At 69.3% G+C, this 57,205-nt stretch carries 49 protein-coding genes and 1 riboswitch (1 of these 50 cut by a window edge); of the genes, 28 read left to right on the plus strand and 21 right to left on the minus strand.

Features of this window, described 5'->3' with window-relative positions:
* From GTO19_RS11580 to thiC, 5 genes are all read right to left on the minus strand, one after another.
* Positions 1-904: thiamine phosphate synthase (locus GTO19_RS11580; protein WP_291021044.1), on the minus strand; the 904-nt coding region annotated here is incomplete at its 3' end.
* A gap of 5 nt (positions 905-909) precedes the next feature.
* The gene (locus GTO19_RS11585; RefSeq protein WP_291021045.1) at positions 910-1,734 is read right to left on the minus strand and encodes a thiazole synthase; all 825 of its coding nucleotides are present in this window, start codon (positions 1,732-1,734) and stop codon (positions 910-912) included.
* A gap of 2 nt (positions 1,735-1,736) precedes the next feature.
* A complete protein-coding gene (gene thiS, locus GTO19_RS11590) occupies positions 1,737-1,952 on the minus strand; it encodes a sulfur carrier protein ThiS (RefSeq protein ID WP_291021046.1) in 216 nt (71 codons plus the stop codon).
* Positions 1,949-3,037: an FAD-dependent oxidoreductase gene (locus tag GTO19_RS11595; RefSeq protein WP_291021047.1), complete on the minus strand. Its 1,089-nt coding sequence runs from the start codon at positions 3,035-3,037 to the stop codon at positions 1,949-1,951. Before GTO19_RS11595 ends, thiS begins: the two co-directional genes overlap by 4 nt.
* 2 nt (positions 3,038-3,039) lie before the next feature.
* Positions 3,040-4,929 (minus strand): phosphomethylpyrimidine synthase ThiC, encoded by a 1,890-nt coding sequence (thiC, locus tag GTO19_RS11600; protein ID WP_291021048.1) that lies wholly within the window; start codon positions 4,927-4,929, stop codon positions 3,040-3,042.
* Between the two features lie 117 nt (positions 4,930-5,046).
* Positions 5,047-5,159, minus strand: a riboswitch (TPP riboswitch).
* A 70-nt stretch (positions 5,160-5,229) separates the two neighbouring features.
* Between thiC and GTO19_RS11605 the strand changes: the two genes are divergently transcribed.
* Positions 5,230-5,619, plus strand: a complete 390-nt coding sequence (locus GTO19_RS11605; RefSeq protein ID WP_291021049.1) for a VOC family protein — start codon at positions 5,230-5,232, stop codon at positions 5,617-5,619.
* Positions 5,620-5,625: 6 nt separating this feature from the next.
* On the opposite strand, the gene GTO19_RS11610 is transcribed toward GTO19_RS11605, so the two are convergent.
* The gene (locus GTO19_RS11610) at positions 5,626-6,171 is read right to left on the minus strand and encodes a glycine zipper 2TM domain-containing protein (RefSeq protein ID WP_291021050.1); all 546 of its coding nucleotides are present in this window, start codon (positions 6,169-6,171) and stop codon (positions 5,626-5,628) included.
* A gap of 130 nt (positions 6,172-6,301) precedes the next feature.
* Entirely contained in the window at positions 6,302-6,880 is a 579-nt protein-coding gene (locus tag GTO19_RS11615) for a mechanosensitive ion channel family protein (RefSeq protein ID WP_291021051.1), read from the minus strand.
* Between the two features lie 100 nt (positions 6,881-6,980).
* Here GTO19_RS11615 and GTO19_RS11620 point away from each other — a divergent pair, with 100 nt between their 5' ends.
* Complete coding sequence (locus GTO19_RS11620) at positions 6,981-7,292, plus strand: type II toxin-antitoxin system HigB family toxin (protein WP_291021052.1); 312 nt, start codon at positions 6,981-6,983, stop codon at positions 7,290-7,292.
* An 11-nt stretch (positions 7,293-7,303) separates the two neighbouring features.
* Positions 7,304-7,699 carry a transcriptional regulator gene (locus GTO19_RS11625; RefSeq protein ID WP_363302965.1) on the plus strand — a complete coding sequence of 132 codons (396 nt, stop codon included), beginning with the start codon at positions 7,304-7,306 and terminating at the stop codon, positions 7,697-7,699.
* 272 nt (positions 7,700-7,971) lie between these two features.
* On the opposite strand, the gene GTO19_RS11630 is transcribed toward GTO19_RS11625, so the two are convergent.
* The 3 genes from GTO19_RS11630 to xdhA form a co-directional block, all read right to left on the minus strand.
* Complete coding sequence (locus GTO19_RS11630) at positions 7,972-8,556, minus strand: Fic family protein (RefSeq protein WP_291021054.1); 585 nt, start codon at positions 8,554-8,556, stop codon at positions 7,972-7,974.
* Positions 8,557-8,623: 67 nt separating this feature from the next.
* Positions 8,624-10,930 (minus strand): xanthine dehydrogenase molybdopterin binding subunit, encoded by a 2,307-nt coding sequence (xdhB, locus tag GTO19_RS11635; protein ID WP_291021055.1) that lies wholly within the window; start codon positions 10,928-10,930, stop codon positions 8,624-8,626.
* Positions 10,927-12,405, minus strand: coding sequence for a xanthine dehydrogenase small subunit (gene xdhA / locus GTO19_RS11640; RefSeq protein WP_291021056.1), 1,479 nt, complete (start codon positions 12,403-12,405; stop codon positions 10,927-10,929). The genes xdhB and xdhA overlap by 4 nt, the downstream gene beginning before the upstream one ends.
* A 94-nt stretch (positions 12,406-12,499) precedes the next feature.
* On the opposite strand from xdhA, the gene GTO19_RS11645 reads away from it, so the two are divergent.
* The 10 genes from GTO19_RS11645 (at position 12,500) to guaD (ending at position 24,333) form a co-directional block, all read left to right on the plus strand.
* Positions 12,500-13,456 (plus strand): LysR family transcriptional regulator, encoded by a 957-nt coding sequence (locus GTO19_RS11645; RefSeq protein WP_291021057.1) that lies wholly within the window; start codon positions 12,500-12,502, stop codon positions 13,454-13,456.
* Between the two features lie 120 nt (positions 13,457-13,576).
* Positions 13,577-15,202: an ABC transporter ATP-binding protein gene (locus tag GTO19_RS11650; RefSeq protein WP_291021058.1), complete on the plus strand. Its 1,626-nt coding sequence runs from the start codon at positions 13,577-13,579 to the stop codon at positions 15,200-15,202.
* On the plus strand, positions 15,189-16,244 hold the full coding sequence (locus tag GTO19_RS11655; protein ID WP_291021059.1) for an ABC transporter permease: 1,056 nt from the start codon (positions 15,189-15,191) through the stop codon (positions 16,242-16,244). The genes GTO19_RS11650 and GTO19_RS11655 overlap by 14 nt, the downstream gene beginning before the upstream one ends.
* Positions 16,244-17,164 (plus strand): ABC transporter permease, encoded by a 921-nt coding sequence (locus GTO19_RS11660; protein WP_291021060.1) that lies wholly within the window; start codon positions 16,244-16,246, stop codon positions 17,162-17,164. Before GTO19_RS11655 ends, GTO19_RS11660 begins: the two co-directional genes overlap by 1 nt.
* A gap of 92 nt (positions 17,165-17,256) precedes the next feature.
* A complete protein-coding gene (locus GTO19_RS11665; RefSeq protein ID WP_291021061.1) occupies positions 17,257-18,414 on the plus strand; it encodes a BMP family ABC transporter substrate-binding protein in 1,158 nt (385 codons plus the stop codon).
* Positions 18,415-18,546: 132 nt separating this feature from the next.
* Entirely contained in the window at positions 18,547-19,542 is a 996-nt protein-coding gene (locus GTO19_RS11670) for an aromatic ring-hydroxylating dioxygenase subunit alpha (RefSeq protein WP_291021062.1), read from the plus strand.
* A gap of 7 nt (positions 19,543-19,549) precedes the next feature.
* Positions 19,550-20,569 carry an adenosine deaminase gene (locus GTO19_RS11675; RefSeq protein WP_291021063.1) on the plus strand — a complete coding sequence of 340 codons (1,020 nt, stop codon included), beginning with the start codon at positions 19,550-19,552 and terminating at the stop codon, positions 20,567-20,569.
* 91 nt (positions 20,570-20,660) lie between these two features.
* Positions 20,661-21,800: a Fic family protein gene (locus GTO19_RS11680; protein WP_291021064.1), complete on the plus strand. Its 1,140-nt coding sequence runs from the start codon at positions 20,661-20,663 to the stop codon at positions 21,798-21,800.
* Between the two features lie 75 nt (positions 21,801-21,875).
* Positions 21,876-22,976 (plus strand): BMP family ABC transporter substrate-binding protein, encoded by a 1,101-nt coding sequence (locus tag GTO19_RS11685; protein WP_291021065.1) that lies wholly within the window; start codon positions 21,876-21,878, stop codon positions 22,974-22,976.
* A gap of 73 nt (positions 22,977-23,049) precedes the next feature.
* On the plus strand, positions 23,050-24,333 hold the full coding sequence (gene guaD / locus GTO19_RS11690; protein ID WP_291021066.1) for a guanine deaminase: 1,284 nt from the start codon (positions 23,050-23,052) through the stop codon (positions 24,331-24,333).
* A 31-nt stretch (positions 24,334-24,364) separates the two neighbouring features.
* Here guaD and GTO19_RS11695 read toward each other — a convergent pair whose 3' ends face one another.
* The 5 genes from GTO19_RS11695 to hemP form a co-directional block, all read right to left on the minus strand.
* Positions 24,365-26,302, minus strand: a complete 1,938-nt coding sequence (locus tag GTO19_RS11695) for a metallophosphoesterase (protein WP_291021067.1) — start codon at positions 26,300-26,302, stop codon at positions 24,365-24,367.
* Between the two features lie 154 nt (positions 26,303-26,456).
* A complete protein-coding gene (locus tag GTO19_RS11700; RefSeq protein WP_291021068.1) occupies positions 26,457-27,455 on the minus strand; it encodes a cytochrome d ubiquinol oxidase subunit II in 999 nt (332 codons plus the stop codon).
* Positions 27,456-27,481: 26 nt separating this feature from the next.
* Positions 27,482-28,843: a cytochrome ubiquinol oxidase subunit I gene (locus GTO19_RS11705; protein ID WP_291021069.1), complete on the minus strand. Its 1,362-nt coding sequence runs from the start codon at positions 28,841-28,843 to the stop codon at positions 27,482-27,484.
* A 24-nt stretch (positions 28,844-28,867) separates the two neighbouring features.
* The gene (locus GTO19_RS11710; protein ID WP_291021070.1) at positions 28,868-29,455 is read right to left on the minus strand and encodes a GbsR/MarR family transcriptional regulator; all 588 of its coding nucleotides are present in this window, start codon (positions 29,453-29,455) and stop codon (positions 28,868-28,870) included.
* 95 nt (positions 29,456-29,550) lie between these two features.
* Positions 29,551-29,724 (minus strand): hemin uptake protein HemP, encoded by a 174-nt coding sequence (gene hemP, locus GTO19_RS11715; protein ID WP_291021071.1) that lies wholly within the window; start codon positions 29,722-29,724, stop codon positions 29,551-29,553.
* Between the two features lie 105 nt (positions 29,725-29,829).
* Here hemP and dcd point away from each other — a divergent pair, with 105 nt between their 5' ends.
* The 3 genes from dcd to GTO19_RS11730 all read left to right on the plus strand — a co-directional run bounded on the left by dcd (position 29,830) and on the right by GTO19_RS11730 (position 32,859).
* Positions 29,830-30,396: a dCTP deaminase gene (gene dcd / locus GTO19_RS11720; RefSeq protein ID WP_291021072.1), complete on the plus strand. Its 567-nt coding sequence runs from the start codon at positions 29,830-29,832 to the stop codon at positions 30,394-30,396.
* A gap of 53 nt (positions 30,397-30,449) precedes the next feature.
* Positions 30,450-31,331, plus strand: a complete 882-nt coding sequence (locus GTO19_RS11725) for a neutral zinc metallopeptidase (protein ID WP_291021073.1) — start codon at positions 30,450-30,452, stop codon at positions 31,329-31,331.
* Between the two features lie 79 nt (positions 31,332-31,410).
* The gene (locus GTO19_RS11730; protein WP_291021074.1) at positions 31,411-32,859 is read left to right on the plus strand and encodes a DEAD/DEAH box helicase; all 1,449 of its coding nucleotides are present in this window, start codon (positions 31,411-31,413) and stop codon (positions 32,857-32,859) included.
* An 11-nt stretch (positions 32,860-32,870) separates the two neighbouring features.
* Here GTO19_RS11730 and GTO19_RS11735 read toward each other — a convergent pair whose 3' ends face one another.
* A complete protein-coding gene (locus GTO19_RS11735; RefSeq protein WP_291021075.1) occupies positions 32,871-33,704 on the minus strand; it encodes a symmetrical bis(5'-nucleosyl)-tetraphosphatase in 834 nt (277 codons plus the stop codon).
* Positions 33,705-33,727: 23 nt separating this feature from the next.
* On the opposite strand from GTO19_RS11735, the gene GTO19_RS11740 reads away from it, so the two are divergent.
* Positions 33,728-35,047 (plus strand): hemolysin family protein, encoded by a 1,320-nt coding sequence (locus GTO19_RS11740; protein ID WP_291021076.1) that lies wholly within the window; start codon positions 33,728-33,730, stop codon positions 35,045-35,047.
* Between the two features lies 1 nt (position 35,048).
* Here GTO19_RS11740 and GTO19_RS11745 read toward each other — a convergent pair whose 3' ends face one another.
* Positions 35,049-37,313: an ATP-dependent DNA helicase gene (locus tag GTO19_RS11745; RefSeq protein WP_291021077.1), complete on the minus strand. Its 2,265-nt coding sequence runs from the start codon at positions 37,311-37,313 to the stop codon at positions 35,049-35,051.
* Between the two features lie 33 nt (positions 37,314-37,346).
* On the opposite strand from GTO19_RS11745, the gene GTO19_RS11750 reads away from it, so the two are divergent.
* From GTO19_RS11750 to GTO19_RS11760, 3 genes are all read left to right on the plus strand, one after another.
* On the plus strand, positions 37,347-38,078 hold the full coding sequence (locus GTO19_RS11750) for a hypothetical protein (protein WP_291021078.1): 732 nt from the start codon (positions 37,347-37,349) through the stop codon (positions 38,076-38,078).
* 486 nt (positions 38,079-38,564) lie between these two features.
* Positions 38,565-40,328 carry a hypothetical protein gene (locus tag GTO19_RS11755; protein ID WP_291021079.1) on the plus strand — a complete coding sequence of 588 codons (1,764 nt, stop codon included), beginning with the start codon at positions 38,565-38,567 and terminating at the stop codon, positions 40,326-40,328.
* A gap of 346 nt (positions 40,329-40,674) precedes the next feature.
* The gene (locus GTO19_RS11760; RefSeq protein ID WP_291021080.1) at positions 40,675-42,384 is read left to right on the plus strand and encodes a hypothetical protein; all 1,710 of its coding nucleotides are present in this window, start codon (positions 40,675-40,677) and stop codon (positions 42,382-42,384) included.
* Here the strand turns inward: GTO19_RS11760 and GTO19_RS11765 are convergent.
* From GTO19_RS11765 to GTO19_RS11775, 3 genes are all read right to left on the minus strand, one after another.
* A complete protein-coding gene (locus tag GTO19_RS11765; protein ID WP_291021081.1) occupies positions 42,378-44,363 on the minus strand; it encodes a heavy metal translocating P-type ATPase in 1,986 nt (661 codons plus the stop codon). The genes GTO19_RS11760 and GTO19_RS11765 overlap by 7 nt on opposite strands.
* A gap of 121 nt (positions 44,364-44,484) precedes the next feature.
* Entirely contained in the window at positions 44,485-45,762 is a 1,278-nt protein-coding gene (locus GTO19_RS11770) for an NAD(P)/FAD-dependent oxidoreductase (protein ID WP_291021082.1), read from the minus strand.
* Between the two features lie 11 nt (positions 45,763-45,773).
* Entirely contained in the window at positions 45,774-46,076 is a 303-nt protein-coding gene (locus GTO19_RS11775) for a c-type cytochrome (RefSeq protein ID WP_291021240.1), read from the minus strand.
* Between the two features lie 217 nt (positions 46,077-46,293).
* Between GTO19_RS11775 and soxC the strand changes: the two genes are divergently transcribed.
* The 7 genes from soxC (at position 46,294) to soxB (ending at position 53,151) form a co-directional block, all read left to right on the plus strand.
* Complete coding sequence (gene soxC, locus GTO19_RS11780) at positions 46,294-47,646, plus strand: sulfite dehydrogenase (RefSeq protein ID WP_291021083.1); 1,353 nt, start codon at positions 46,294-46,296, stop codon at positions 47,644-47,646.
* A gap of 9 nt (positions 47,647-47,655) precedes the next feature.
* Positions 47,656-48,723: a c-type cytochrome gene (locus tag GTO19_RS11785; protein ID WP_291021084.1), complete on the plus strand. Its 1,068-nt coding sequence runs from the start codon at positions 47,656-47,658 to the stop codon at positions 48,721-48,723.
* Between the two features lie 85 nt (positions 48,724-48,808).
* Positions 48,809-49,264, plus strand: a complete 456-nt coding sequence (gene soxY, locus GTO19_RS11790) for a thiosulfate oxidation carrier protein SoxY (protein WP_291021085.1) — start codon at positions 48,809-48,811, stop codon at positions 49,262-49,264.
* 45 nt (positions 49,265-49,309) lie between these two features.
* Positions 49,310-49,621: a thiosulfate oxidation carrier complex protein SoxZ gene (gene soxZ / locus GTO19_RS11795; protein WP_291021086.1), complete on the plus strand. Its 312-nt coding sequence runs from the start codon at positions 49,310-49,312 to the stop codon at positions 49,619-49,621.
* A 143-nt stretch (positions 49,622-49,764) separates the two neighbouring features.
* Entirely contained in the window at positions 49,765-50,571 is an 807-nt protein-coding gene (gene soxA, locus GTO19_RS11800) for a sulfur oxidation c-type cytochrome SoxA (RefSeq protein ID WP_291021087.1), read from the plus strand.
* Between the two features lie 186 nt (positions 50,572-50,757).
* Positions 50,758-51,345 carry a sulfur oxidation c-type cytochrome SoxX gene (gene soxX, locus GTO19_RS11805; protein WP_291021241.1) on the plus strand — a complete coding sequence of 196 codons (588 nt, stop codon included), beginning with the start codon at positions 50,758-50,760 and terminating at the stop codon, positions 51,343-51,345.
* An 84-nt stretch (positions 51,346-51,429) separates the two neighbouring features.
* Positions 51,430-53,151, plus strand: a complete 1,722-nt coding sequence (gene soxB, locus GTO19_RS11810) for a thiosulfohydrolase SoxB (RefSeq protein ID WP_291021088.1) — start codon at positions 51,430-51,432, stop codon at positions 53,149-53,151.
* A gap of 118 nt (positions 53,152-53,269) precedes the next feature.
* Here soxB and GTO19_RS11815 read toward each other — a convergent pair whose 3' ends face one another.
* The gene (locus GTO19_RS11815; RefSeq protein ID WP_291021089.1) at positions 53,270-54,286 is read right to left on the minus strand and encodes a porin; all 1,017 of its coding nucleotides are present in this window, start codon (positions 54,284-54,286) and stop codon (positions 53,270-53,272) included.
* A gap of 240 nt (positions 54,287-54,526) precedes the next feature.
* On the opposite strand from GTO19_RS11815, the gene GTO19_RS11820 reads away from it, so the two are divergent.
* A protein-coding gene (locus GTO19_RS11820) for an ATP-binding cassette domain-containing protein (RefSeq protein WP_291021090.1) crosses the window boundary here: on the plus strand, positions 54,527-57,205 show its 5' portion. It continues 114 nt past the right edge of the window; only the first 2,679 of its 2,793 coding nucleotides appear in the window; it begins with the start codon at positions 54,527-54,529; the stop codon falls past the right edge of the window.

Raw genomic sequence — 57,205 nt, forward strand, 5'->3', positions numbered from 1 at the left:
GCGCGAGTTGCTCGGGTTCCAGCACGCCGCCAATGGCGATCACGGGACGGCCCGCCAGGCGCACCCACCAGGCGAGGTTGTCCAGGCCCTGCGCGTGCCAGGGCATGTCCTTGGTGGTGGTGGGCCACACCGGGCCGCAGGCGATCAGGTCGGCCCCGGCACCGCGCGCGCGGCACAGTTCCCAGAGGCTGTGCGAGCTCATGCCCAGTTGGAGACCGCGCGCCTGCGCGGCGGCGATGGTGGTGCGCTCGGTGGGGCGCAGGGCGAGCCAGTCCTCCTGGCCCAGGTGCAGCGCGGGCGCATTCAGGTTGAGCGCCGTGCGCCAGTGGTCGTTCACCACCAGCGTGGTGCCGGGCACCGCGCGCGCGGCGTCCAGCGCGGCGCGGATGTCCTGCGCCACGGACGGGTCGTCGCGCCGCGCCTTGATGCGCAGTTGCACCAGCTCCACGCCGGCCTCGGCGCAGGCGCGCACGCGCGCGGCGCTGTCGACGATGGCGTAGACGCCCCAGGTGCGCGGCACGCCGAGCGGCGCCACCCAGGGCAGGGGCTGGTCGTCCACCGACAGCACGGGCAGGTCGAGCGCGCCCGCGCCGTCGGGCAGGCGCGCGAGCACGGCCGCATCGGCCGCCACCCAGCCCGCGCGCCGCGCGCGCTCGAAGCGCTCGGCGTGGTCGGCCGGCCCGGTGCGCGGCCGCGTGAGCCAACCCGTGGCCTGTGGCGTGTCCAGCCAGTCGTGCGGGTTGCCGGTGATCACCACGGCCGCCGCGCCGAGGTCGCGCAGCGCGCGCGCGAGTTCGGGCACGGACAGCGAGCCGGGCTGGCGGCCCAGGCGCCGCGCGGCTTCGGTGGCGTCGAGCCGCAGGGACACGTCGAGGGTGGATTCGGTGAATGGGGTGTCCGTCATCTCAGTCATCCGAGCAGCATAGGCCTTCCCGACACGGGGGTGCTGGCGACCGCCATGTCCTGCGGCGCCATCACGCCGGCTTCGAAGGCCAGGCGACCCGCGCGCACGGCGTCGGCGAAGGCGCGCGCCATGGCCACGGGATCGCGCGCGTGCGCCACGGCCGAGTTGAGCAGCACGGCGTCGAAGCCGAGCTCCAGCGCCAGCGCGGCGTGCGAAGGCGCGCCGATGCCGGCGTCCACCACCAGCGGCACCTGCGGCAGCCGTGCGCGCAGCGTGCGCAGCGCCCAGGGGTTGAGCAGGCCCTGGCCCGAGCCGATGGGCGCCCCCCAGGGCATCAGCAGCTCGCAGCCGGCGTCGAGCAGGCGTTGGCAGGTGACGAGGTCGTCGGTGCAGTAGGGGAACACGGCGAAGCCGGCCTTCACGAGTTCGGCGGCGGCCTCCACCGTGCCCCAGGGGTCGGGCTGCAGGGTGTGCTCGTCGCCCACCACCTCCAGCTTGATCCAGTGCGTGTCCATCAGCTCGCGCGCCATGTGCGCCAGGGCCACGGCCTCGCGCGCGCTGCGGCAGCCGGCGGTGTTGGGCAGCAGGCGCATGCCGCGCGCGCGCAGCGGCGGCAGCAGCTCGTTCAGGAAGGCGTTGTCGCCGCCATCGCCCGCGACCATGCGGCGCAGGCCCACGGTGACCACGCCCGCGCCGCTGGCGGTGATGGCGTCACGCAGCACGGTTGGCGAGGGGTAGCCCGCCGTGCCCAGCATCAGGCGCGAGCTGAGGGTCTCGCCATAGGCTGTCCAGCTCGGGGTGGTCGAAGCGTTCGTGTCATGGGTGTTCATGTTCAACCTCCGACGATGGCCTCGAAAGTGCTGACGTCGTCGCCGGCTTGCAAGACGGTGTCGGCGCGCGCCGCGCGCGGCACGAAGCGCGCGTTGAGCGCGGTGGCCACGCGCTCGGGCCGCAGGCCTTCGCGCTCCAGCAGGGCCTGCAGCGTGGTGCCGGGTGGGCAGGGCGTTTCGCGGCCATTCAGGCGAACGGTGGGGGTGGGCTCTGTCATGGCGGGGATTCTCCGTTGCGCGCCCAGCCCGCGGCGGCCAGGGCGTCCTGCACCAGCGCGGGCGCGATCATCCAGCCGTGGCGGAACAGGCCATTGATGCGCAGCAGGCCCGGCGCGTGTTCGACGCAGGGCAGGTGGTCGGCGCACGCGGGGCGCAGGTTGGTTTCCAGGTGATCGATGCGCGCCTCGGCCAGTTCCGGCAACACGCTGTGCGCGGCCGACATCAGCTCCAGCGCGCTGCGCAGGCTCACGGGCGAGCGGTCCTCGCTCTCGATCTCGCTGGCGCCGATCACGATGCGCTCGCCCGGGCGCGGCACCAGGTACACGCGGTGGCGCGGGTGCAGCAGGCGCACGGGCCGCTGCAGGCGCACACCGGGCGCGTGCAGCCACACCACCTCGCCGCGCACGCCGCGCAGCGGCACCTCAGGCCGCGCGCCCAGGCCGCGCGTGTCGATGGCGAGGTCCGCCGCGAAGCCGCTGCCGTCGGCCAGTTGCAGGCGGCCCGGGTGCACCGCCTCCACCCGCGTGTCCCAGCGCCAGCGCACGCCGTCGGCCTGTTCGGCCAGGGCCTGCAAGGACTCGCGCGGCAGCAGTTGGCCTTCGCCGGGCAGCAGCCAGGCCAGCAGGCCGGGGGCCAGCGCGGGCTCCAGTTCGCGCAGCGCGGCGGCATCCAGCGGTTGCGGCGCGGGCGCTTCGGCCACGGCGCTCAGGCGCGCGAGCGTGCGCTGCGCGCTGCCGCGGTCGCTGCCGTGCGCCAGCAGCAGGCTGCCCTCGGTGCGCACCAGCTCGGGGGCGCCGCCTTCGCGCAGGCGCTGGCCGATGGCGCGCCACAGCGGCAACGAGCGCCAGCCCAGGCGGGCCACGGCGGGCTCGGCGCCGTCCAGTTCGGCCAGCGGGCTGAGCATGCCCGCGGCCGTGAAGCCCGCGGCGTGGGGCCGACCCAGCGCGGGCGCCACGCGGCCCTGCACGGGCGGCAGCGGGCCGTCGGCCGGGTCGAACACGGTCACGTCGTGCCCATCGCGCGCCAGCCACCAGGCCAGCAGCCGACCCAGCACACCCGCGCCCGCGATGCCGATGCGTGCCACGCTCAAGCCTTCTTCAACGCGTCGACCGGCACGTAGAACTCGCCGCCCGCCGCCTTGAACTGCGCCGACTTCTCGGCCATGCCCTGCTGCAGCGCCTCGGCCTCGGCCAGGCCTTTCTGCTCGGCGTAGTCGCGCACGTCCTGCGTGATCTTCATCGAGCAGAACTTGGGGCCGCACATGCTGCAGAAGTGCGCTTCCTTCGAGGAGTCCTTGGGCAGGGTCTCGTCGTGGTAGGCCTCGGCGGTGTCCGGGTCCAGGCCGAGCGCGAACTGGTCGCGCCAGCGGAACTCGAAGCGCGCCTTGCTCATGGCGTCGTCGCGCGCGCGGGCGCCGGGGTGGCCCTTGGCGAGGTCGGCCGCGTGCGCGGCGATCTTGTAGGCGATGACGCCCTGCTTCACGTCGTCGCGGTCGGGCAGGCCCAGGTGTTCCTTGGGCGTCACGTAACACAGCATGGCCGTGCCGAACCAGCCGATCATGGCCGCGCCGATGGCGGAGGTGATGTGGTCGTAGCCGGGCGCGATGTCGGTGGTGAGCGGGCCCAGGGTGTAGAACGGCGCTTCGTGGCAGTGCTTCAACTGCTCGTCCATGTTGGCCTGGATCAGGTGCATGGGCACATGGCCGGGGCCTTCGATCATGGTCTGCACATCGTGCTTCCAGGCGATCTGCGTCAGCTCGCCCAGGGTGCGCAGCTCGGCGAACTGGGCCTCGTCGTTCGCGTCGGCGACGCTGCCGGGGCGCAGGCCGTCGCCGAGCGAGAAGCTCACGTCGTACGCCTTCATGATCTCGCAGATCTCCTCGAAGTGCGTGTAGAGGAAGTTCTCCTTGTGATGGGCGAGGCACCACTTGGCGAGGATGCTGCCGCCGCGCGAGACGATGCCGGTGCGCCGCTTCGTCGTCAGGGGGATGAACGGCAGGCGCACGCCCGCGTGGATGGTGAAGTAGTCGACGCCCTGCTCGGCCTGCTCGATCAGCGTGTCGCGGAAGATCTCCCAGGTGAGCTCTTCGGCCACGCCGCCCACCTTCTCCAGCGCCTGGTAGATGGGCACGGTGCCGATGGGCACGGGCGAGTTGCGCAGGATCCACTCGCGCGTGGCGTGGATGTTCTTGCCGGTGGACAGGTCCATCACCGTGTCGCCGCCCCAGCGGATGGCCCACACCATTTTTTCCACCTCTTCCTCGATGCTGGAGGTGACGGCCGAGTTGCCGATGTTGGCGTTGATCTTCACGAGGAAGTTGCGGCCGATGATCATCGGCTCGAGCTCGGGGTGGTTGATGTTGGCCGGGATGATGGCGCGCCCGCGCGCCACCTCGTCGCGCACGAACTCCGGCGTGATGACCTCGGGGATGCGTGCGCCCATGGGGTTGCCGCGCAGGCGGGCCTCGCGCTCGGCGTCGCCCAGGTATTCGCGCATCCACTCGCGCTTGCCGTTCTCGCGGATGGCGATGTACTCCATCTCGGGCGTGACGATGCCCTGGCGCGCGTAGTGCATCTGCGTGACGTTGGCCCCCGGCCTGGCGCGGCGCGGCGTGCGCTGCAGCGCGGCGGCGTCGCGGCGCAGCGCGTCGATGCGTTCCGCCTCGCGCGCTTCGTGCTTCGCGCCGTCGTCCAATGCCTGGCGCTCGCGGCCCGCGTAGGTCTCGGTGTCGCCGCGCGCCTCGATCCAGGCCGCGCGCACCGGGGCCAGGCCCTTCTTCACGTCGATGGCGACCGTGGGGTCGGTGTAGGGGCCGGAGGTGTCGTACACCGTCACGCGCTCGCCGTTGGTGAGCGCGATCTCGCGCATGGGCACGCTCACGCCGGGCAGCGCGCCCGGCACGAACACTTTGGTGGAAGCGGGGAAGGGCTCGCGCGTGAGCGTGAGCAGCGGGGCGAACTTGTCGGGGGCGTTCATGGGCGGTCTCCTGTAGGGCAAGCCATCACACAAAGGGGCTTGCTCCGGAGGACCGCCTTGGTGGATTCATGCCGGGTGCCCGGAACCGCCACGGGGCGGAGGGCCCGGCATGCCGTTCACCTCGGCATGCGCTCTTCTTTCGCCGGTACTAGCCGGATCAAGTTCACGGGTTCGGCCTTCAGCCATCTCAGCGCCGGCCTTTGCAGGCCGGTGCACCCCGGAGCAAGGGGGAGTGTACGACGCAGGCCCGCGGGGGCATAGTGGCGGGCCATTCACCCATCGATTGCCCAGGAGACTGCCATGAAGACCAATCCCATCGGCTGGTTCGAGATCTACGTGCAGGACGTGCCCCGAGCGAAAGCCTTCTACGAAACGGTGTTCCAGGGCAAGCTGGCGCCACTGGGCAACCCCGACCCGAAAGACCCCTCGGGCATGGAGATGTGGGCCTTTCCGTCGTCCATGGAAAGCTACGGCGCGCCCGGCGCGCTGGTGAAGATGGAAGGCATGCCTTCGGGCGGCAACAGCACGATCGTGTACTTCGCCTGCGACGACTGCGCGGTCGAGGCCGCGCGCGCCGCGTCAAACGGCGGCGCGGTCTTCAAGGAGAAGATGTCCATCGGCGAGTACGGCTTCATTGCCCTGGTCAACGACACCGAGGGCAACATGATCGGCCTGCACTCGATGCGCTGAGGTCCCTCAGGCACCGGACGGTGCCGTCGTGTCGACCTTGCCGTCTTTCACCGGCAGCGTGGCGCCGGGCTTGAACGAGGTGCGCACCGTGGCGTCCTGGCCGTCGAGGCGGTAGGTCACGTCGTAGCCGGAGAGCTTCTGCGATTTCTCGTTCACCGTGCGGCAGCGGCGCTCCGTGGTGGTCACGGTGTCGTTCTTCTGCATGTTCTTCTGCACCTGGTTGCCCGCGTAGCCGCCGGCCGCGGCGCCGGCCACGGTCGCCACCGTCTTGCCCGAGCCCTTGCCGATGGTGCTGCCCAGCAGGCCGCCGGCCAGGCCGCCGACCACGGTGCCGGCGATGCGGTGCTCGTCCTTCACGGGCGCCTGCCGCTGCACGGCCACGTTCTCGCACACCTCGCGCGGCGTGCTCACGGTGGTCATCACTTCCTTGACGGACAGCACCTGGGCCTCCTTGGGCTTGGCCAGGGTCTGGTAGCCGCCCACGGCGCCGGCACCCAGCACCACCATCGCCAGGCCGCCGAGGGCCATGCCTTTGATCATTGACTTGTCCATGCGCTCACTCCTGGTTTGTCGGTGAGCGAAATCTAGTCTGCAGGTGGGGCGTGCCTGTAACCGCAGGTGTCTCGGGCCGGGCAATCGAAACAACTCGGTAACGCCCTTTACGGGGCGGCCGACTGGGCGATCAGTCCAGCAACGAACCCAGCACGGGCAGCTGGCTCTTGCGCAGGCGCGTGGTGCGCTGGAAGAACAGGCTGTTGGGGATGCGCAGGTGCGTGGGCTCCTTGCCGTCCACCGGGTCTTCCTTGAGTGTGGTGTAGACGAGGTTGATGTCGAGCACCTCGCCGGCCAGGCCGGGCTTGTCGCCCCCTTCCAGCAGTTCGATGTGGTCGTGCAGGCCGAAGGGGCGCGTGGTGAAGATCAGCACCGAGCAGAAGATGTTGGAGAGCACGCTCCAGGCGGCGAAGAAGGCGATGGCGCCCACCGTGACGAAGCCGGTGAAGCCGGCCCAGATGACGCCGGCCGACACGCCCATGCGGTCCAGGATCCACAGCAGGGCCGCGCCGCTCAGCAGCAGCGTGACGAGGCGCTTGCTGCCCACGGTGAAGTCCAGCGGCAGGTTCTTTTCGACCGAGAGGCGGTTGATGAAGCGGTGCAGCAGCGAGCGCAGCAGCATCGCGAACAGGATGATCAGGACGATCTGCAGCGCGATGGAGATGGCTTCGACCCAGGGGTGGGCCCAGTCGGGGAGGAAAGGTCTCATGGACCGGGCATTGTGCCAAGGGCGCTGAGGACGCTGATGACGGCCCAAGGCAGTCAGGGAAGTTTTGCGATAGTCCCAATTTGGGACTAAACTCCGCACCATGCGCGTCATCGCCATCTCGACACTGAAGAATTTCTGGGAGAAGGCGGAGCACCGCGATGCGGAGCAGGCTCTGAAAGCCTGGCTGGAGGAAGCGCAGGCCGCGAACTGGCAGCAGCCGGCCGACATCAAGGCCCGGTTTCGCAGCGCGAGCGTGCTCAGGAACCGGCGCGTGGTGTTCAACATCAAGGGCAACGACTACCGCTTGATCGTCACGGTGGCGTACCGATTTCAGGCGGTGTATGTGAAGTTCGTGGGCACGCATGCCCAGTACGACGCGATCGACGTCAACACGGTGGAGATCGATCCATGAGCAAGACCAAGCTGGCCCTGAACCCCATCCGCACGGAGGCGGACTACCGCGCGGCGCTCAAGCGGGCCGAGGCGTTCTTCGATGCCGCCGAGGAGCCCGATCCGGACAGCGAGGAAGGCGCGCACTTCGAGGCGCTGCTCACGCTCATCGAGGCGCACGAGCGCAAGCACTACCCGGTGTTGCCGCCGGATCCGGTGGAGGCGATCCGCTTTCGAATGGAGCAAGCCGGGTTGACCGTGAAGGATCTGGAGCCCCTGATCGGGCGCAGCAACAGGGTGTACGAAGTTTTCGCGCACAAGAGGCCGCTGACTCTGCCGATGATCCGAAGGCTGCACCAGGCTCTGGGCATTCCGGCTGAGGTGCTGATCGCCGAGCCCACGCCGCGCTACGGGGACAAGCACCGCTGAATTGCGAGCTTGCTCCACGCCGTACGCTCAGCCGCTACACTGCTCCAATGCCCTCCAAGCCCGACAAACCAGTCCTTGGCCAAGCGCCCCGCCGCAAGCCCAGTGCGGAGGCTGTGCGTCGTTCCGTGGCCAGCTCGACGGCCATCGAGACGGGGCAAAGTGTCGCTGAGCTGGAATCCAAGTTGCGACAGCCTTCGCGGCGGTTCTCGCACATCACTCTGGCACGCTGACACCCTTCGGGCTTTCGCCCAGGGCCTCCGCCACAAAGTCCCTCATCGGCTGGTAGTTGCCATTGAATCCCGCATGGATGGCGCCAACGTACGCTGGCTTGCGTGCGTCCATCCGCGGTAGTCCAGCGGGTCGTTTCCTGCCTGCACGGCCATCACATCCGCCAGCAGGCGCGACAGCCGTCCGTTGCCTTCGCGAAACGGGTGGATCAGGATGAACTCCACGTGCGTGATGGCGATGGCTTCGATCAATTCGTTGGTTGACAGGCGGCTGCATGGCGTCCACCGCGTCAAGTGGTCGCGTTCGTACTCGGCCAGCAGGCGCGGAATCTGAGGAACGGCCGCAAAAGGGAAGCCATCCTTGCTCATGGTGACCTGACGTACCTGCCCCGCCCATGCATAAACGTTTCCCAACCACCGCCGGTGCCATGTCATCAGGTCATCCGTCGTGATGGTGCGGTCGGGCAGCTGGTCGACCAACACATCTTGATAGAGCTGGTTCAGCAGTTCCAGCTCAAGGTCATCCATGTCGGCTGGCGACGCAATGCCGACGAGGTTGCGCAGGACCTGCTCGCCGGAACCTGGCTCGTATTCCCCTTCCGAGCCGTCGACTGCGTAGCGACCAACCATGACCCCTCCGTTCAAACCGCCCGGTGTGTGGGGGCGGATGTTGGATCATGCCTTGTGCTGACGTTGCTTACCCGCCCAGCGCCCGCAACACCTCTTCCGCCGTCGCCGGCGCATGCATCGCCTCGGGGTCGCCCTGCGCCCGCGCCACCGCGTCGCGCAGTGCCTCATACACGCTGATCGCCAGCATGAAGGGCGGCTCGCCCACGGCCTTGCTGCCGTGCACGTTGTCCTCGCGGTTGGCCTCGGGCCACAGCTCGATGTTCCAGTGCGGCGGCAGGTCGCCGGCCGTGGGGATCTTGTAGGTGCTGGGCGCGTGGGTCTGCAGCTGGCCCTTGTCGCTCCAAACCAGTTGCTCGGTGGTGAGCCAGCCCATGCCCTGGATGAAGCCGCCCTCGATCTGTCCGATGTCGATGGCCGGGTTGATGCTGTGGCCCACGTCGTGCAGGATGTCCACGGCCAGCACGCGGCTCTCGCCGGTGAGCGTGTCGATGGCGACTTCGCTGACGGCCGCGCCATAGGCGAAGTAGTAGAAGGGCCGGCCCTTCATCGTCACCTTGTCGTAGTGGATCTTGGGCGTGCGGTAGAAGCCGTCGCTCCACAACTGGATGCGGTTGGCGTAGGCGGCGTGCACCACGTCCTCGAAGCGGCGCGTGCTTCTGGGCGTGATGACTTCGCCCCCAAGAAAGCGCACCGCGCCCGCACCGCAGCCGTCCAGGCCGGCGACGAAGGCGGCCAGGTTGTCGCGCACGTGGCGCGCGGCGAACTGCGCGGCGCGGCCGTTGAGGTCGGTGCCGCTGCTGGCGGCGGTGGCGCTGGCGTTGGGCACCTTGCTGGTGTCGGCCGCGGTGGCGATCACGCGCTCGAAGGGCACGCCGAGTTCGTCGGCCACGATCTGCGCGACCTTGGTGTTCAGGCCCTGGCCCATCTCGGTGCCGCCGTGGTTCACCAGCACGCTGCCGTCGGTGTAGACGTGCACCAGGGCGCCGGCCTGGTTGAACAGGGTGGCGGTGAAGCTGATGCCGAACTTCACCGGCGTGAGGGCAATGCCCTTCTTGATGACCGGGCTCCTGGCGTTGAAGGCGTCGATGGCGGTGCGGCGTTCTTCATAGCGCGAGGTGCGCGCCAGCGTGGCCATGAGCGGCTCGAGGATGTTGTCCTCCACCTGCATGTCGTAGTGCGTCCGGTCGCGCTCGCCCACGCCGTAGACGTTGCGCAGCCGCACCTGCAAGGGATCCAGCCCCAGGTGGCGGGCGATGTCGCTCAGGATGCGTTCGATGGCGATGACGCCCTGCGGCCCGCCGAAGCCGCGAAAGGCGGTGTGGCTTTGCGTGTTGGTCTTGCAGCGGAAGGAATCAATGGCGACGTCTTCCAGAAAGTAGGCGTTGTCGCAGTGGAAGATGGCGCGGTCGGCCACAGGGCCGGAGAGGTCGGCGCTGAAGCCGCAGTTGCCCAGCATGACGATGCGCAAGCCGCTAAGGCGGCCGCTGTCGTCGAAGCCCACGCGGTAGCGGTAGGCAAAGGGGTGGCGCTTGCCGGTGAGCATGAAGTCGTCGTCGCGGTCCAGGCGCAGCTTCACGGGCTGCCCGGTCTTGCGCGCGGCCAATGCGGCCCACACGGCGAGGTGGCCGGCCTGCGTTTCCTTGCCGCCGAAACCACCGCCCATGCGCCGGCATTCCACGGTGACCGCGTGGTTGGGGATACCCAGCGCGTGCGCGACCCAGTGCTGCACCTCGCCGGGGTGCTGGGTGCTGCTGTGGATCCACCATTGGCCCTGCTCCAGAGGCAGGGCGTAGGCAATCTGGCCTTCCAGGTAGAAATGTTCCTGGCCGCCGACCTCGAACTCGCCGTCCAGGGTGTGTGGGGCGCGCGCCAGCGCGGCGGCGGCATCGCCACGGGCCACGTGCACGGGGGGCAACACGTAGCTCTGGCGCTCGTGCGCCTCGTGCACGGTGAGCACGGGGTGCAGGGGGTCGATGCGGGGCTTGACGAGGCGCGCGGCGCGGCGCGCGGTCATGGCGTCGTCGGCCACGATCAGGCCCATCGCCTGGCCCAGGAACTGCACCGTGTCCTGCGCGAACACGGGCTCGTCGTGGCCGAAGGCGGCCAGCAGGGGGTCGCCGGGCACGTCGGCGGCGCTGACGAAGGCGCGCACGCCGGGCAGGGCCAGCGCGGCGGCGGTGTCGAAGCCGCGCAGGCGGCCATGCGCCACGGGCGAGCACACGGGCGCGGCATGCAGGGTGCCGCGCACCTCGGGGATGTCGTCGATGTAGGTGGCGGCGCCGGCCACCTGGGCGCGGGCGCTTTCGTGGAAGCGCGAGCTGCCGGCGGCGCTGGGCGCGGCTTGTTGCAACAGGGCGGTGTCGGGAGCGTTCATGCCAGGGCCTCCAGATCGAGCGTTTCCAGCCGCAGGCCGCGCTGGCCCTGGTGCGCCAGCCAGTGGCGGCGCAGCAGGTTGCCCAGCACCGCGCGGCGGTAGTCGGCGCTGGCGCGCATGTCGCTGATGGGACGGAACTCGTCGCGCAGCACGGCGCTGGCGGCCATCACGGTGTCTTCGTTCCAGGGCTGGCCGATGAGGGCGGCCTCGGCCTGCCGCGCGCGCACCGGCGTGGCGGCCACACCGCCGGCCCCGATGCTCGCTTGCGTGACGACGCCGCCCTCGATGCCCAGCTTCACGGCCAGGCAGACGGCAGAGATGTCGTCCTCGAAGCGTTTGCTCACTTTGTCGACCTGCAGGAATTCACCCGGCCTGGGGCGCGGCACCTTGATCCAGCAAAGCAACTCGTCAGGCCCCATCACGTTCTGGCGGTAGCCGGTGTACAGGTCTTCCAGCGCCAGCTCGCGGTGGGCGACGGCGCGGCGCACCGGGTCCCAGCGCATCAGCACCACGCTGGCACCCAAGGCGATCAGCAGCGGCATGCTGTCGCCGATGGGCGAGCCGTTGGCCACGTTGCCGCCCAGGGTGCCGGCGTTGCGCACGGGCAGGCCGGCGAAGCGGTGGGCGAAGGCGGCGAGCGAGGGCCGCTCCGCCACCAGGGCGGCGTAGGCGTCCGTCAGGTTCACGGCGGCGCCGATGGCGATGTGGTGCGGGTAGCGCTCGACGCGGCGCAGTTCGGCCGCACCGGTCACGTCGAGCAGGCGGGTGTAGGTCTTGTGCTGCTTGGTGATCCACAGGCCCACGTCGGTGGTGCCGGCCACCACCTGGGCGTCTGGGTGGGCGGCGCGGGTCTTGAGCAGGGCCTGGAGCGTGGCGGGGCGCTGGTAGGGCGCTTCGGGCGCCGGGTGACCCAGGGTCCGCAGGCCGCGCAGCACCGCGGCCTCGTCCACGCGCGCGCCGGCCGGACAGGGCAGCTCGCCCATGCGGGCGGCGGCGTCCAGGATGGGGCGGTAGCCGGTGCAGCGGCACAGGTTGCCCGACAGCGCGGCCTGCGCGCGGGCGTGGTCCACGCCCTGCCCGCCGCCGGTGTCCTCGTACAGCGCGAACAGGCTCATGACGAAACCGGGGGTGCAGAAGCCGCACTGGCTGGCGTGGCACTGCACCATGGCCTCCTGCGCCGGGTGCGCGCCGCCCAGGTCTTCCACCGTGAACACGGCCTGCCCCTGCACCGAATGCGCCAGTTTGATGCAGGCGTTGACGGCCTGCAGCTTCAGCCGCCCGTCCACGGCCTCGCCCAGCACCACGGTGCAGGCGCCGCAATCGCCCTCGCCGCAGCCTTCCTTGGTGCCGGTGCAGTGCAGGTCCTCGCGCAGCACCTGCAGCAGGGTGCGGTCGGGTGGCACGGCGGGCAGGGTCACGGGCTGGCCGCGGCGCAGGAAGGTCAGGGGTTGGCTGGGCCGGTCGTGGACGTTCATGCGGACCAGCATACCCATACCACCACGGCACGTCATATGCTTGGGCGTATGCCGCCAATGCCCGATATCCGATGCCACACGAGATGACACCGTCATGAAATACGGCCCCATGTTCGAGCGCATCGACCTGCACCTGATCCGCGTGTTGCACACCGTGCTGACGGAGCGCAGCGTCTCGCGCGCGGCGATCAAGCTGGGCATGTACCAGCCGGCGGTGAGCGCCTCGCTCAAGCGCCTGCGCGAACTGGCCGGCGACCCCTTGCTGGTGCGTTCGGGCGCCGGCATGGTGCCCACCGTGGCCGGGTTGCGCATGATCGAGCCGGCCGCCGACATCCTGCGCAGCGCCGAGGTGCTGTTCTCCGACGCCCGCGCCTTCGACCCCGCCACCGCCACCCACACCTTCAGCCTGGCCGCCAGCGACTACCTGGACCCGCTGTTCCTGCCCACGCTGGTCACGCAGATCAAGGCGCAGGCGCCCCACGCCAGCATCGACATCCACCCGCTCTCGCGCGACGCCGACTACCGCACCCACCTCGCCCAGGGCACGGTGGACGTGGTGATCGGCAACTGGGCCCAGCCACCGGACGACCTGCACCTGGGCCGCCTGTTCGGCGACGAGGTGGTGAGCCTGGTGGCCAGCCACCACCCGGCGGTGCGCCGCGGCTGGGACACCGAGGCCTGGCTCAGCGCCGAGCACATCGCGCCCACGCCCACCCACCCGGGCGCGCGCGGTGTCATCGACGAGCACCTGGCCGCGCAAGGCCTCACGCGCCACATCACGGCGCGCTGCCCGCACTTCGGGCTGATCCCGGCCATGGTGGCGGGCAGCCTGCTGGTGCTGACCACCGGGCGCCAGTACTGCGAACGCTACGTGGGCGCGCTGCCCGTGACCGTCCTGATGCCGCCGGTGAAGTTCCCCCGCATGATGTATTACCAGCTCTGGCACGAGCGCACCCACGCCTCCAATGCGGGGCGCTGGCTGCGCGAGCAGATCAAATCCGTCGCCGCCTCGCTGCGCGCGAGCGAATCCACCCGCGCCGAGGCCGCATGAGTGCCGCACGGCCGCCCGAAGGCACTCGCACCGCAGCGCACCGCGCGAAGGTTTCACTATGAGTGCCGCACGGCCGCCCGAAGGCACTCGCACCGCAGCGCGCCGCGCGAAGGTTTCACTATGACTCCTGAGAACCTACGACTCGAACTCACCGGCATCACCAAGCGCTACCCCGGCGTGGTGGCCAACGACGGCGTCTCGCTCCGTGTGCGCCCCGGCGAGATCCACGCCGTGCTGGGCGAGAACGGCGCCGGCAAGTCCACGCTGATGAAGGTCATCTACGGCGCGGCCAAGCCCGACGAGGGCACGGTGCGCTTCAACGGCCAGACCGTGCACGTGCGCAACCCGCAGGAGGCCCGCGCCCTGGGCATCAGCATGGTGTTCCAGCACTTCAGCCTGTTCGATTCGTTTACCGTGGCGGAGAACGTGTGGCTGGGGTTGGAGAGCCGATCGCCGGGCCGCCCCAAGATCGGCTCTGCCCCTAGGGGGGAGGCGGCGCGCAGCGGCGCTTCGGGGGGGGCAGGTGCTTCGGTGTCGCTGGCGCAGGTGCGCGAGCAGGTGCGCGCCAAGGCCGGCGAGTACGGCCTGGACGTGGACCCCGAGCGGCCGGTGCACACCCTCTCGGTGGGCGAGATGCAGCGCGTGGAGATCATCCGTGCGCTGCTCACCAACCCGCAACTGCTGATCCTGGACGAGCCTACCTCGGTGCTCACGCCGCAGGCGGTGGAGAAGCTCTTCGTGGTGCTGCGCCAATTGGCGGCCGAGGGCTGCAGCATCCTCTACATCAGCCACAAGCTGCACGAGATCCGCGAGCTGTGCACCGCCTGCACGGTGCTGCGCGGCGGCAAGGTCACCGGCGTGTGCGATCCGCGCGAGGAGAGCAACGCCTCGCTCTCGCGCCTGATGATCGGCGCCGAGCCGCCCGAGTTGACGCACCGGCCCCTGCACGCGGGTGAGCCGGTGCTGCAGGTGCGGGCGCTCACCCTGGCCAGCGACGACCCGTTCGGCACTGCGCTGCACGAGGTGGGGCTCACCGTGCGCGCGGGCGAGGTGGTGGGCATCGCGGGTGTGTCGGGCAACGGCCAGGGCGAGTTGCTGCGCGCCCTCTCGGGCGAGGACGTGCGCGCGCCCGCCGGCAGCGTCCGCCTGGGCGATCGGGATGCCTCCGCCCTGGGCCCGGCGAAGCGCCGCGCGCTGGGATTGCACTTCGTGCCCGAGGAACGCCTGGGCCGCGGCGCCGTGCCCACGCTGTCGCTCGCGCAGAACCTGCTGCTGTCGCGGCGCGACGCGGTGGGCCGCGGCGGCTGGGTCCGCGTGGGCGCGCTGCGGCGGCAGGCGGCGGACATCATCGCGCGCTACCAGGTCAAGGCCAACGGCCCGGACGCGGCAGCCAAATCGCTGTCGGGCGGCAACCTGCAGAAGTTCATCGTCGGCCGCGAGATCGAGGCGAAGCCGAAGCTGCTGATCCTGAGCCAGCCCACATGGGGCGTTGACGTGGGCGCCTCGGCGCAGATCCGTGGCGAGATCCTGGCCCTGCGCGACGCCGGTTGCGCCGTGCTGGTGGTGAGCGAGGAGCTGGAGGAGCTGTTCGAGATCAGCGACCGTTTGCACGTAATCGCCAAGGGGCGTCTGTCGCCCAGCCTGGACCGCGCCGACGCCACGGTCGAGCGCATCGGCGAATGGATGTCGGGCCTGTGGGAGGCCACGCAGAACAACGAGAAGGAGACCGCGCATGCTGCGGCTTGAAGTCCGTCCCCAGCCCTCGAAGCTGTGGGGCTACGCCTCGCCGCTGCTGGCGCTGGCCATCACGGTGCTCATCGGCATCGGCCTGTTCGAGGTGCTGGGCAAGGACCCGGTGCGCGGGCTGCAGGTGTTTTTCTGGGAACCCGTCAAGAACACCTATGCCATTTCCGAGCTGCTGGTGAAGGCCACGCCGCTGCTGATCATCGCGCTGGGGCTGGCGGTGTGCTTCCGCTCCAACGTGTGGAACATCGGCGCCGAGGGGCAGTACATCATCGGCGCGGTGTTCGCCGGTGGCGTGGCGCTGCTGGCCGACAAGACCACGGGCCTGTGGATCGTGCCGGCGGTCATCCTGGCCGGCACGCTGGGCGGCATGCTGTGGGCCGGCATCACCGCGCTGCTGCGCGACCGCTTCAACGCCAACGAGATCCTGGTGAGCCTCATGCTCGTGTACGTGGCGGTGCAGGTGCTCAACTACCTCGTCTACGGCCCGTGGAAAGACCCGGGCGGCTACAACTTTCCGCAGACCAAGACCTTCGAGCGCGTCGCGCAGATGCCGCGCCTGATGGACGGCTCGCGCGTGAACATCGGCCTGCTGTTCGCGCTGCTGGGTGTGGCGGGCGTGTGGCTGTTCCTGTTCCGCACAGTGTCGGGCTACGCGCAGATCGTCGGCGGCCTGGCGCCCATGGCCTCGCGTTACGCGGGCTTCTCCTCGCGCAAGGCGCTGTGGGTGGCGCTGCTCGTGTCGGGTGGTGCGGCGGGCATGGCCGGTGCCTTCGAGGTGGCCGGCCCCATCGGTCAGCTTACGCCCTACGTGCCGGCCGGCTACGGCTTCGCGGCCATCATCGTGGCCTTCGTGGGGCGGCTGCACCCGGTGGGCATCGTGTTCTCGGCCGTGTTGATGAGCATGTTCTACATCGGCGGGGAGCTCGCGCAGTCGCGCCTGGGCCTGCCCAAGTCCATCACCGGGGTGTTCCAGGGGCTGCTGCTGTTCTCGCTGCTGGCCTGCGACACGCTCATCGCCTATCGCATCAAGTGGAGCAAGTGATGGAGTCCTACGCGCTGCTCATCGCCGCCACGCTCAACGCGGGCACCGTGCTGGCCATCGCCTCGCTGGGCCTGCTGATCAACGAGAAGGCCGGCATCGTCAACCTGGGCGCCGAGGGCATGATGCTCTGCGCCGCGCTGGCCGGATTTGCCACGGTGGTGCACACCGGCAGCACCTGGGCCGGCTTCCTCGCGGGCATGGGGGCGGGCGCGCTGCTCGCGGCCGTTTTCGGCGTGCTGGTGATCTGGCTCAACACCAACCAGTACGCCACGGGCTTGGCGCTCAGCCTGTTCGGCGCGGGTTTCTCGGCCTTTGCAGGCACCGGCTATGTGCAGGCCACGCTGCCCGAGCAGGTGCGCTGGTCCGTACCGGGCCTGGCCGACATCCCCTTCCTGGGCGCGGCCTTGTTCCGCCACCACCCCATGGTCTACGGCTGCGTGGCCATCGCCATCGGGCTCATCTGGTTCCTGTACCGCACGCGCGCGGGCCTGGTGCTGCGCAGCGTGGGCGAGAGCCCCGAATCCGCGCACGCCCTGGGCTACCCGGTCCGCCGCATCCGCCTGCTGGCGGTGATGGCCGGCGGCGCGCTGTGCGGCCTGGCGGGCGCCTACGTGTCCACCGTGTACACGCCGCTGTGGGTGGAGGGCATGATCGCCGGCAAGGGCTGGATCGCCCTGGCGCTGACCACCTTCGCCACCTGGCGTCCCGCGCGCGTTCTGTTGGGCGCCTACCTGTTCGGCGGCGTCACCATGCTGCAGTTCCACCTGCAGGCCATCGGTTTGCAGATCCCCAGCCAGTTCCTGACCATGCTGCCCTACGTGGCGACCATCGTGGTGCTGGTGCTCATCTCGCGCAACCCGACCTGGATCCGCGTGAACATGCCGTCGTCGATCGGAAAACCGTTCTACCCGGGTTCATAATTTGCTTGTCACATTGAATACCCTATGGGGGTAGCGTTGCAGCCGCTCCTCTCCACCCGATTCACCCCAACCGTCGACACCCGAGGACACCCATGACCGACCTCCACAAGCGTTCCCTGTTCAAGGTCGCCGCGATGAGCGCGCTGGCCGCTGCCGTGCTGATCGGCTGCGGCAAGAAGGAAGAAGAGGTGGCGGCGCCCGCGCCCGCCCCGGCGCCCGCGGCCCCCGCCGCCGCCCCCGCCGCGCCCGAGCCGCTGAAGATCGCCTTTGCCTACGTCGGCCCGGTGGGCGACGGCGGCTGGACCTTCGCGCACGACAACGGCCGCAAGGCGCTGGAGGCCGAGTTCGGCAACAAGGTCGTCACCAGCTTCGTCGAAAGCGTGCCCGAAAGCGCCGACGCCGAGCGCGTGATCCGCGACATGGCCTCCAACGGCAATAAGCTCATCTTCGGCACCACCTTCGGCTACATGGAGCCCATGCTCAAGGTCGCCGCCGACTTCAAGGACGTGAAGTTCGAGCACGCCACCGGCTACAAGACGGCCGAGAACCTGCGCACCTACGACAGCCGCACCTACGAAGGCGCCTACATGGCTGGCGTGATCGCGGGTTCCATGACCAAGACCAACACCCTGGGCGTGGTGGCCTCCATCCCTATTCCCGAGGTGATCCGCAACATCAACAGCTTCACGCTGGGCGCGCAGTCGGTGAACCCCAAGATCAAGACCAAGGTGGTCTGGGTGAACGGCTGGTTCGACCCGCCGAAGGAAACCGAGGCCGCGACCTCCCTGCTCAACGGCGGCGCCGACGTGCTGTTCCAGAACACCGACTCCTCCGCCGTGCTGCAGACGGCCGAGAAGGCCGGCAAGCGCGCCTTCGGCTGGGATTCGGACATGACCGCCTACGGCCCCAAGGCCCACCTGGGCTCGGCCGTCATCAACTGGGGCCCGTACTACATCAAGGCCACCAAGGACGCGCTGGAAGGCACCTGGAGCACCGGTGGCGTGTGGTGGGGCCACAAGGAAGGCGCGATCGACATGGTTTCCATCGCCGACGACGTGCCGGCCGAGACCAAGGCCAGGATCGACACCATCAAGGCCGGCCTGAAGGACGGCAGCTTCCACCCCTGGACCGGCCCCATCGTGGACCAGGCCGGCAAGGAAGTGCTGGCCAAGGACCAGAAGGCCGACGACGCCTTCCTGGGCGGCATCAAGTTCTACGTCAAGGGCGTGGAAGGCAAAGTCCCGAATTAAGGGGACACCCCCGCCGCGCTTCGCGCGACCCCCTCAAGGGGGCGGCACCTGCGGCCCGGCAAAGCCGGTTCCGCGGTGCCCTGGGTTGAAAAGGGCTGCCCAAGGGCAGCCCTTTTTGTTTGAATGCACACCATGATCGAACGGCAACTCTGGCATCCCGTGGTGGCGTCGCACATGCTGCGCGAGGCGCCGATGGCCCTGGGCCTGCTCGGTGAGTCGCTGGTGCTGTGGCGCGACCACGGCACCGTGCACGCCTGGGCCGACCGCTGCCCGCATCGGGGCGCGCGGCTGTCGCTGGGGCGGGTGCTCACCACGGTGCACGGCCCGCGGCTGGAATGCGCGTACCACGGCTGGCAGTTCGAGGCCGGCGGGCGCTGCCGCCACGTGCCGGCCTCGCCCGACTTCCAACCACCCCCCGGCCACGCCACCACGGCATTCGAGGCGCGCGAGGCGCACGGGCTGGTCTGGGTGCGGCTGGACACGCCCGGCGCCGAGCTCCCGCAGGCGCCGCCGGCCTTCCCCGAAGCCGGGGACAGCGCCTGGCGCCGCGTGGTCTGCGGCCCCTACGTGGTGGCCACCAGCGCGCCGCGGCTGGTGGAGAACTTTCTCGACCTCAGCCACTTCGGCTTCGTGCACGAGGGCTGGCTGGGCGAACGGGGCCACGCGCAGGTGATGAGCGGCGTGGTGAGCGAGAGCCCCGAAGGCGTGCAGGTGCTCAAGGCACGCGCCTGGCAGCCGCGCGGCTACGCCGAGGCCGAGAGCGGCGCCTGGATCGACTACGCCTACGAGGTGCCACACCCTTACGCCGCACTGCTGCGCAAGGACGCGAGCGACGGCGACCCGGTGCGCAACGCCATTGCGCTCTTCATCCGCCCCGACGGCGAGGAGGCCTGCACCGCGTGGTTCGTTATGACCACGCAGAACGACCGGTCCAGTGACGAAGCGCTGATCGACTTCCAGGACACGGTGTTCGCGCAGGACCGGCCCGTGGTGGAATCGCAAAGCCCCAAGGCGCTGCCGATCGGCCGCACCGCGCGCGTGAGCGAGGTGCACGGCCCCGCCGACCGCGTGAGCAGCGCCTACCGCCGCTACCTTCAACGCCTGGGCATCGCCCTCGGAACCTGCTGAAGCCACCATGAAGCCCGCCGACCTGAGCCCTGCCGAACTCGCCGCCCACCTGCCCAAGGCCGAACTGCACATCCACATCGAAGGCTCGCTGGAGCCCGAGCTGATCTTCGCGCTGGCGCAGCGCAATCACGTGAAGTTGCCCTATGCCAGCGTGGAGGCCCTGCGCGAAGCCTACGCCTTCACCAACCTGCAGAGCTTCCTCGACATCTACTACGCCGGCGCCAGCGTGCTGCTGCGGGAGGACGACTTCTTCGACATGGCCTGGGCCTACTTCCAGCGCGCCTATGCCGACCGCGTGATCCACGCCGAGATCTTCTTCGACCCGCAGACCCACACCGCGCGCGGGGTGGACATCGGCGTGGTCATCGGCGGGCTGCGGCGCGCCTGCGAATGGGCGCAGGCCGAACTGGGCATGTCCAGCCGGCTCATCCTGTGCTTCCTGCGCCACCTCAGCGAGGAGGAGGCTTTCGCCACGCTGGAGGCGGCCTTGCCGTACCGCCAGCACTTCATCGGTGTGGGCCTCGATTCGAGCGAAGTGGGCCACCCGCCCGAGAAGTTCTCGCGCGTGTTCGCACGCTGCCGCGAACTGGGGCTGCGCATCGTCGCCCACGCGGGCGAAGAGGGGCCTCCAGCCTACGTCTGGAGCGCGCTGAACGAACTCAAGGCCGAGCGCATCGACCATGGTGTTCGTTCCCTGGACGACCCCGCGCTGGTGGCCGAGCTCGCACGGCGGCGCACGCCGCTCACTGTGTGTCCGCTGTCCAACCTCAAGCTCTGCGTGGTGAAAGACCTGCGCGAGCACCCGATGAAACGACTGCTGGACGCCGGCCTGTGCGCCACCGTCAACAGCGACGACCCGGCCTACTTCGGCGGCTACCTCAACGCCAACTTCACGCAGACCGTGGAGGCCCTGGGCCTGTCACGCGATGAAGTCATCACCCTGGCACGCAACAGCTTCGATGCAAGTTTTATCGACGAAGACACCCGGCGACGCTACCTTGCGCGGGTGGACGCGGCGCTGGGCTGAGGCGTGCCGTGCGGTGAATGCGCGACCTATTCACCGCACACAGTGCGGTGAATAAGGTGTCAATGCGGCGAATGCGGCGTATATTCGCCGCATGAAGTACGGTGATTGGGACGGCGTCGGTACCTTCATCTGGCAGGACGACTCCTGGCCGGCGATGCGCTACGACCTGGCAGCGCTGGCTCCCGCGTTGGCCCGGGTGAGTCATTCCCAGGGGCTGCTCCTGGGCCGCCTGGCCGAGGTGGGCCTGGAGCAGCGCGAGCGCGCCTGCCTCCAGGCGCTCACCGACGACGTGATCAAGACCAGCGCGATCGAGGGCGAGACGCTTGAGCCGGCATCGGTGCGTTCGTCGGTGGCGCGCCGCCTGGGCGTGGACATCGGCGCGCTGGCACCGAGCGACCGCCACGTGGACGGCGTCGTGGACATGGTGCTGGACGCCACCACCCGCTGCCAGGAGCCCTTGAGCGCCCGGCGGCTGTGGGGCTGGCATGCGGCGCTGTTCCCTACGGACTTCAACGGCCTGCACCGCATCCGCGTGGGGCAGTGGCGCAACGACGCGGGTGGACCGATGCAGGTGGTGTCGGGCGCGCTGGGGCGCGAGCGTGTGCATTTCCAGGCGCCACCTGCATCCCGACTGGTGTCGGAAACGGACAACTTCCTCGCCTGGGCCAATGCCGACACCGGCGAGCCCCTGCTCATCAAGGCCGGCCTGGCGCACCTGTGGTTCGTCACGCTGCACCCGTTCGACGACGGCAACGGCCGCATCGCGCGCGCTGTGGGCGACCTTTTCCTGGCGCGGGCCGACGGTGGTTCGCAGCGCTACTACAGCCTGTCGGCGCAGATCCAGCGCGAGCGCAAGGCCTATTACCAGGTCCTGGAATGCACGCAGCGCGGCGATCTCGACGTGACGCCCTGGCTCGCCTGGTTTCTCGACGCCCTGCAGCGCGCGCTGGACGCCGCGCTCGAAGGGCTGGTGTCGGTGCTGGGCAAGGCGCGCTTCTGGCAGCGCTGGGCGCAGGTGCCGTTCAACGAGCGGCAGGTGTTCATGCTCAATCGCGCGCTGGACGCTCCCGACGGGCACCTGAGCACGGCCCGCTGGGCCAAGCTCACGCGCTGCTCGAACGACACCGCCTTGCGCGACCTGCAGGTCCTGCTGAAGCTGGGCGTGATCCGCCGCCTGCCGGCTGGCGGACGCAGCACAAGCTACGAGATCGCGCCCTTGACCAGCGCCTAAAATACCGCCCCGACGCGAGCCGGTGCTTCCCCGGCTCGCGTTTTTTCATCATCGGAAGCCATGTAGAGGAACACCATGTACAAAAACCTCGCGGCCTGGCGCGCCTTCGCGCCAGCATTGGCCGCCTTGTTTTTCTCTCCCCTTGTCGTCCATGCCCAGGCGGTCAAGCCGCCGGTGAAGGCCGCCTTCGTCTATGTGGCGCCGCTCACCGAGGCCGGCTGGGTGCGCCAGCACGAGCTCGGCCGCCAGGCCGTGCAGGCCGCGCTGGGCGATCGTGTCGAGACACGCTACGTCGAGAACGTGGCCGAAGGCGCCGACGCCGAGCGCGTGATCCGCGACCTCGCGCAGCAGGGCCACCACATCATCTTCACGCCCAGCTTCGGCTACATGGAGCCCACGCTGAAGGTGGCGCGCGAATTTCCTAACGTGAAGTTCGAGTCCATCACCGGCTACAAGGCCGCGCCCAATGTGGCCACCGCAAACGCGCGCTACTACGAGGGCCGCTACCTGGCGGGCGTGGCGGCGGGCAGGCTGGCCACGCAGGCCGGCTACGTGGCGGGCTTTCCCATTCCCGAGGTGATCCAGGGCATCAACGCCTTCACGCTGGGCATGCGCTCGGTGAATCCGCGGGCCACGGTCAAGGTGGTGTGGCTGGGCGAGTGGTTCAACCCGCCGCGCGAGCGCGACGCGGCCATGACGCTGATGAACCAGGGCGCCGAGGTGCTGGCCTTTCACACCGGCAGCAACGCCGTGATGGTGGCCGCGCAGGAGCGCGGCAAGTTGGCCGTGGCCTACCACTCCGACATGCGATCGGTGGCGCCCGACGCGCAGGTGGTGGCCGTGACGCACCGCTGGGGCGATTACTACACGCGGCGCGTGAAGGCCGTGCTGGAAGGCACCTGGCGCAGTGAGCAGGTGTGGGGCGGCGTGGGCCAGGGCTTCATCCGCGTCGAGGGCTTTGGCAAGAAGGTGCCCGAGGCCGTGCAGAAGGAAGTGAACGCGCGCCAGGCCGACATGGCGGCGGGCCGCCTGCCGGTGTTCGCGGCACCGGCCTCGGCCCCCGTGCTCGGCCAGAACGGCCAAGCCGTGATCGCCGCCGGCCAGCGCCTGAGCGACGAACAGATTCTGAAGATGAACTGGTTCGTCGATGGTGTGCAGGGCACGCTCACGCCCTGATGCACACGCGCGCATGATCGCCATCGGCGCGTCCGTATGACAGCGCGCCGCGGGCCGTGTAGGCTCGCGGCCCATGAAAGCCTACCGCGCCAGCCTGCTGCGCTTCGACGAAGACAGCGGCGCCCCCTTGTTCGATGATGATGGCCTGCTGGTGATCGGCCCCGATGCCAACGGCCGTGCCGTGGTGCGCGCCGCGGGCGTGCACGGCGCGCTGATCGGCCGTTTTCCCGGCGTGGCCGTGGAAGACCTGCGTGGCCAGCTCATTGCCCCGGGTTTCGTGGACATGCACATCCACTACCCGCAGACCGATGTGATCGGCGCGCCCGCGGCCGGCCTGCTGCCCTGGTTGGAGCAGTACACCTTCCCCCACGAGTCGCGCTTCCACGAGCCGGCCCATGCGCGCGAGGTGGCGCGCTTCTTCTTCGACGAACTCGCGCGCAACGGTGTCACCACCGCGCTCACCTTTTCCACCTCGCACCCGGCCTCGGCGGACGCGGCCTTCGAAGAGGCGCGCGCACGCGGCCTGCGCTTCATGACCGGCAAGGTGCTGCAGGATCGCCACAGCCCTGACGGCGTGCGCGATCAGACCGAGCAGAGCCTGATCGATACCGAGGCCGGCATCCGCCGCTGGCATGGTGTGGATCGCCTGGGCTACGCCATCACGCCGCGCTTCGCGCCCACCAGCACGCCCGCGCAGTTGCGCGGCGCGGGCGAACTCGCGGCGAAATACTCGGACGTGTGGATCCAGTCGCACGTGGCCGAGAACCGCGACGAAGTGCGCTGGGCGATGGAGCTGTTTCCCGACAGCCGCAGCTACCTCGGCATCTACGAGGACTTCGGCCTTCTGCGCGAGCGCGCGGTGTACGCGCACTGCATCCACCTGAGCCAGGCCGACCGCGAGCGCATGGCCGCCACCGGCGCCGTGGCGGCCGTAAGTCCCACGAGCAATCTGTTCCTGGGCAGCGGCTTCTTCGACTACCAGGCCGCTGACGCCGCCGGCATGCGCTACGGCCTGGCCAGCGACGTGGGTGGCGGCACCAGCTTCTCGCCCTTTCGCACCATGCTGGCGGCCTACGTGGTGGGCCGCGAAGGCCAGACCAAAGCCGGCCTGAGCCTCACGCCCGGGCAGCTTTGGTGGCAGCACACCGCGGGCGCGGCGCGCGCGCTCGGGCTCGACGGCGTGGTGGGCAACCTGCAGCCCGGCTGCGAAGCGGACTTCGTGGTGCTGAACCCGCGGGCCACGCCGCTGCTGGCGCGCAAGACGGCGCAGGCGAACAGCCTGGACGAGCTGCTGTTCGCGCTGATCGTGCTCGGCGACGACCGCGTGGTGTCCCGCACCGTGGTCAACGGGCGCTGAAGCCCGCGCGGCCAGCGCGGGCGGGGTGCGGTCAGCGCGCCACGATGGCCAGGCGGTCGTCGCGGTTCAGCCGGGCCCAGAAGGCGCCGGTGCCGGCGTTGAATCCCACCACCGTGGTGTTGCCGCAGCCTGCGTCCACGTCGGCGGGCAGCGCCGTGAGGTAGTTGCTCTGGTAGGCCAGCGCGCTCACGCAGGCCGCGCTGGCCAGCGGCACCCAGGCTTGCGTGGCCTTGTCGTAGCGTGCGATCGCGCTGTTGGCCGCCGTGCGGCCGGCGGGCGCCACGAACTCCACCACGTAGCTGTCGCCGACCTTGTCCTCCGTCAGCGCCCAGCCCTTTGTGGCGTGCGCCGGCAGCACCACGGGCGCCTTGCCGAGCTCGGTGCCGTTGCCATAGCTGCCCGGCAGGCCGGTGTCCGCTGTGATGTCCTTCACCGCACCGTACGGGTCGATATAGGTGCCGTCCTGGCCGCTGATGCCGCTGATGATGAGCTCGTCGCTGAGGGTCTCGCTGCTTCTGGCCTGCCAGTTCAGCAGCACCTGCTTCTTCAGGTCGATGGTGGTCGCGCGCACCTCCACCTCTTCGTCCGGCGTGCCCACGTTGACGATCCGCGCGCGCTGGCTGTTGTTCAGGTTGGGGCTGAAGCTCTGGTGGCGCTGGAAGATGTAGCGGTACATCATGGACTCCATCTCCAGGTTGCTGTTCGCGAACGAGTAGCCCGGCGTGGCGTTCATGCTGCGGGTGCGGGTGTCATGGCGGTTGAACGTCTGGTTCAGGCCATCGAGCAGGCGCGCGCGACTGCCACCGGCCGACACACAGGTGCTGGTGCGGTAGCTCGGGTCGTAGACGCCGAAGCGCTGGATGTCGCTGGGCACGCTGGAGGGATACACGGTCTTGGCGCAGCGGTCTCTGGTGCGCACGAAGCGGTCCATCAGCGTCCAGACGGGGGCGGCCAGTTCCTTCAGCGGATCGCTGTTGGCAAGCACCGAATGCTTGATGAAGTAGGCGCGGTAGTCGATCGTCGGACCGGTGACCTCGAACACCGAGGCGTTCACGTCGACGAAGCCGGTGCCTTCGTTCTGCACCTTCAACATCAGGTAGTCCTGAATGCGCTCGTGCTCGCTGAAGCGGGTCTCGTAGCCCTTGTAGGCGGCATTGCCCGAGATGATCTGCATGAAGGGGCGCTCGGTGTTGTCCCGGATCAGGCTGCGCGAATAGTGGTGCTCGTGGCCGCTGACATAGATCACGTCGTGCGCGGCCAGCAGCCGGCGGTACTTGTCATACGCGTCGCGGAACTGCACGTCGTTCTCGATGGAGATGCTGCCGTCGATGATGTTCTCTCGCACCAGGCCGTAGCGGCTGCCCGCAAAGGAGTTGTGCGTCTGCAGGATGATGTGGTCGACCTTGGCCGCGTGCTTGTTGACCATGGCCTCGACGAAGTCGAACGAGCGCTCGAACCAGCCGTAGGAGATGTTGATCAGCAGGACGTTGTCGCGCACCAGTGCGTAGTTCTTGTTGCGCGTGCCGGGCATGTGTTCTGCGTCGGCGGGGATGAAGGGTTCCACGGCGTCGTGCCAGTCCTGGTCCGTTCCCTTCGGCTCGTGGTTGCCCATGACCGGCAGGATGCTGAGCTTGTCCTTGTACTGGTCGGCCACCTCGCGCCACAGCGCGTATTCCTCGGGCGTGCCGTTTTCGACCAGGTCGCCCACGGCGAGGACGACTTTCACGCCCGATCGCACGTAGAAGTCGAGTACGGCCGTCATGGGGTGCTGGGCCACGCCGGAGCTGCTGCCCTGCGTGTCGGGCAGCACGCCGATCCTGAGCGTGGTGGGCGCGCTGCTTGCGGGAGGGGTGGGCGCAGTGCCGCCGTCGGCGGCGCCGCCGCCGCCACCGCCGCAGGCGACGAGCATGAGGCCCGCGGCCAGGGCGATCGCGCTGGCCCGGAGTCGGGGATTCTTCTTGGTGAACATGGAGGTCTTCCTGGTTGTGGTGAGGCCAGGCTGTCGATGCCTGGCACGCCGACAATGCGGAAGACCGGTTGCATGCACATGAATGCACGGCCGGATGAGGCCTTTCAGGGGCATCCGATGGGATGAGGTCCCTTCGGACCGTGGTCCGTTCGGATCAGCCGTAGCTCAGCGGGTGCGCCTTGCCCCAGAACACGCGGTACAGGTAGATCGTGTAGACGATGATCATCGGCAGCGTGATCGCCACGCCGATGAAGATGATGGTGAGCGAGCTGGTGGCGGCCGCCGCGTCCCACAGCGTGAGCCGGCCGATGACGATGTCCGGGAAGATGCTGTAGGCCAGGCCGAAGAAGGCCAGCACGAAGATCAGCACCGTGTTCACGAACACCAGCCAGCCGTAGCCCGCGGCGATGAGGTTCGGACGCGTCACCACCCATTGCACGGCGAAGAAGGCCGCCGCGCAGATGAGTGGCACGGGCAGCAGCGCGAAGATCTGCGGCAGGCCGAACCACTTCTCGAACACCGCGGGACTCACCAGCGGCGTGGCAACCGAGATGGCCAGCAGCGCCACGCCCATGGGCCACAGCGCCCCGCGCGCCCAGCGCACCGCCTTCTGCTGCAGCTCGCCGTCGGTCTTCATGATCAGCCAGCCGGCGCCCAGCAGCAGGTAGGCCGCGGGCAGCGTGATGGCGATGCCGAGGCTGAACAACAGGCCCAGCACGCCGGTGTCGAAGCCCGTGATGTAGCTGCCCAGCATCCAGCCCTGCGAGGCGCTGGCGGCCAGCGAGCCGGCGAAGAAGGCGCGGTTCCAGAACGGCAGGTACCTCGTGGGCGCCTTCACGCGGAAGTCGAAGGCCACGCCGCGCAGGATCAGGCCCACGATCATGATGGCGGCGGGCAAGTACAGGGCCTGCAGCACCAGGCCGTGCGCCTTGGGAAAGGCCACCAGCAGCACGCCCACGCCCAGCACCAGCCAGGTTTCATTGGCGTCCCAGAAGGGGCCGATGCTGCTGACCATGGTGTCCTTCTGCACCTCGTCGCCCAGCGGCAGCAGCAGGCCCACACCGAGGTCGTAGCCGTCGAGCACCACGTAGGCCAGCAGCGCCAGGCCCATCACGGCCATGAAGATCAGGGGGAGGAATTCGGCCCAGGTCATGTCGTGTTTCCTTCGCTTGCAGCGGCTCAGGCGCCGGCCTTGCCCATTTCGCCGGAGGGGGCCTCGGGCGCATGTTTGACGGGGTTCTCGGCCATGTACTTGAGCACGCCCACGTAGGTGATCAGCAGCAGACCGTAGACGACCAGATAGCCCACCAGCGTGGCGGCCACGTTGGCCGGTGCGATGGGGGTGACCACGTCGGCCGTGCGCAACAGGCCGTAGACGATGAAGGGCTGGCGGCCGATTTCGGTGACGTACCAGCCCGCCAGCGTGGCCACCCAGCCCGAGAAGGTCATGGCCGCGAGCGTCCACAACAGCGGTCGCGGCAGCGCCAGGCGCGTGTCGCTGCGCTGCGGCCAGACCTTCCACACGCTCCACAGCGCCACCAGCAGCATGAGCGTGCCCATCCCCACCATCACGCGAAAGGCATAGAACACCGGGGCCACGGGCGGGTGCGCGCCCGGAAATTCCGACAGGCCCTTGATCTCGCCATCCCAGTCGTGCGCCAGGATGAGGCTGCCGAGCTTGGGCACCTTCAATGCGTAGTGCGTGGTGCGGGCGGCTTCGTCGGGAATGCCGATCAGCGTGAGCGGTGCGCCGCGCTCGGTCTCCCAGATGCCTTCGAGGGCGGCGATCTTGGCGGGCTGGTGCTTCAGGGTGTTCAGGCCGTGCAGGTCGCCCACGAAGATCTGCACCGGTGCCAGCAGCACGGCCGCGAACACGGCGGTGCGCAGCGCCTTGTGCGTGCCGCCCGTGGCACTGCCCTTGATGAGTTGCCAGGCGCACAGCCCCGCGACGAGGAAGGACGCCGTGAGACCGGAGGCCAGCAGCTTGTGCGCCAGGCGGTAGGGGAACGAGGGGTTGAAGACGATGGCGAACCAGTCGAGCGGCATGAATTCGCCGTTGACGATCTCGGCGCCCGCGGGCGTCTGCATCCACGAGTTGAGGCTGAGGATCCAGAAGGCCGAGAAGGTGGTGCCCAGCGCGACGAGGAAGGTGGCGATGAGGTGCATGCGCTCGCTCACGCGCCCCCGTCCGAACAGCATGATGCCGAGGAAGCTGGCCTCGAGGAAGAACGCGGTGATGACCTCGTAGCCCAGCAAGGGGCCGGCGATGTTGCCGGCCTTTTCCATGAAGCCCGGCCAGTTGGTACCGAACTGGAAGCTCATGGTGACGCCCGAGACCACGCCCAGCGCGAAGCTCAGCGCGAACACCTTGGTCCAGAAGTAGTACGCCTCTTCCCAGGCCTGCTCGCGCGTCTGCACGAAGCGGATGCGGAAGAACAGCAGGAACCAGCCCAGGGCGATGGTGATGGTGGGGAAGAGGATGTGAAAGCTGATGTTCGCGGCGAACTGGATGCGCGAGAGCAGCAGGGTGTCGAGGTCCATGGGGCGTTCCTTGCGTCCGTGGGGTCAGGCCGCGTTCTTGTCGTTGCGCGCGGTGGGGGCCTTGCCGGTGAGCCGGTCCTTCAGTTCGAGCACACGCGTGACCGTAGCGCCCATGCCCATGAGTTGCAAGGCCGTCTCGGGCGCGAGCTTCTGCACGTCGTCGAACCAGGTCATGAGCCGGTCGATGAGGTCGTGCATCTCGCGCATGCGTTGCTGGGCGTGGCGTTCGGCGTCGGTCTTGGGGGTTTCCAGCAGCGCGGTGCGCAGCATGGACAGCGTGGGTTCGATCTCGCGGCGGCGGCGCTCCTCGGCCAGCACGCGGAAGATCTCCCACACGTCCGACGGCGCCTCGAAGTACTCACGGCGGTCGCCGGCCTGGTGGCGCAGGCGCACGAGTCGCCAGGCCTGCAGTTCCTTCAGCCCCATGCTGACGTTGGAGCGCGAGAACTCCAGCGTCTCGGCGATCTCGTCGGCGCACAGCGGCTTGTCGGCGATGTAGAGCAGGGCGTAGATCTGCCCCACGGTGCGGTTGATGCCCCAGCGGCTGCCCATCTCCCCGAAGTGGGCGACGAACTCGCGGTTGAGGGGAGGGAGGTGGTCTTGCAGCGGCATGGCCGGCACTGTAGCCGGATTTGCCTGAAGTTTCAGGAATTACTGAAATTTCAGGATGACGCCAAGGGATTGCCCACCCGCACGTCGCGGGCCGACTACTTGGTGAGGATCAGCTTGTTCTGCGCGGTCAGGCTCAGCTTGTAGTGCTGGCCGTCGTGTTCGATGAACACGTCGCGCCGGCCGCCGCTGAGCTGACCGAACTGCACCTGCACGGGCGGCACCTGAACAGGCGCGGGCGCGGGCGGCGAGGACGGAGGGGCGGTTTTCACGGAAGGCATCCTGACATCATAAACACAAATGCGAACTATTCGCAAACAAGTGGCGAAATGAATCGATCAGAAGGCGCCGATGGCCGCTGCCTACAATCGCCGCCCATGAGCATCAAGAGCGACAAGTGGATCCGCCGCATGGCCGAGCAGCACGGCCTGATCGACCCCTTCGAGCCCGGGCAGGTCCGCCAGGTCGATGGCAAGCGCGTCATCAGCTACGGCACCAGCAGCTACGGTTACGACATCCGCTGCGCGCCCGAATTCAAGGTCTTCACCAACATCCACAGCACGGTGGTGGACCCGAAGAACTTCGACGAGAACAGCTTCGTCGACGTCAACAAGGACGTCTGCGTCATCCCGCCCAACAGCTTCGCGCTGGCGCGCACGGTGGAGTACTTCCGCATCCCGCGCAACGTGCTCACCATCTGCCTGGGCAAGAGCACCTACGCCCGCTGCGGGATCATCGTCAACGTGACGCCCTTCGAGCCCGAGTGGGAAGGCTACGTGACGCTGGAGATCAGCAACACCACGCCGCTGCCGGCCAAGATCTACGCGGGCGAGGGCATCGCCCAGGTGCTGTTCTTCGAGAGCGACGAGGTCTGCGACGTGTCCTACAAGGACCGTGGCGGCAAGTACCAAGGCCAGGTGGGCGTGACGCTGCCCAAGGCCTGATCTCTGGCCTACCATCGCGAACGTGCCCGTGCGCCGGGCGAAGGAGCTTCGCGATGAAATGGGAAAACAACCGGCAGTCCGACCAGATCGAGGACCGGCGCAACAGCCCGGGCGGCGGGGGCCGCATCCCGCGCATCGGGGGCGGCCGGGGCATCGGCATCGGCACCATTGCCATCGCGCTGATCGCGGGCTGGGTGTTCGGCATCAACCCGCTGACCATCCTGGGCGCGTTGGACGGCGGGGGCCTGCAGGCGCCCATGGAAGCGCCGCAGGCCCAGACCGGCGCCCCCAGCGACGACATGGGCCGCTTCGTGGCCGCCGTGCTCGGCGGCACCGAGGACGCCTGGGGCGCGATCTTCCAGGCCGCCGGTGCGCAGTACCAGAAGCCGCGCCTGGTGCTGTTCCGCGGCGCCACGCCAACGGCCTGCGGAACGGGCCAGTCGGCCATGGGCCCTTTCTACTGCCCAGGCGATCAGAAGGTCTACATCGACCTCAGCTTCTACGACACCCTGCGCCGCCAGCTCGGCGCGCCCGGCGACTTCGCCCAGGCCTACGTGATTGCGCACGAGGTGGGCCACCACGTGCAGAACCTCATGGGGATCACCGACCAGATGGAGAAGGCGCGCGGCCGCGCGAGCGAGCGCGAGTACAACGCGCTGTCGGTCCGGCTTGAGTTGCAGGCCGATTGCTTCGCGGGCATCTGGGCGAACCACAACCACCAGCAGGGCCAGGTGATCGAGCCCGGCGACGTGGAGGAGGCGCTGAACGCGGCGGCGGCCATCGGCGACGACGCGCTGCAGCGCAAGAGCCAGGGCCACGTGGTGCCCGACAGCTTCACCCACGGCACGAGCGAGCAGCGCCAGCGCTGGTTCCACAAGGGGCTGGAGACGGGGGACGCGCGCGCCTGCGACACGTTCAAAGCCGCGTCACTCTGAGGTGGCGGACCCGGTCACGGGCGAGGTTGTAGCGCGGGTGCGACAATAGCGGGCTTACCGCCACCCCGGCGTTCCCGACATGACCCAAAGCTTCTCCGAACTCAATCTCGCGCCCGCGCTGGCGAAGGCCGTGGCCGAAATGGGCTACGAGACCATGACGCCGATCCAGGCGCAGGCCATCCCGCAGGTGCTCACTGGCCGCGACGTGATGGGCGCCGCCCAGACCGGCACCGGCAAGACCGCCGCCTTCTCCCTGCCACTGCTGCAGCGCCTGCTCAAGCACGAGAACGCCTCCACCTCGCCCGCGCGCCACCCGGTGCGCGCCCTGGTGCTGCTGCCCACGCGCGAACTGGCCGACCAGGTGGCCGAACAGGTCAAGCTCTACGCCAAGTACACGCAGTTGCGCAGCACGGTGGTGTTCGGCGGCATGGACATGAAGCCGCAGACCCTGGAGCTGAAGAAGGGCGTCGAGGTGCTGGTGGCCACGCCGGGCCGCCTGCTCGACCACATCGAGGCCAAGAACTGTGTGTTGAACCAGGTCGAGTACGTGGTGCTCGACGAGGCCGACCGCATGCTCGACATCGGCTTCCTGCCCGACCTGCAGCGCATCCTGAGCTACCTGCCCAAGCAGCGCACCACGCTGCTGTTCTCGGCCACCTTCTCGCCCGAGATCAAGCGCCTGGCCAACAGCTACCTGCAAGACCCCATCACCGTGGAGGTGGCGCGCTCCAACGCCACGGCCTCCACGGTCGAGCAGCACTTCTACCGCGTGGACGACGACGACAAGCGCGGCACGCTGCGCCAGATCCTGCGCGAACGCGGGATCAAGCAGGCCTTCGTGTTCGTCAACAGCAAGCTCGGCTGCGCGCGCCTGGCACGCTCGCTGGAGCGCGACGGCCTGAACACCGCCGCGCTGCACGGCGACAAGAGCCAGGACGAGCGCCTGAAGGCGCTGGACGCCTTCAAGCAAGGCAGCGTCGATCTGCTGGTCTGCACCGACGTGGCCGCGCGTGGCCTGGACATCAAGGACGTGCCGGCGGTGTTCAACTTCGACATCCCGTTCAACGCCGAAGACTACGTGCACCGCATCGGCCGCACCGGCCGCGCGGGCGCCTCGGGCCTGGCGGTCTCCTTCGTCTCGGGCCGCGACGCGCGCCTGGTGGGCGAGCTGGAAAAGCTGCTGGGCAAGAAGCTGGAGATCGAGGCGCTGGAACTGGAGCAGGACCGCCGCCCGGCCGGCCGCTTCAACGACGGCCAGCGGGCCTGGCAGCGCGAGGAAGGCGGTCGCGAGCCGCGCGAGGCCCGCGCGCCGCGCGCGCCCTCGGCCCCGCGCGTGTCGCGTCCGCCGGCCGATCCCTTCTTCGACCAGCCCTACGAAGCCAAGCCCGCCAGCGCCGACGCCCCGCCGCCGCAGTGGGACACCGCGCAGAAAGCGAACGCACCCAAGAGCCTGTCGCCCAACATCAAGCAGCGCCGCAAGGTGCCGGCGCTGTTCAAGGCCAGCGCGCCGCCGCCGGCCAATTCCTGATCACCGCGTGATCACTTGCCCGGGCGCTGCGACTGGGCGCACTTCACCTCGAAACGCTCCACCTCGCCCGGCCCCGCGCCCAGCCGGGCGGCCGTGAGGCAGCCGCCCCACACGCAGCCCGTGTCCAGCGCCAGCAGGCCCGGCTGGTCCACGCTGCGCAGCGTGGACCAGTGACCGAAGGCCACGGGTGTGTCCGCCGTGCGCCGACCGGGCACCTCGAACCACGGGAAGTGGCCCTCTGGCGCGGCACCCGCACCGTCCTTGGTCTCGAACTCCATCTCGCCATCGGGCGTGCAGAAGCGCAGCCGTGTGAAGGCATTGACGATCACGCGCAGCCGGTCGCTGCCGCGCAGCGTGTCGGCCCAGCGCGCGGGCTGGTTGCCGTACATCTGATGAAGGAAGTCGCGCCAGTCGGGCGCCTGCAGCACGGTCTCCACCTCGTGCGCCAGTTGAAGCGCCCCTGCCGCGTCCCACTGCGGCAGCACCCCCGCGTGCACCAGCAACCAGCCGCGCTCCATCAGGGCGAGCGGGCGCTGGCGCAGCCAGTCGAGCAGGTCGGCGCGGTCCGGCGCGGCCAGGATGTCGCCGATGGTGTCGCTGCGGTGCGGCTTGCGCACGCCCTGCGACACCGCGAGCAGGTGCAGGTCGTGGTTGCCCAGCAGGCATTGCCCGCTGGCGCCGAGCGCGATCAGGCGGCGCAGCGCGGCCAGCGACGCGGGGCCGCGGTTGACCAGGTCACCCAGCACCACGAGCCGGTCGCGGCTGGGGGAGAAGCCGACGGTGTCGAGCAGGCGGCCCAGGGCCTCGTCACAGCCCTGCACATCGCCGATGAGATAAATTGCCATCGCCCGATTATGGGTAGGACCCCATGGACACCCTCCTCATCGTCTTCCTCACGCTGCTCAACGGCGCATTCGCGATGTCCGAACTCGCGCTCGCCTCCAGCCGCAAGGCCCGCCTGGCGGCCATGGCCGAGGCCGGCGACAAGGGCGCGCACACTGCGCTGGAGCTGCTCGACAACCCCACGCAGTTCCTCTCGTCGGTGCAGGTGGGGATCACCTCCATCGGCATGCTCAACGGCATCGTGGGCGAGGCGGCCTTCAGCGACGACCTGGGCCTGTGGTTCCAGTCCTTCGGCCTGGAGGACACCGTTGCGGGCGTGTTGGCCACGGCGATCGTGGTGACCGTCATCACCTTCATCACCATCGTCTTCGGCGAGCTGGTGCCCAAGCGCATCGGCCAGCTCTACCCGGAGGCGGTGGCGCGCTGGGTCTCGCGCCCGATGGCGGCGGTGGCGCGTGGCGCCAAGCCCTTCGTGTGGCTGCTCACGCACACCACGCAGTGGGTGCTCAAGGCCCTGCGCGTGGACAACTCGGCCGCGCAGGTGGTGACCGAGGCCGAGATCGAGGCCAGCCTCGCCGAGGGCGTCGACGCCGGCATCATCGAGGCGCAGGAGCACCGCATGGTGCGCAACGTGTTCGGGCTCGACGACCGCCTGCTCACCTCCATCATGGTGCCGGCCTCCGACATCGAGTGGCTGGACGCCGGTGCGGGCATCGACGAGGCGGTGCGCCAGGCCGCGGCCACGGGCCACTCGTGGTACCCGGTGTGCCGGGGCGGACTGGAGGACGTGGTGGGCGTGATCCACGTGCCGCGCCTGCTGGCGCTGCAGGCCGATGGCGAGCAGGGGGCCGTGGGCGCGCAGGCGCAGCCGGCCGTGTTCGTGCCCGAGACGCTCACCGGCATGGAACTGCTGGAGCAGTTCCGTGCACGGGCCACGCGCATGGTGTTCGTGGTGGACGAGTACGGCGTGGTGCAGGGCCTGCTCACGCCGCTGGACATGCTGGAGGCGATCACCGGAGAACTCTCGCCCGAGATGCCGGTGGACGCCTGGGCGCGCCAGCTCGAGGACGGGAGCTGGGAGGTCGACGGCGCGATGCCGGTGGCCGAGCTGAAGTCGCGCCTGGAGATCGACGCGCTGCCCGATGAGGACAAGGGCCGCTACGCCACCGTGGCGGGGCTGATGCACTCGATGGCCGGCGAACTGCTGATCCAGGGGCAGTTTGTCGACGGCGCGGGCTGGCGCTTCGAGGTGCTGGAGGTCGACGGCCGGCGCATCGCGCGCGTGCTGGTCACGCCGCTGCCACCGCCGCGGCCCGAGGCCGGCGAGCCCCGCGAGGACGGCTGAATCAGCGCACGCCCCACCAGGGCGGCAGCAGCGCACGCACCTCGGGGCTGGCGAAGCGCTCGTCGAGCAGCAGCAGCGTGCCCCGGTCCTGCGGCGTGCGGATCAGGCGGCCGGCGGCCTGCACCACCTTGTGCAGGCCGGGATAGAGGTAGGTGTCGGCCCAGCCTTGCGCACCGGTGGCCTGCAGGCGCTCGCGCAGTGCCTCGCTCAGCGGGTCGGGGGGCGGCAGGCCCAGCGTGGCGATGCTCACGCCCACCAGGCGCGAGCCGGGCAGGTCGATGCCTTCGCCGAACACGCCACCCAGCACCGCGAAGCCCATGCCCTGGCCGCCTTCCACGAAGCGCGCGATGAAGGCTTCGCGCGCGGCCTCGTCCATGCTGCGCGACTGCGACCACACCGCCACGTCCGGGTGCGCGGTACGGAACGCCTCCATCGCCTGCGTGAGGTAGTCGAAGCTGCTGAAGAAGGCGAGGTGGTTGCCCGGGTGCGCGCGGTAGTGCGCGCCGAGTTCGTCCACCAGGCGCGGCAGGGTGCGCACGCGGTCGGCCCAGCGCGTGGACAGGCCACGCGCCACGCGCACCGACCACTGGGCCGGGTCGAAGGGCGAGGCCACTTCGATGCGCGCGACCGGCTCGGGCAGGCCCAGCAGGCGCTGCGCGTGCGCCATGGGCGCGAGCGTGGCCGAGAACAGCGTGGCCGCGTGCGCGCCGGCCCAGCGTGGTTCGAGCAGCTCGGCCGGCAGCAGGCAGCGCAGCGCGAGCTGCGGGCGCGGCTTGCCGCGCCGCGTGGGAGGGCCGGGTGATCGCTCCAGCACCGAGTGCGCGCCGAAGCGCTCGGCCACGCGCAGGAAGTGCACCGCCTCGAACAGCCAGGGCTGCAGGCCCGCGGCGGCCTGCGGGTGGCGCGCCATGAAGTCGGTGAGCGTGGCGACGTGGCGGCCCAGCGTGGCGATGAAGGCGGCCGGGAGGGCGTCGTCGAGCGCCGGGGTCGCGGGCTCGTCGAGCGCCAGCGCGCCCCAGGCGCGGTGCACCGCGTCCATGGTGGCCTTCAGGGCCTGCGGCGCCTGCGCGCGCCAGGCGCCGAAGCGCTGCGGGTCCAGCTCGGCGCTGTACATGCGGCGCGCGCGCTCGGCCAGGTTGTGGGCCTCGTCCAGCAGCAGTTGCACGCGCCAGCCCTCGGCCTGAGCGAGCGACCAGGCCTGCGCGTTCAGGTCGAACCAGTGGTTCACGTCGCCCACCACCACGTCGGCCCAGCGCTGCATCTCCTGCGCCAGGTAGTACGGGCAGATGCGGTGCGCCAGCGCGATCTCGCGCAAGGCATCGCGGTCGAGCCATGCCGCGCGCGCGGCCTGCTCACGCGCGGCGCCCAGGCGGTCGTAGAAGCCCTGCGCCAGTGGGCAGGACTCGCCGTGGCAGGCCTTGTCGGGGTGCTCGCAGGCCTTCTCGCGCGCCAGGCGTTCCAGCACGCGCAAGGGCCGCGCGTTCAGTCGGCGCAGGCCGTCGAGTGCGATCGCGCGGCCCGTCGTCTTGGGCGTGAGCACCAGCAACTGGTCGCTGCCCACCACGGGCATGGCGCGCAGCGCGCCGAACAGCGTGGCCGCGGTCTTGCCGATGCCGGTGGGCGCCTGTGCGAGCAGGTGGCGCCCCGCGCGCTGCGATCGGAACACGGCCTCGGTGAGCTCGCGTTGACCCGCGCGATAGCCATCGAAAGGGAAGGGCGTGGCGGCCAGCGCGGCGTCGCGCGCGCGGCGGTGCTCGGTCTCCTGCCGGGCCCAGTCGCGGTAGCGCGCGCAGAGGTCCTGCGTGAAGGCGCGCAGCGAGTCGCGCGTGCCCTGGCGCGTGAGCACCGTCTCGTGGCCGCTGTCGATGTCGTAGTAGATCAGCGCGAGTTCGATGCTGTCGAGGTGCTCCGCCTCGCACAGCAGCCAGCCGTACACCTGCGCCTGCGCCCAGTGCAGGGCCTGGCGGTTGGGCGTGATGAGCGTCGGGTCGCCTCGGTGGGTCTTGGTTTCGTCGAGGCGGCGCGCCTGGGGGTCGTAGCCGTCGGCGCGGCCCTGCAGCAGCAGGCCTTCGCACAGGCCCGAGAGCGTGCGCTCCCGTTGGTAATGCGCGGGGCGGCGCGCGGCCACGCTGGCGTGGCCCGCGATGCCTTCGAAGGCGCTGGGCGCGGGCGTGAAGCGGTGGTCCAGATCGCCCGCGCGCGCCGCGAAGTCGCACAGGCGCCGCACGGCGACGCGCAGGGGCTCGGAGACGGGTTCGGCGGACACGGAGCGGGGATCATACGGAAGGACAATCGCGCGGTGAGCGAGCCTTCCCTTTCCCTTCCGCTGACCCGGCGCCACCACCAGCGCCTGCGACAGATGCACCGCTCGGCGGGCTGGCCCTGCCACGATCCGATCGAGGTAGAGCTGATCGCGGCGGGCTGTCTGCAGCGCTGTTTTGACGGCGCCGGGCGCGAGCACCTGCGCGTGAGCGACGCGGGCATCGCGCTGTTGGCGCGCATCTACGCGCGCAACCGCGCCGCGCTGTCGGCGCACGAGGCCCTGGTGCAGCGCGTGGCGCTGGAGCAGACGCGCTCGGGCCGCCTGGCCTGGTGTGGCCTCGCGCTGCGCGCGCCCCTGCCGCGCGCGGACGAGCCGCTGGCCAACGACTGGGTGATGGCCTGCCCCGACGTGTACTCGATCCGCCGCAGCTCGCGCGCCGACTGGCTGGAGCCCGTGGTGCACGAGATCAAGGTGAGCCGCGCGGACCTGCTGTCCGACCTGCGCAAGGCCGACAAGCGCGCGGCCTACCTCGGCATGGCTGGCGCGGTGTGGTACGTGCTGGGGCGCGACGCCAAGGGCCGCCCGGTGGGCGATGAGACCGACGTGCCCGAGGACTGCGGCGTGCTGATCGACAGCGGCGCCATGGGCTGGGAGGTGCGCCGCGAGGCACCGCGCCGCGCGGTGCCGCAACTGCCGCTGGGCGTGTGGCTGGCCTTGGCCCAGGCCACTCCGCTGCGAATCGACGAGCCCGATCAGCAAGGGCTCTGAGCCCGGCGTGCGTGAGCGGTCGCGTCGCGCCGCGTCTCACCTGGTTCTCTCCAAAGCCATCGGGTTATCGGCCGTCCTGCCGTGTCGGCCTCGGACGGGCTGCGGATACCCGGGCGCGCGCTGCGTCGGTACCTTGCCCTGGGGTCGCGCCGTGACCCGAGTTCGCTGGAGAGATGGGGCATGAAGCTGGAACGTCGTTCGATGCGTTGGTTCGCGGCCGCGATGGCCGTGGTGTATCTGGGTGCGTGCGGCGGTGGGGGCGGGGATGCGCCCGGCGACACCGGTGGCTCGGGGCGCAACGCCAGTCCGAGCCCCAGTCCTGCCCCGGGTTCAAGCCCCGGCCCGAGCCCGAGCCCGAGCCCCGCCCCAGGCGGCAGTCCGCCGCCGTCTCCGCCGCCAGCCAACACGCCGCCCGCCGCGCCGCCACCGGGTTCGGGCACCGCGCCGATTCCCGATCCCGGCGCCCCACCGGCCGCGCCGTTCACCGTGACGATCACGTCGGCGCCGCAGCGGGGTTTGAAGCTCGAATGGCCGGCGGTGGCCGGTGCCCTCAGCTACCGGATCGATCGCGATCTCGATGCCAACGACGGCGTCGATCTCTTTTTCAACATCGGCAACGTGCCCTCCCCGGCCACCTCGCACAACTTCACCGACCTGCGCCTGGCGGACGCACTGAGTTACAAGTACCGGGTCCGCGCCCTGAGCGCCTCGGGGCTGGTCTTGGCGACGACCACCACCTCGGTCAGCGGCGACCTGGCCGCATCGATCGACATCCAGCACCCCACCTCGCCGCTGGACGATTCCAGCGACAACATGTCACGCGCCATGGCGACCGCCACACGCGAGGGTGTTTCCCTCCGCCATGTCCTGGCCGTGGGCCAGCCCGGGGCGGAGCAGGCCCAAGGCCTCGTCAAGATCTATGAGCGTGACTTCCACGGCGGTGCCTGGACCGAGGTCCAGACGCTGAGGAAGCCCTCGTCGCCGAACCTGCAGGACCATTTCGGCGCCAGCGTGTCCCTCTCGCCCAATGGGCAGTACCTGGCGGTGGGCATACCGGGCGACGACCGGCCGACGCAGGGGATGGGCATCAATCCCCAATTGAACGCCGGCATGGAGGACGTGGACGATTCGGGCGCCGTGCAGGTGTACCGCTACGTCGGTTCGGCCTGGGTCCCGCATGGCTGGTTCAAGGCGATCAACGCGGGGCGCGGTGACGCCTTCGGCACCGCCGTGGCCATCAGCGACGAGGGCCACCTGATCGTGGGGGCGCCCAACGAGGACAGCCCGGCCTCCGCTGGCCTCTTCCTGCCGACATCCGCCGACGCGCCGGAGTTGCGCGACGACCCCAGTGGCAATGACCGGGGAGCCATATACAACTACGTGAACGGTGCGTCGGCGTACTCGTTCGGTGGGTTCGTGAAGCCCCCCACCACCGGGGGCGGGACCTCGCTGCACTTCGGCGCGGCCATCGCGATCGATCCTCTGGCCCAACGGGCCGCCGTGGGCGCGCCCAGGGCCTCGTACAACGGCGCTTCCGCTGGCGGCGTGGTGGTCTATGACATTGCCTGGACCCTGCCGCCGCCGCCGCTCCTGCAATCGGTCGTTGCCATCTGGGCGTTGCGAAGCACCTTCGGACCGGGCGGCGACCGTATTCCCTCGTCGAACACCGACAACCCCATTCCGCCATCGGACGCCTACCGCGGCCTGGGCGGCTCCCTGTCCATGAGCCAGGACGGCAACTGGCTGGCCGCCGGTTACGCCGACAAGAGCGGCCTGGTGGCGCAGACCGGCGCGACGCTGCCTTCGCGCGCGGGCCAGGTGACCCTGTACCGCCGCAACCCGAACGGCACCTGGGCCGCCCACTCCTGGCTCACGGCGCCGGTGCCGGTCAGTGGCGACCGCTTCGGCATCAGTGTGTCCCTGGTCAACAGCGACAACGGGCTGCAGGTGCTGGCCGGGGCGCTTGAAGACAGCAGCGGGCAGAAGGGCCTGACGCGGGCCGCGGACATCGTGCCCGAGAGCTTCGTGGCGGTGCGCGGCAGCGGCGCGGCCTACGCCTTCGCCGGGCGCGCCGACCTCAGCCAGCCGCCGGTGCTCAAGGCCCGGTTGAAGTCACCCGAACCCCTCATCGACCAGTTCCTTGGCCAGGCCACCGCCATCACCCTCGACGGCAACGAACTGCTGCTGACGGGTGAATTCAAGGGCAACACGGGACGGCCCACGGGGCAGGCGATCTTCTTCGGCTATTGAGTAGCGGATTCTTTTGAAGGAACAGGGAATGCAGACGGTGCGTCGTTCGATGCGGTGGTTCGCGGCCGCGATGGCGGTGGTGTATCTGAGTGCTTGCGGTGGTGGGGTGGACGACCCCGCTGATGGCGGTGGATCGGGGGGCGGGTCGGCGCCGGCGCCGAGCCCCAGTCCAAGCCCGGGGGGTGATCCCGGCGGTTCTCCGCCGCCGCCGCCGCCTCCGCCTGCGTCGCCTCCACCACCCTCGGCGCCGCCGCCTTCGGGTTCGCCGCCAGCGTCCCCGCCGCCGGGCTCGGGCACGGGACCGATCACGGATCCGGGCAACGGATCGGGTACGCCCGCGATCGCATTGACGATCACGTCCGTGGCGCAACGTGGACTGAAGCTCGACTGGCCTGCAGTGTCCGGCGCCTCCAGTTACCGCATCGAGCGGGATGTCGATGCCACCGATGGCGCCGACAACTTCACGCAGCTTGCCGAATCGACGGTGCCCTCGAGCACCTTCACCAACCTGAGCCTGGTGGACGCAATGAACCACAAGTACCGTGTCACGGCTTGTGGGCTCAGCGGTTGCAATCTGGCGGTGGGGACCACGCCGGTCACGGGTGACCTGGCCCGATCCATCGTCTCGGCCAGCGCCGACGTCGATGACAACAACGTGGCTCGCGCGATGGCGACCGGCAAGCGGGGCAGCACGCACGTGCTCGCCATTGGCGTTCCCGGTGCCGACGGCGAACGCGGCATGGTGCTGGTCTATGAACGGGCGGAAGGCGGCGCGCAGTGGTCGAGTTTGCCCACGTCTCTCGCCCGGACGAATGGCGCCGTGTCCGATCGTTTCGGTGCGAGCGTGGCGCTGTCGCCGAATGGGCTGTGGCTCGCGGTGGGGATACCCGGCGACGATGCACCCACCGCACTGGACGGCGTCAATCCCAACCCGCCCGCTGGCACGGCCTTGGTGGACGGCTCGGGCGCGGTGCAGGTGTACCGGTATTCCAGCGGCAACGGTTGGACGCTGGTCGCGCGAATCAAGGCAGCCAATGCGGGCGCGAAGGACGCGTTCGGCTCCGCGGTCGCCATCGGAGACGAAGGACAGCTTCTCGTCGGCGCGCCGAACGAGGACGGCGGAGCCAATGGCGACGTCTATCGGTACGGCACCGCCGAGGCCAGTGCGTTCGACGACAACTCGAGCGAGGACCGTGGCGCGGTGTACGCATACGCGGCCAGCGGCGACCTCTACAGCTTCAAGGCCTACGTGAAGCCGCCCGTGCAAACGGGCTCGACCGCCGTCTTCTTCGGAGCGGCCATCGCGGCGGACCAGTTCGCGCAGCGTGTCGCCGTGGGGGCGCCGCGCGCGTCGTTCAACGGCCTGCTGGCCGGTGGCGTGTTGATCTATGACTTCGCCTGGCTCTGGGCCGATGCAACGAAACCCGCCTCGTTGGCGTCCGGTTTCGCGCCGTCGGCCAATCGCTCTTCGTCGGTGTCCTCCAATCCGGACGCATCGTCTTCCGCCTACAAGGGCTTCGGCGGGGCCCTGTCCATGAGCGCCGGTGGCGACTGGTTGGCCGTGGGCTACCCCGACAAGGGCCACGACCCGCTGGACGGCAGCGCGATCCGGTCGGCCGCGGGCCAGGTGGTGGTGTACCGGCGCCAGAGCACCTTGTGGAGCGAGTACTCGGTGTTGTTGGCGCATGCGCCGCGGGCGGCCGATCGCTTCGGCATCAGCGTGTCGCTGGTGACCGCCAACGGGCCGCGATTGCTGGTCGGTGTGCGCGAGGACGGCAGCCGGCACAACGGCCTCAAGCGTCCGGCGGACATCGCGCTCGAGGACAGCAGCCTCCCCGCCTCACCCTCGGAAGCCGGCGCAGGCTACTACTTTGTCGAGAACCCGGATCCCGATCCCAGCCAGCCGAGGATGGTGACCAAGGCACGACTGAAGGCGCCAGTCGCCAGGCAAGGCCAGTGGTTGGGCCAGGCCACGGCCATGACGCGGGACGGCAGCGAGCTGTTGCTGAGTGGCAAGCACATCGACGGGTCCAGCGCCATCTTCTTCGGCTACTGAGCCTTGCCCCGCAGCAGGCGCAGCCCGTTGAACACCACCAGCAGGCTCGCGCCCATGTCGGCGAACACCGCCATCCACATGGTGGCGTTGTCGAACAGTGCGAGCAGCAGGAACACGAACTTGATGCCCAGCGCCAGCGCGATGTTCTGCCACAGCACCGCATGTGTGCGCCGCGACAGGCGGATGGTCTCGGGCAGCTTGCGCAGGTCGTCGTTCATCACGATCACGTCGGCCGCTTCCATGGCGGTGTCGCTGCCCGCGCCGCCCATGCCGAAGCCGATGCTGGCCGCGCTGAGCGCGGGGCCGTCGTTGATGCCGTCTCCCACCATGCCCACGGCGCCCTGGGCGCGCAGGGCCTCGATGGCGTCGAGCTTGTCCTGCGGCAGCAGGTTGGCGCGCACCTCGCCGATGCCGACCTGCGCCGCGATGGCTTGCGCCGTGGCGGGGTTGTCGCCGGTGAGCATGACGGTGGTGATGCCCAGCGCGTTCAGTTCCTCGATGGCCTGGCGGCTCGTGGCCTTGGTGGTGTCGGCCACCGCGAACAGCGCCAGCACGCCCTGATCGCCCGCGAGCAGGGTGACGGTGCGGCCCTGGGCCTCGTGCTCGCGCATCAGCGCTTCCAGCTCGGGTGAGCACTGCTGGCGTTCTTCCATCCAGCGGTGGTTGCCGAGCGCGTAGGCCTGCCCGTCCACGGTGCCGCGCACACCGCGGCCGGCTTCGGCACCGAAGCCATCGATGGCCAGGGCTGCGTTGTCGAGGCCAGCGGCGATGGCTTTGGACACGGGGTGGTCCGAACGTCCCGCCAAGCTGCGTGCGATGCCCAGTACGCGCTCGGCCGGCAGGGCGCTGGACAGCACCGCCTGCGCCACCAGGCGCGGCTTGCCCTCGGTCACGGTGCCGGTCTTGTCCACCGCCAGCACGCGCAGGCGGCGCGCGTCCTCCAGGTACACGCCGCCCTTGATGAGGATGCCGCGCCTTGCCGCCGCCGCGAGGCCGCTGACCACCGTCACCGGCGTGGAGATCACCAGCGCGCAGGGGCAGGCGATGACGAGCAGCACCAGCGCCTTGTACACAGCCGTGAGCCAGGGCCAGCCGAACAGCAGCGGGCCGAGCAGCGCCACGGCCAGGGCGATGGCGAACACCGCCGGCGTGTAGATGGCCGCGAAGCGGTCGACGAAACGCTGCGTGGGCGCGCGCCTGGACTGCGCCTGCTCGACCGCGTGGATGATGCGCGCGAGCACGGTGTCGCTCGCGGGCTTGCTCACCTCGAACTCCAGCGCGCCGTGCTGGTTGATGGTGCCGGCGAAGACCTCGTCGCCCGGGGCCTTGTCCACGGGGATGCTCTCGCCCGTGATGGGCGACTGGTCGGCCGCGCTGTGGCCGCTGGTGATCCGGCCATCGAGCGCAAAGCGTTCGCCGGGCTTCACGCGCACGGTCGCGCCCACGGCGACCGCCTTCGCGTCCACCACGGCCCATTGGCCGCTGGCCTGGCGCACCTCGGCCTGCGGCGGCGACAGGGCCAGCAGCCCTGCGATGGCGTTGCGCGCGCGCTCCACGGAACGCGCCTCGATCAACTCGGCCAGCGAGTACAGCGCCATCACCATGGCCGCCTCGGGCCACTGGCCGATGAGAAAGGCCCCGGCGACGGCGACCGCCATCAGCGCGTTGATGTTGAGCTGGCCGCGACGCAGGGCCGCCAGGCCCTGCTGGAACACCTCGGTGCCCGCCAGCGCAATGGCCGACAGGGCGATGCCCATGCCCGCGAGCTTCCAGCCCCAGGTCTCGGGCGCCAGGAAGTGCAGACCTTCCGCGGCGAGGGCCAGCAACAGCGCAGCGCCCATGCGCCACCAGTCGCGCGCGGTGGCGGGGCCATGGACATGGTCGTGGGCATCGTGGCCATGGCCATGGCCCTCGTCGTGTGGGTGCCGGTGATCGTGCGGGCGCGGATGGGCGGGGGGCGGGCAGCAGGCCTTGGACATGGGCGACATCTCTCCTTGCCCCGATTGCAAGGCCTGTAGCGGGTACGGAGTCAAGCCCGCACCGCCAGAAAGGACAAACCCCGCCGCAGCGGGGTCTGTCGCCAGCAAGCGCGCGGTCCGATCAGGCCAGCATGTCGGCCCAGATGTTGCGCGCCCAGCCGAAGGCGTAGGCGCCTTCGATCTCGCTCGCCGCGCTGGACAGGCCGCCCGAGCCGGGCACCGTCAGCATGGTCTTCTGCGCCGCGTCGTAGCGGTGCACGCTGGCCACGTGCACCACATCCCTGGCGGTGACGAAGCTGTAGCAGGTGTTGGCGTACAGCGGGTTCTGCGGTGGCTGCTGGCCCGTCAGCAGCGAGACCACCGCGGCCGCGCAGGTCTTGCCATGCTGGTTGGCCATGTGGCCCGACTTGGGCATGGCCGGCGCGATCTGGATCGCGTCGCCCAGCACGTGGATGTTCTTCGCCGCCTTCGATTCGAAGGTGAGGAAGTCGACCTCGCACCAGCGGCCATTGGCCGTGGCCAGGCCGCTCTTGACGGCGATGGCGCCGGCGCGCATGTCGGGCAGCACGTTGGCCACGCCAGCCTTGAAGTCGTCGTTGAACTCGAACTTCAGCGTGTTCGTGGCCGCGTCCACGTCCACCACCTTGTGCTTGGGCCGGTACTCGATGAGGCCCTTGTAGTGCTCGTCCCAGGCCTTGAGGAACAGGCCCTTCTTGGAGGTGATGTCGTCGTTGGCGTCGAAGATGATGACCTTGCTCTTCGGCTTGGCGACCTTGAAGTAGCTCGCCACCATGCAGGCGCGCTCATACGGGCCGGGGGGGCAGCGGTACGGTGCCAGGGGAATGGACAGCGCGTACACGCCGCCGTCGGGCATGGCCTTGAGCTGCTCATGCAGCGCCGCGGTCTGCGGTCCGGCCTTCCAGGCGTGAAGGACCTTGTCCGACGCGCCGGGCTTGGCCAGGCCGGGGATGGTGGGCATGAAGTCGATGCCCGGCGAGAGGATGAGCCGGTCGTAGGGCAGGGTGGCGCCGCTGGCCAGCTTCACGGTGCGCTTGTCCGCGTCGATGCTCTCGACCGTGTCGCGCACCACTTTCACGCCATGCTTGCGCTGCAACTGGTCGTAGGAGACGGTGATGTCGGCCAGCGTCTTGTGGCCGCCCACCACCAGGTTGCTCAGCGGGCAGGACACGAAGTTCGCATTCGGCTCCACCAGCGTCACGTCCACGCGGCCCTCGGAGAACAGGCGCACGTACTTGGCGGCCGTGGCGCCGCCGTAGCCGCCGCCCACCACCACCACTTTCGGCCCACCGCTGCCGCCGGTGGCGCAGCCCGCCAGCAGGCCCAGGCCCGCCACCGCGGAGCCCGCGCCCAATGTCTGTACGAATTGACGTCGTTGCATGGTGCGGCTCCTCACTTCTTCTGGGCCGCGAAGTACGCGGCAAGTTGGGCCAGCTGCTCATCGCTGTAGCCCTTGGACAGCTGGTGCATGATGGTCGCGGGCCGCTGGCCGTTCTTGAAGGCCAGCAACTGCTGCAGCAGCTCGTCCTTGTTGCGGCCGGCCAAGCCGATCATGCCGGGCTGGGCGCGGCCCTCGGTGCCGTGGCAGTTGGCACAGGCCGCGGCCCAGACGCGGACCTGGTTGACCTGGGCCTGCGCCCCGGCGCTCAGGGCCAGCAGCGTCGCCGCCGCCAGCCACCTTGTTGTTCTCTGCATCGTCGTCTCCGATTGCGGGTTGGGATGAAAGCGCACCCAAAACTGTAGCAGCGGGCCTTCCTCGAAAAACAGATATCGGTATGCCTGGGGTGCGTAGCGGCCCTCTGGGATTGAAGACCAGCCGGTGGGGAAGTGCATCAAGGGTTTACGCTCATCCAAATATCAGCAATTAACGATATAGTCGCACCCCTGAGATTCCTCCTGAACGGACCGCGCCGTGTCTGACCCACTGCAACACACGATCGGGCGGGTGCTGCCCGCCCCCGAAAACCACCTCGACGCCGAGAAGCTCGAGCAAGCGCGCAAGGCGCGGCGCAGCTTCATGGGCAAGGCCCTGGCGATGGGCGCAGGCGCCGTCACCGCAGGCCACGCCTCGCGCGCGCTGGCGAGCGAAGGCGAGGGCGAGGGCGATCCCGCCATCCTGAAGATGCCCGAGCACACGCGCGGCCTGGGCCGCCCGGTGGCCGAGAACCCCTATGGCCAGCCGAGCAAGTGGGAAGCCAACCTCCAGCGCCGCCAGAGCCCGGGCCTCACGCGCGTGCCGCAGGCCTCGGTGAGTTTCACGCCGCTGCAGGGCCTGTTCGGCATCATCACGCCCAGCGGCCTGCACTTCGAGCGCCACCACCAGGGCTGGTGGGACATCGACCCGAGCCAGCACCGCCTGATGGTGCACGGTCTGGTGAAGCGCTCGCGCGTGTTCACCATGGACGACCTGATGCGCCTGCCCAGCGTGTCGCGCATCCACTTCATCGAATGCGGCGCGAACTCCGCGCCCGAGTGGGGCAACGTGGCCCTGCCCAGCGTGCAGTACACGCACGGCATGGTGAGCTGCTCGGAGTTCACCGGCGTGCGCCTGTCCACCCTGCTCGAGATGTGCGGCGCGGACAGCAAGCTCGGCAAGTACGTGCTGGCCGAGGGCGCCGACGGCTCGTCGATGACGCGCACCATCGACATGGAACGCGCCATGGAGGACTGCATCGTCGCCTGGGCCATGAACGGCGAGATGCTGCGCCCCGAGAACGGCTACCCCTTGCGCCTGGTGGTGCCGGGCATCCAGGGCGTGAGCTGGGTGAAGTACCTGCGCCGCCTGGAGGTGGGCGACCAGAAGTGGGCCAGCAAGGACGAGGCGGTGCACTACATCGACCTCATGCCCGACGGCACGCACCGCCAGTACACCGGCATCCAGGAGTGCAAGAGCGTGATCACCACGCCATCGGGCGGGCAGATGCTGCTCGACAAGGGCTACTACAACGTCAGCGGCCTGGCCTGGTCGGGGCGCGGCGCGATCAAGCGCGTGGACGTGAGCGTGGACGGCGGGCGCACCTGGCGCACCGCGCGCCTCGAAGGCCCCGTGCTGGACAAGGCGCTGACCCGCTTCAACATCGACTGGGTGTGGGACGGCAAGCCCGCCATTCTGCAAAGCCGCGCCATCGACAGCACCGGCTACGTGCAACCCAAGATCAACCAGCTGCGCGCGGTGCGTGGCACGCGCTCGATCTACCACCAGAACGCGATCCAGTCGTGGAAGGTGTCCGAGAACGGCGAAGTGTCCAATGTGCAAGTCTTCTGAGTGATGGCGATGCGAAATCTGATTCTGCTGTCCCTCGCGCTGCTCGGTGGCGCGGCGATGGCGCAAACGAAGCCCTGGCACGAGCTCGGCCGCGAGGCCACACCCGCCGAGATCAAGGCCTGGGACATCGACGTGCGCCCCGACTTCAAGGGCCTGCCCAAGGGCGCGGGCAGCGTCGCGCTGGGCGAGAAGGTCTGGGAGGCGCAGTGCGCGTCCTGCCACGGCGTGTTCGGTGAATCGAACGAGGTGTTCACGCCCATCGTCGGCGGCACCACGCAGGCCGACATCGAACGCGGCCGCGTGAAGAACCTTGAGCCGGGCAACACCTTCCCACAGCGCACCACGCTGATGAAAGTGGCCACCGTCTCCACGCTGTGGGACTACATCAACCGCGCCATGCCGTGGAACGCGCCCAAGACGCTCAAGACCGAGGAGGTCTACGGCGTGCTCGCGTACATCCTGCACCTGGGCGACATCGTGCCGGCGGACTTCACGCTGTCGGACCAGAACATCGCCGAGGTGCAGAAGCGCATGCCCAACCGCAACGGCATGGTGTTCCACGAGCCGCTCTGGAAGGTGTCCGGCAAGGGCGACGCGAAGAACGTGGCCTGCATGAAGGACTGCCCGACCGAGGCCGAGGTGCGTTCGTCGTTGCCCGACTTCGCGCGCGACGCGCACGGCAACATCCAGGAACAGAACCGCGTGGTGGGTCCGGTGCGCGGCGCCGACACCACGAAGCCGCCGCTCAAGGGCCCGGTGGGCAGCGCGCCGCCGCCCGCGCCGGTGGTGGTGGCCGCCGCCCCGGCGGCCGCGCCCGGCGCGGTGGACGTGAAGGCCCTGCTCACCGGCAACGGGTGCACAGCCTGCCACGGCATCAGCAACAGGATCGTCGGCCCCGGCTTCACCGAGGTCCAGGCCAAACACAAGGGCAAGGCCGACCTGGAGGCCTACCTGGCCGGCAAGATCAAGTCCGGCGGCAGCGGCGTGTTCGGCGCCGTGCCCATGCCGCCGCAGCCGCAGCTCAAGGACAGCGAGGCCCGGGCCATCGCGCGCTGGATCGCGGCCGGCCCGCGCTGAGCCAGGGCTTCACGCATACCCCATACCCGTTCCATTTCTCGCTCGCTACACTCGCCCTTCGCCACGCATTTGCACAGGAGTTCCCATGAACAGCACCCGTCGAGACGCCTTGAAGACCACCGGGGCCTTTGCTGCCCTCGTTTCCATGGGCATCGTCACCCAAAGCCAGGCGAATGCCGCGCTCGAACGCTCCAGCTTCGAGGGCAAGACCCTGGCCGACGCGCTCAAGGCCGTGGGCGGCACGCCGGCCAACAGCGACCAGGTCACCGTGGTGGCCCCTGACATCGCCGAGAACGGCGCCGTGGTGCCCATCGGCGCGGCCAGCAAGCTGCCCAACACCACCGAGATCTTCCTCATCGTCGAGAAGAACCCCATGCCCCTGGCGGCGGCCTTCACCATCCCGGCCGGCACGCTGCCCGAGATCTCCACCCGCCTGAAGATGGGCCAGAGCTCCAACGTCATCGCCGTGGTCAAGGCCGACGGCAAGCTCTACTCGGCCACGAAAGAAACCAAGGTCACGCTGGGTGGCTGCGGCGGCTGATCGCCACACGCCCCTTTCGAGATTCAACGAACACAGGAGTCCACCATGGCTGATCCGATGCGCATCCGCGCCGCCGTTGCCGACGGCGAAACCACCGTTCGCGTGCTCATGTCGCACATCATGGAACCCGGCACGCGCCGCGACGCCGCCGGCGCCCTCATCCCCGGCCACTTCATCACGAACGTCGACTGCACCCACAACGGCAAGACCGTGCTGCAGGCGCAGTTCACCGGCGCCGTGGCGCAGAACCCGTTCCTGTCCTTCAAGTTCAAGGGCGGCGCCAAGGGCGACAAGATCGTGGTGAAGTGGAGCGACAACAAGGGCGACTCGCGGACCGACGAAGCAAATATTGCGTAACTGGTAACCCCCCGCCGCGCTTCGCGCGACCCCCCAAGGGGGGCGTCACCTGCGGCCCGGCAGAGCCGGTTCCGCGGTGACACTGGATGGACTGCCCCGGCTCACGACGGGTTTCTATAACTAGTAGACGAGGAGATCTCCCCATGACACGACCTGTTTCCCGCGCCATTGCCTTCACGGCGCTGGTGCTTGGCGTCGCTGCCGCGCACGCGCAGTCGTCCACGGCCGAAGGCATCGCCAAGTACCGCGAGATGCTGCAGGACGGCAACCCCGCCGAACTGTTCGAGATGAAGGGCGAGGAGCTCTGGAAACAGAAGCGCGGTCCGAAGAACGTGTCGCTCGAGCAGTGCGACCTGGGCAAGGGCCCCGGCGTCATCAAGGGCGTGTTCGTGGAGCTGCCGCGCCACTTCAAGGACACCAACCGCGTGCAGGACCTGGAGTCGCGCATCGTCACCTGCATGGAGACGCTGCAGGGCTTCAAGGCCGAGGACATCGCCAAGACCCCGTTCAACCGCGGCGAGATGGCCAACGTGACGGCCATTGCCACCTACGTGGCCACGGCCTCCAAGGGCATGAAGATGGACCTGCCGCAGTCGCATGCGCAGGAAAAGCTCATGTACGAGACCGGCAAGCGGCTGTTCTTCACGCGCGGTGGCACGCACGATTTCTCCTGTGCCTCCTGCCACGGTTCGGACGACAAGCGCATCCGCCTGCAGGACCTGCCCAACCTCACCAAGAACCCCGGCGATGGCATCGGCTTCGCGGCCTGGCCCGCCTACCGCGTGTCCAACGCGCAGATGTGGGGCATGCAACTGCGCCTGAACGACTGCTTCCGCCAGATGCGCTGGCCCGAGCCCAAGTTCGGCAGCGACGCCACCATCGCGCTGAGCGTCTACATGGGCGTCAACGCCAAGGGCGCCGAGTCCGCCGTGCCCGCGATCAAGCGCTGAAATGAAAACACCCCCCGCCGCGCTTCGCGCGTCCCCCCTCAAGGGGGGCGGCGCCTGCGGCCCGGCAAAGCCGGTTCCGCGGCACCTCTGGTCGCGTGTGGCGCGAGGCGAATCGACAAAGGAGACGACATGAACAAGCCCATCCTGACCGTATTTCTGCTGGCGGCGCTGCTGGCCGCCTGCTCCATGCCCCCGTCCCAGGCAGACGTCGAAAAGGCCACAGCCGACACGATGAAGAACTCCTTCCAGGCCAAGGGCATCGCCACGCTCGACCGGCTGGACCAGGACCAGGCCAACGCCACCTGCCTGCAGGCCGATCTGTCAGGCAAGCCCCTGGACGAGAAGCTCGCCAAGGCCGTGGAAGAGGCCAGCACGAAGACCATCAAGTGGCCTTCGGACGGCAAGTTCCTGGGCGACTGGAAAGAGGGCGAGAAGATCGCCCAGAGCGGTCGCGGCCTGACCTGGACGGACGACGCCAAGCAGGCCAATGGCGGCAACTGCTACAACTGCCACCAGATCAGCAAGGAGGAAATCTCCTTCGGCACCCTGGGCCCCAGCCTCTACAACTACGGCAAGCTGCGCGGCGTGAGCGACCCGGCCGCCGCCGCGTCCAAACCCATCGTCGAGTACACCTGGGGCAAGCTCTACAACGCGCGTGCCTACAACGCCTGCTCGCAGATGCCGCGCGTGGGCCACAAGGGCATCCTCAACGAGACGCAGCTCAAGCACGTGATGGCGCTGCTGCTCGACCCGAACTCGCCCGTCAACAAGTGATCCGATGAGCCCGGGCGCCCCTTGAGGGCTCCGGGCTTTTTTGCGCCTTTGAATATCAGTGTTTGCTTCTGAAGAGAGTGCCCCATGAGCCTGAGCCGCCGTGAATTCATGCAACTGCTGGCCGCCGCCAGCGCCGCCGGCATGGCCCTGGACCATGGCGACGCCCTGGCCGCCACGGCCGGCGCCAGCGAGCGGCTGTACGACGTGCCCCGCTTCGGCAACGTGAGCTTCCTGCATTTCACCGACTGCCACGCGCAGCTCACGCCGGTGTACTTCCGGGAGCCCAGCGTGAACCTGGGTGTGGGCGATGCCACCGGCCAGGCGCCGCACCTGGTAGGCGAGGCCCTGCTCAGGCACTTCAGGATCCGCCCGGGCACCGCGCAGGCGCACGCCTTCAGCTACCTCGACTTCACGCAGGCCGCCAGGACCTACGGCAAGGTCGGCGGCTTCGCGCACCTGGCCACCTTGGTCAAGCGCCTGCGCGCCGAGCGCCCGCACGCCTGGCTGCTCGATGGTGGCGACACCTGGCAGGGCTCGGCCACTTCGCTGTGGACCAACGCGCAGGACATGGTCGACGCCTGCAAGCGCCTGGGCGTGGACATCATGACCTCGCACTGGGAGCACACCTTCGGCGCCCCGCGCGTGCAGGAGATCGTCGAGAAGGACCTCAAGGGCCACATCGAATTCCTGGCCCACAACATCAAGACCACCGACTTCGAGGACCTGGTCTTCAAGCCCTACACCCTGCGCGAAATGAACGGTGTGCCGGTCGCGGTGATCGGCCAGGCCTTCCCCTACACGCCCATTGCCAACCCGCGCCACATGGTGCCCGACTGGACCTTCGGCATCCAGGAGGACCACCTGCAGAAGATGGTGGACGAGGTGCGCGGCAAGGGCGCGCAGGTGGTGGTGCTGCTCTCGCACAACGGCATGGACGTGGACCTGAAGCTGGCCTCGCGCGTCAGCGGCATCGACGCCATCCTGGGCGGCCACACGCACGACGGCATGCCCGCGCCCACGGTGGTGAAGAACCCCGGTGGCCAGACCCTGGTCACCAACGCCGGCTCCAACACCAAGTTCCTCGGCGTGCTGGACTTCGACGTGCGCGGCGGCAAGGTGCAGGGCTACCAGTACAAGCTCATGCCCATCTTCGCCAACCTGCTGCCGGCCGACGCCGGGATGCAGGCCTACATCGACGGCGTGCGCGCGCCGCACAAGGCGAAGCTGGAAGAGAAGCTCGCCGTCACCGAAGACCTGCTCTACCGCCGCGGCAACTTCAACGGCACCTGGGACCAGGTCATCTGCGACGCGCTGATCGAGGTGAAAGGCGCGGACCTGTGCTTCTCGCCGGGCGTGCGCTGGGGCACCTCGCTCCTGCCGGGCGACGCCATCACCATGGAGGCGTTGATGGACCAGACGGCCATCACCTACCCGTCGACCACGCTCAACGAATTCACCGGCACGCAGATCAAGGAGATCCTGGAAGACGTGGCCGACAACATCTTCAACCCCGACCCGTACTACCAGCAGGGCGGCGACATGGTGCGCGTGGGTGGGCTGCAGTACAGCATCGCGCCGAAGGAGCGCATGGGCGGGCGCATCCAGAACATGCGCCTGAAGGGCAAGCCCATCGAGGCCGACAAGAAGTACAAGGTGGCGGGCTGGGCCTCGGTGCAGGAGAACGTGAAAGGCGAGCCGGTGTGGGACGTGGTCGCCACGCACCTGCGCGCGAAGAAGGTGATCAAGGGCGTGAAGGTGAACGAGCCCACCCTGATCGGCATGAAGGGCAACCCCGGGGCCGCCTGAACACGCTCGGGCAAGAAAAAAGCCACCGCCCGCGAGGGCGATGGCTGTCAAAACCAAACCTTGGAAAGGGAGGGGCCTTGCGGCCCCGGTGCGGGGCGCTCAGGCCCCGCGGTCACGATCAGAAGTCGTGACGGACACCGACGGCGTACAGGCGACGCTCGGCGATCTCGGTGCCGGCGCCGTTCTCGGCGTCGCCATCGAGGTAGGCGGCGTACACGCGCGTGCGCTTGGACAGCGAGTAGGTGGCACCGAAAGCCAGGCCCTTGGACTTGGCGGTGTCGACACCCGAGTTCTCGGACTTGTTGTAGGCGTAGCCCACCGAGAAGTCCCAGGGACCCATCGGCACGTTGGCGCCGATCACGAAGCCGTTGGACTCCAGCGAACCCTGCTCGGCCATGTTGTAGCCGGCGGAGACGCGCACCACGCCGAAGTCGTAGGCACCGGCCAGGGTGGTGTACTCACGCTTGAGGGCGCCGACTTCGTTGTCCAGCTCCTGGTAGCCCACGCCCACATCCAGCGGGCCACCGCGGTAGCGCACGTTGAAGGCGGTGGTGTCGCGCTTGATCGGCGAGGCCTGCTCGTCCAGACCGTAGCTCACGCCGGCGGTGAAGCCGCCGAAGTTCGGCGATTCGTAGCGGATCTGGTTGCTGGCACGGGCGGAGTAGTCGGCCACGTGGCCCACGGCAACGCCACCCACCGAGTTGCTGTAGGCAATGGTGCTGGGGGTGAAGGCCGAGTCCCACAGCGCGCTGCTCACGCTGATGTCGCGGATGTCGTCGAAGGACGTGTCGTGCAGGCCGAGCTTGACGGTACCGAAGCCGCCCGACAGGCCGACGATGGACATGCGGCCGAAGCGGTAGCCGGCGGCGGTGCCGTCGTCCACGTTGAGCGCGCCTTCCAGCTGGAAGATGGCTTTCAGGCCGCCACCGAGGTCTTCGGTGCCGCGAAAGCCCAGGCGGCTGGTGCTCAGCAGGCCGCTTTGCAGTTGCGACGTGCTTTGGGCGGCGCCAGCGGCACCGGCCTTCTCGGAACCGATGGAAGCGTCCAGGCGGCCGTAGATGGTGACGCTGGACTGCGCCATGGCGGCGCCGCTGATGGTGGCCAGGGCGGCCAGAGCGATCAGGCTCTTTTTCATGGAATGGTTTCTCCGTTGTGGGGTCTCGGGCCCTGGTGGGGCCCGTGCCTCCCGCACCGTGCGGGACGACCGGCGTATTCCACGCCGCGAAGATAACCGTCCGATTACATTCGTAATGGTTTGCCCTATTTGCAACACGCATCCGCAAGATGTATGGGGGCTTTCACGGCCATGTAGTCGTTGTGTGCGCAACTTTGGTAACCGCGGGCGCGCGCGGTACGCCGATTGCCGGGCCTCTGGATGGATGGGCACGACACGACGCGGGGCGCGTCCACACGGTCCGCGAAAGGCATTCTGTCGGCGCTTGGGGCGGTCGCCCGGCGCCACCGCCGCCGCACGCTGCTGGCGATCGCGCTGCTGGTGCTCGCCAAGCTGGCCAGTGTCTGCGTGCCGCTGGTGCTCAAGGAGGTGGTGGACCGCTTCAGCGCGCCGGCCACGATGGCCACCGACCTGTCGGCTGACGCCTCGGCGGCGTTCCCCGCCGGCACGCAACTCGTGGTGCTGCCGGTCTTCCTGCTGATCGGCTATGCGGCCTTGCGCTTCTCGGCCACCTTGTTCACCGAGTTGCGCGACCTGTGCTTTGCGCGCGTCACACTGGCCACGGTCGCCGACTTCTCGCAGAAGGCGCTGGCCCACTTGCACGCCATGGGGCCGCGCTTTCACCTGCAGCGGCAAATGGGCGGCCTGGTGCGCGACGTGGACCGCGGCGCGGTGGCCCTGGGCTTCCTGCTTAGCGCCTTGCTGTTCACGCTCTTGCCCACGCTGGTGGAGATCGTGGCCGTCATGTTGATCATGGCCGCGGCGTACAGCCCCTGGTTCATCGCGATCCTGCTGCTCACCTTCCTGGCCTACGCCGTGCACACCGCCCTGATGACGCGCCGGCGCGTGCTGATCCAGCGGCGGGTCAATGCCCTGGATTCGCGCGCCAACGGCCTGCTGATGGACAGCCTCGTCAACCAGGAGGCGGTGCGAGCGCATGCCCGCGCGCCGCACGAGGTGGCGCGTTATGGCGGCGCGCGTGGCGCCTGGGTGGAGCGCAGCGTGGACAACCAGTCCGCGCTCTCGGTGCTGCACCTGGGCCAGGCCGCCATCATCGCGGTGGGTGTGGGGGCCGTCATGCTGCTCGCCGGCCAGGAGACCATGCAGGGCCGGATGACCGTGGGAGATCTGGTGCTCGTCAACGCCTACGTGCTGCAGGTCTGTCTGCCCTTGAACGCCCTGGGCATGGTGTTCCGCGAGGCGCGTGACGCCCTGACCAACGCGGAACGGCTCTGGGACCTGTTGCGCGCGCGGCCCGACATCGAGGACAGCCCCCGCGCGCGTCCGCTGTCGGTGTCGCGCGGCGAGGTCGTCTTCGATCATGTCGACTTTGCCTACGAGCCCGGTCGCCAGATCCTCTGGGACGTGAGCTTGCGCATCGCACCCGGCCAGACCGTGGCGGTGGTCGGCGGCAGCGGCTCCGGCAAGTCCACGCTGGCGCGCCTTCTGCTGCGCCTGTATGACCCGCAGAAAGGGCGGGTGCTGGTGGATGGCGAAGACCTCGGCTCGGTCACCCTGGCGAGCCTGCGAGCGGCGGTCGGCATCGTGCCGCAGGACAGCACGCTGTTCAACGAGACCATCGCCTACAACATCGCCTACGGACGTCCTGGCGCCACCATGGCCGAGGTGCTGGAAGCCGCGCGCGCCGCGCAGGTGGACGAGTTCATCGCCTCGCTGCCCCAGCAGTACGACACCGTGGTGGGCGAGCGCGGCATGAAGCTGTCGGGAGGCGAGAAGCAGCGGATCGCCATCGCGCGGGCTTTCCTCAAGAACGCGCCCATCCTCATCCTCGACGAGGCCACCTCCGCGCTGGACACGCGCTCGGAGCGCGCCATCCAGGGCCAGCTCGATCGCCTGTCGGCGGACCGCACCACGCTGGTCATCGCGCACCGGCTCTCCACCATCGTGGACGCCGACCGCATCCTCGTGATGGACCGAGGGCGCATCGTCGAACAGGGGCGCCACGAACAGCTCATCGAACTGGGCGGCCTGTACGCGCAACTGTGGGATCTGCAGCGCCAGAAGCAGGCCTTCGACCGGCTGGAGCGGCAACTGGCTCGCCAGCCCGTCAACCTCGCCGCGCTGCTGGCGAGCGTGATCGATGGCCTGAGGCCGCGCCTGGACGCGCGCGCCATCCAGCTTTACACGGTGATCGATCCCGAGGGCGCACGCGTGCTGGGCGATCCCGGCGTGCTATCGCAGGTGATGTGGGACCTCGGCCAGCACGCGGTGGAGTCGACGCCGCCGGGCGGCCGGGTGGAGCTGCGGCTCGAGCGGCATCAGGAGCGCGTGCGCCTCACCGTGGCGGATGGCCGCCATGACGGCAACGGCGCAACGCCGACCGTGTCCCCCGAGGCCCCGGCCATGGACCCGCTGGCCCTGCGCTCCGCGATCGAGCGCCAGGGCGGGCAATTCAACCTCGTGGCGGCGACCTCGGTGCAGGGCATGCGCTACCTCGTCGACCTGCCGCTGCATGCCCTCGCCGCCCCGCCGCCGGCCGACGACCGGCCCCCCGCCGAAGCAGGGCAGGACCAGGTCCACCGCCTGGCCGGTCTGCTCGTGATGGTCGTGGACGACAAGCCGATGGCGCGCGAGGCGCTGGAGGCCGTGCTGAAAGCCGCGGGGGCGGCCACCGTCGGCTTCGGCGGCGGGGAGCCGGCGCTGCGCTGGATCGAGGACCACCCCGCGCCGCAGTGGCCGCGCGTGCTGGTGTGCGACATCGCGCTGGAGGAAGAGGACGGCTTTTCCGTCGTGCGGCGCCTGCGCCAGATCGAGACCCGGCACGAGGCCCCGCTGGATCAGCGCATCTCGGCGGTGGCGGTGACCGGCGGTGCCCAGCCCGAACACCGCATCCGCGCGCTCATGGCGGGTTTCCAGATG

It is taken from the genome of Hydrogenophaga sp. (genome assembly GCF_011772445.1).
Lineage (GTDB): Bacteria > Pseudomonadota > Gammaproteobacteria > Burkholderiales > Burkholderiaceae_C > Hydrogenophaga.

Excerpts from the sequence above, each read along its gene's own strand:
- thiS (WP_291021046.1), bottom strand. The coding sequence starts at position 1,952 with ATGACAGAGCCCACCCCCACCGTTCGCCTGAATGGCCGCGAAACGCCC.
- soxZ (WP_291021086.1), top strand. The coding sequence starts at position 49,310 with ATGGCTGATCCGATGCGCATCCGCGCCGCCGTTGCCGACGGCGAAACC.
- GTO19_RS11620 (WP_291021052.1), top strand. The coding sequence starts at position 6,981 with ATGCGCGTCATCGCCATCTCGACACTGAAGAATTTCTGGGAGAAGGCG.
- GTO19_RS11785 (WP_291021084.1), top strand. The coding sequence starts at position 47,656 with ATGCGAAATCTGATTCTGCTGTCCCTCGCGCTGCTCGGTGGCGCGGCG.
- GTO19_RS11585 (WP_291021045.1), bottom strand. The coding sequence starts at position 1,734 with ATGAACACCCATGACACGAACGCTTCGACCACCCCGAGCTGGACAGCC.
- GTO19_RS11670 (WP_291021062.1), top strand. The coding sequence starts at position 18,547 with ATGATCGAACGGCAACTCTGGCATCCCGTGGTGGCGTCGCACATGCTG.
- GTO19_RS11710 (WP_291021070.1), bottom strand. The coding sequence starts at position 29,455 with ATGCCGCTGCAAGACCACCTCCCTCCCCTCAACCGCGAGTTCGTCGCC.
- GTO19_RS11765 (WP_291021081.1), bottom strand. The coding sequence starts at position 44,363 with ATGTCCAAGGCCTGCTGCCCGCCCCCCGCCCATCCGCGCCCGCACGAT.
- GTO19_RS11645 (WP_291021057.1), top strand. The coding sequence starts at position 12,500 with ATGAAATACGGCCCCATGTTCGAGCGCATCGACCTGCACCTGATCCGC.
- GTO19_RS11695 (WP_291021067.1), bottom strand. The coding sequence starts at position 26,302 with ATGTTCACCAAGAAGAATCCCCGACTCCGGGCCAGCGCGATCGCCCTG.
- dcd (WP_291021072.1), top strand. The coding sequence starts at position 29,830 with ATGAGCATCAAGAGCGACAAGTGGATCCGCCGCATGGCCGAGCAGCAC.
- GTO19_RS11610 (WP_291021050.1), bottom strand. The coding sequence starts at position 6,171 with ATGGACAAGTCAATGATCAAAGGCATGGCCCTCGGCGGCCTGGCGATG.
- GTO19_RS11665 (WP_291021061.1), top strand. The coding sequence starts at position 17,257 with ATGACCGACCTCCACAAGCGTTCCCTGTTCAAGGTCGCCGCGATGAGC.
- GTO19_RS11630 (WP_291021054.1), bottom strand. The coding sequence starts at position 8,556 with ATGGTTGGTCGCTACGCAGTCGACGGCTCGGAAGGGGAATACGAGCCA.
- GTO19_RS11680 (WP_291021064.1), top strand. The coding sequence starts at position 20,661 with ATGAAGTACGGTGATTGGGACGGCGTCGGTACCTTCATCTGGCAGGAC.
- thiC (WP_291021048.1), bottom strand. The coding sequence starts at position 4,929 with ATGAACGCCCCCGACAAGTTCGCCCCGCTGCTCACGCTCACGCGCGAG.
- soxX (WP_291021241.1), top strand. The coding sequence starts at position 50,758 with ATGCCCCCGTCCCAGGCAGACGTCGAAAAGGCCACAGCCGACACGATG.
- GTO19_RS11705 (WP_291021069.1), bottom strand. The coding sequence starts at position 28,843 with ATGGACCTCGACACCCTGCTGCTCTCGCGCATCCAGTTCGCCGCGAAC.
- soxA (WP_291021087.1), top strand. The coding sequence starts at position 49,765 with ATGACACGACCTGTTTCCCGCGCCATTGCCTTCACGGCGCTGGTGCTT.
- GTO19_RS11660 (WP_291021060.1), top strand. The coding sequence starts at position 16,244 with ATGGAGTCCTACGCGCTGCTCATCGCCGCCACGCTCAACGCGGGCACC.
- GTO19_RS11700 (WP_291021068.1), bottom strand. The coding sequence starts at position 27,455 with ATGACCTGGGCCGAATTCCTCCCCCTGATCTTCATGGCCGTGATGGGC.
- GTO19_RS11775 (WP_291021240.1), bottom strand. The coding sequence starts at position 46,076 with ATGCAGAGAACAACAAGGTGGCTGGCGGCGGCGACGCTGCTGGCCCTG.
- GTO19_RS11735 (WP_291021075.1), bottom strand. The coding sequence starts at position 33,704 with ATGGCAATTTATCTCATCGGCGATGTGCAGGGCTGTGACGAGGCCCTG.
- GTO19_RS11655 (WP_291021059.1), top strand. The coding sequence starts at position 15,189 with ATGCTGCGGCTTGAAGTCCGTCCCCAGCCCTCGAAGCTGTGGGGCTAC.
- GTO19_RS11650 (WP_291021058.1), top strand. The coding sequence starts at position 13,577 with ATGACTCCTGAGAACCTACGACTCGAACTCACCGGCATCACCAAGCGC.
- soxB (WP_291021088.1), top strand. The coding sequence starts at position 51,430 with ATGAGCCTGAGCCGCCGTGAATTCATGCAACTGCTGGCCGCCGCCAGC.
- GTO19_RS11685 (WP_291021065.1), top strand. The coding sequence starts at position 21,876 with ATGTACAAAAACCTCGCGGCCTGGCGCGCCTTCGCGCCAGCATTGGCC.
- GTO19_RS11770 (WP_291021082.1), bottom strand. The coding sequence starts at position 45,762 with ATGCAACGACGTCAATTCGTACAGACATTGGGCGCGGGCTCCGCGGTG.
- GTO19_RS11615 (WP_291021051.1), bottom strand. The coding sequence starts at position 6,880 with ATGAGACCTTTCCTCCCCGACTGGGCCCACCCCTGGGTCGAAGCCATC.
- GTO19_RS11675 (WP_291021063.1), top strand. The coding sequence starts at position 19,550 with ATGAAGCCCGCCGACCTGAGCCCTGCCGAACTCGCCGCCCACCTGCCC.
- guaD (WP_291021066.1), top strand. The coding sequence starts at position 23,050 with ATGAAAGCCTACCGCGCCAGCCTGCTGCGCTTCGACGAAGACAGCGGC.
- GTO19_RS11730 (WP_291021074.1), top strand. The coding sequence starts at position 31,411 with ATGACCCAAAGCTTCTCCGAACTCAATCTCGCGCCCGCGCTGGCGAAG.
- GTO19_RS11815 (WP_291021089.1), bottom strand. The coding sequence starts at position 54,286 with ATGAAAAAGAGCCTGATCGCTCTGGCCGCCCTGGCCACCATCAGCGGC.
- GTO19_RS11725 (WP_291021073.1), top strand. The coding sequence starts at position 30,450 with ATGAAATGGGAAAACAACCGGCAGTCCGACCAGATCGAGGACCGGCGC.
- GTO19_RS11740 (WP_291021076.1), top strand. The coding sequence starts at position 33,728 with ATGGACACCCTCCTCATCGTCTTCCTCACGCTGCTCAACGGCGCATTC.
- soxY (WP_291021085.1), top strand. The coding sequence starts at position 48,809 with ATGAACAGCACCCGTCGAGACGCCTTGAAGACCACCGGGGCCTTTGCT.
- GTO19_RS11605 (WP_291021049.1), top strand. The coding sequence starts at position 5,230 with ATGAAGACCAATCCCATCGGCTGGTTCGAGATCTACGTGCAGGACGTG.
- xdhB (WP_291021055.1), bottom strand. The coding sequence starts at position 10,930 with ATGAACGCTCCCGACACCGCCCTGTTGCAACAAGCCGCGCCCAGCGCC.
- xdhA (WP_291021056.1), bottom strand. The coding sequence starts at position 12,405 with ATGAACGTCCACGACCGGCCCAGCCAACCCCTGACCTTCCTGCGCCGC.